The 55,956-nt window shown below is 65.0% G+C and carries 50 protein-coding genes and 2 tRNA genes (1 of these 52 running past the window's edge); 26 read left to right on the plus strand and 26 right to left on the minus strand.

The window, feature by feature from the left end:
* Nucleotides 1-6 precede the first annotated feature (6 nt).
* From glp to OCK02_RS15270, 5 genes are read right to left on the minus strand one after another with little or no spacing between them, the layout of a single operon-like run.
* Nucleotides 7-1,245, minus strand: coding sequence for a gephyrin-like molybdotransferase Glp (gene glp, locus OCK02_RS15250; RefSeq protein WP_263813796.1), 1,239 nt, complete (start codon nt 1,243-1,245; stop codon nt 7-9).
* Nucleotides 1,246-1,247: 2 nt separating this feature from the next.
* Nucleotides 1,248-1,748 carry a cyclic pyranopterin monophosphate synthase MoaC gene (gene moaC, locus OCK02_RS15255; RefSeq protein WP_263813797.1) on the minus strand — a complete coding sequence of 167 codons (501 nt, stop codon included), beginning with the start codon at nt 1,746-1,748 and terminating at the stop codon, nt 1,248-1,250.
* On the minus strand, nt 1,745-2,560 hold the full coding sequence (gene trpC, locus OCK02_RS15260; RefSeq protein WP_263813798.1) for an indole-3-glycerol phosphate synthase TrpC: 816 nt from the start codon (nt 2,558-2,560) through the stop codon (nt 1,745-1,747). Before trpC ends, moaC begins: the two co-directional genes overlap by 4 nt.
* Before the next feature lie 9 nt (nt 2,561-2,569).
* The gene (gene trpD, locus OCK02_RS15265) at nt 2,570-3,592 is read right to left on the minus strand and encodes an anthranilate phosphoribosyltransferase (protein ID WP_263813799.1); all 1,023 of its coding nucleotides are present in this window, start codon (nt 3,590-3,592) and stop codon (nt 2,570-2,572) included.
* A 21-nt stretch (nt 3,593-3,613) separates the two neighbouring features.
* Nucleotides 3,614-5,497 (minus strand): peptidylprolyl isomerase, encoded by a 1,884-nt coding sequence (locus OCK02_RS15270; protein WP_263813800.1) that lies wholly within the window; start codon nt 5,495-5,497, stop codon nt 3,614-3,616.
* A gap of 342 nt (nt 5,498-5,839) precedes the next feature.
* Here OCK02_RS15270 and OCK02_RS15275 point away from each other — a divergent pair, with 342 nt between their 5' ends.
* The 5 genes from OCK02_RS15275 to OCK02_RS15295 all read left to right on the plus strand — a co-directional run bounded on the left by OCK02_RS15275 (nt 5,840) and on the right by OCK02_RS15295 (nt 12,218).
* The gene (locus tag OCK02_RS15275; RefSeq protein WP_230805535.1) at nt 5,840-7,483 is read left to right on the plus strand and encodes a Na/Pi cotransporter family protein; all 1,644 of its coding nucleotides are present in this window, start codon (nt 5,840-5,842) and stop codon (nt 7,481-7,483) included.
* A gap of 74 nt (nt 7,484-7,557) precedes the next feature.
* Nucleotides 7,558-8,937: a bifunctional UDP-N-acetylglucosamine diphosphorylase/glucosamine-1-phosphate N-acetyltransferase GlmU gene (glmU, locus tag OCK02_RS15280; RefSeq protein WP_263813801.1), complete on the plus strand. Its 1,380-nt coding sequence runs from the start codon at nt 7,558-7,560 to the stop codon at nt 8,935-8,937.
* 212 nt (nt 8,938-9,149) lie between these two features.
* Nucleotides 9,150-10,976, plus strand: coding sequence for a glutamine--fructose-6-phosphate transaminase (isomerizing) (glmS, locus tag OCK02_RS15285; RefSeq protein ID WP_263813802.1), 1,827 nt, complete (start codon nt 9,150-9,152; stop codon nt 10,974-10,976).
* Entirely contained in the window at nt 10,973-11,497 is a 525-nt protein-coding gene (locus OCK02_RS15290; protein ID WP_263813803.1) for a GNAT family N-acetyltransferase, read from the plus strand. Before glmS ends, OCK02_RS15290 begins: the two co-directional genes overlap by 4 nt.
* Nucleotides 11,498-11,519: 22 nt before the next feature.
* Nucleotides 11,520-12,218 (plus strand): DUF502 domain-containing protein, encoded by a 699-nt coding sequence (locus OCK02_RS15295; RefSeq protein WP_230805543.1) that lies wholly within the window; start codon nt 11,520-11,522, stop codon nt 12,216-12,218.
* A 2-nt stretch (nt 12,219-12,220) separates the two neighbouring features.
* On the opposite strand, the gene recG is transcribed toward OCK02_RS15295, so the two are convergent.
* Complete coding sequence (recG, locus tag OCK02_RS15300; RefSeq protein WP_263813804.1) at nt 12,221-14,326, minus strand: ATP-dependent DNA helicase RecG; 2,106 nt, start codon at nt 14,324-14,326, stop codon at nt 12,221-12,223.
* Between the two features lie 266 nt (nt 14,327-14,592).
* On the opposite strand from recG, the gene OCK02_RS15305 reads away from it, so the two are divergent.
* A complete protein-coding gene (locus tag OCK02_RS15305) occupies nt 14,593-14,910 on the plus strand; it encodes a succinate dehydrogenase assembly factor 2 (RefSeq protein WP_263813805.1) in 318 nt (105 codons plus the stop codon).
* The gene (gene mfd, locus OCK02_RS15310; protein ID WP_263813806.1) at nt 14,907-18,419 is read left to right on the plus strand and encodes a transcription-repair coupling factor; all 3,513 of its coding nucleotides are present in this window, start codon (nt 14,907-14,909) and stop codon (nt 18,417-18,419) included. The genes OCK02_RS15305 and mfd overlap by 4 nt, the downstream gene beginning before the upstream one ends.
* Before the next feature lie 49 nt (nt 18,420-18,468).
* Here mfd and OCK02_RS15315 read toward each other — a convergent pair whose 3' ends face one another.
* Complete coding sequence (locus tag OCK02_RS15315; protein WP_263813807.1) at nt 18,469-19,158, minus strand: DsbA family oxidoreductase; 690 nt, start codon at nt 19,156-19,158, stop codon at nt 18,469-18,471.
* A gap of 105 nt (nt 19,159-19,263) precedes the next feature.
* A complete protein-coding gene (locus tag OCK02_RS15320) occupies nt 19,264-21,081 on the minus strand; it encodes an extracellular solute-binding protein (RefSeq protein ID WP_263813808.1) in 1,818 nt (605 codons plus the stop codon).
* A 262-nt stretch (nt 21,082-21,343) separates the two neighbouring features.
* Here OCK02_RS15320 and OCK02_RS15325 point away from each other — a divergent pair, with 262 nt between their 5' ends.
* Entirely contained in the window at nt 21,344-21,967 is a 624-nt protein-coding gene (locus OCK02_RS15325) for an invasion associated locus B family protein (protein ID WP_230805555.1), read from the plus strand.
* A 98-nt stretch (nt 21,968-22,065) separates the two neighbouring features.
* Here OCK02_RS15325 and hspQ read toward each other — a convergent pair whose 3' ends face one another.
* The 3 genes from hspQ to OCK02_RS15340 all read right to left on the minus strand — a co-directional run bounded on the left by hspQ (nt 22,066) and on the right by OCK02_RS15340 (nt 24,490).
* Nucleotides 22,066-22,401, minus strand: coding sequence for a heat shock protein HspQ (gene hspQ, locus OCK02_RS15330; RefSeq protein ID WP_263813809.1), 336 nt, complete (start codon nt 22,399-22,401; stop codon nt 22,066-22,068).
* Between the two features lie 280 nt (nt 22,402-22,681).
* Nucleotides 22,682-24,091, minus strand: coding sequence for a type I glutamate--ammonia ligase (gene glnA, locus OCK02_RS15335; RefSeq protein WP_263813810.1), 1,410 nt, complete (start codon nt 24,089-24,091; stop codon nt 22,682-22,684).
* A 60-nt stretch (nt 24,092-24,151) separates the two neighbouring features.
* Nucleotides 24,152-24,490 (minus strand): P-II family nitrogen regulator, encoded by a 339-nt coding sequence (locus tag OCK02_RS15340; RefSeq protein ID WP_003508042.1) that lies wholly within the window; start codon nt 24,488-24,490, stop codon nt 24,152-24,154.
* A 362-nt stretch (nt 24,491-24,852) separates the two neighbouring features.
* Between OCK02_RS15340 and OCK02_RS15345 the strand changes: the two genes are divergently transcribed.
* The gene (locus tag OCK02_RS15345; RefSeq protein WP_263813811.1) at nt 24,853-26,334 is read left to right on the plus strand and encodes an NAD(P)H-hydrate dehydratase; all 1,482 of its coding nucleotides are present in this window, start codon (nt 24,853-24,855) and stop codon (nt 26,332-26,334) included.
* A 126-nt stretch (nt 26,335-26,460) separates the two neighbouring features.
* Nucleotides 26,461-27,351 carry an EamA family transporter gene (locus tag OCK02_RS15350; RefSeq protein WP_263813812.1) on the plus strand — a complete coding sequence of 297 codons (891 nt, stop codon included), beginning with the start codon at nt 26,461-26,463 and terminating at the stop codon, nt 27,349-27,351.
* A 130-nt stretch (nt 27,352-27,481) separates the two neighbouring features.
* Here the strand turns inward: OCK02_RS15350 and OCK02_RS15355 are convergent, their stop codons facing one another.
* Nucleotides 27,482-28,294, minus strand: a complete 813-nt coding sequence (locus tag OCK02_RS15355; protein ID WP_263813813.1) for a DUF72 domain-containing protein — start codon at nt 28,292-28,294, stop codon at nt 27,482-27,484.
* A gap of 144 nt (nt 28,295-28,438) precedes the next feature.
* Nucleotides 28,439-31,357: an excinuclease ABC subunit UvrA gene (gene uvrA, locus OCK02_RS15360; protein ID WP_263813814.1), complete on the minus strand. Its 2,919-nt coding sequence runs from the start codon at nt 31,355-31,357 to the stop codon at nt 28,439-28,441.
* Nucleotides 31,358-31,671: 314 nt separating this feature from the next.
* Here uvrA and OCK02_RS15365 point away from each other — a divergent pair, with 314 nt between their 5' ends.
* Complete coding sequence (locus OCK02_RS15365; protein ID WP_263813815.1) at nt 31,672-32,184, plus strand: single-stranded DNA-binding protein; 513 nt, start codon at nt 31,672-31,674, stop codon at nt 32,182-32,184.
* Between the two features lie 201 nt (nt 32,185-32,385).
* On the opposite strand, the gene OCK02_RS15370 is transcribed toward OCK02_RS15365, so the two are convergent.
* Nucleotides 32,386-33,420, minus strand: coding sequence for a CAP domain-containing protein (locus OCK02_RS15370; RefSeq protein WP_263813816.1), 1,035 nt, complete (start codon nt 33,418-33,420; stop codon nt 32,386-32,388).
* Nucleotides 33,421-34,144: 724 nt separating this feature from the next.
* Here OCK02_RS15370 and OCK02_RS15375 point away from each other — a divergent pair.
* On the plus strand, nt 34,145-34,699 hold the full coding sequence (locus tag OCK02_RS15375) for a hypothetical protein (protein WP_263813817.1): 555 nt from the start codon (nt 34,145-34,147) through the stop codon (nt 34,697-34,699).
* 106 nt (nt 34,700-34,805) lie between these two features.
* Here OCK02_RS15375 and OCK02_RS15380 read toward each other — a convergent pair.
* Both OCK02_RS15380 and OCK02_RS15385 read right to left on the minus strand, forming a co-directional pair.
* Nucleotides 34,806-34,882, minus strand: a tRNA-Arg gene (locus OCK02_RS15380).
* Nucleotides 34,883-34,902: 20 nt separating this feature from the next.
* Nucleotides 34,903-35,208: an ETC complex I subunit gene (locus tag OCK02_RS15385; protein ID WP_263813818.1), complete on the minus strand. Its 306-nt coding sequence runs from the start codon at nt 35,206-35,208 to the stop codon at nt 34,903-34,905.
* Between the two features lie 341 nt (nt 35,209-35,549).
* On the opposite strand from OCK02_RS15385, the gene OCK02_RS15390 reads away from it, so the two are divergent.
* Nucleotides 35,550-35,849: a hypothetical protein gene (locus OCK02_RS15390; protein WP_263813819.1), complete on the plus strand. Its 300-nt coding sequence runs from the start codon at nt 35,550-35,552 to the stop codon at nt 35,847-35,849.
* Nucleotides 35,850-35,967: 118 nt separating this feature from the next.
* A tRNA-Pro gene (locus OCK02_RS15395) sits at nt 35,968-36,044 on the plus strand.
* Between the two features lie 72 nt (nt 36,045-36,116).
* On the opposite strand, the gene OCK02_RS15400 is transcribed toward OCK02_RS15395, so the two are convergent.
* Nucleotides 36,117-36,425, minus strand: coding sequence for a ribbon-helix-helix domain-containing protein (locus OCK02_RS15400; RefSeq protein WP_263813820.1), 309 nt, complete (start codon nt 36,423-36,425; stop codon nt 36,117-36,119).
* A gap of 214 nt (nt 36,426-36,639) precedes the next feature.
* Between OCK02_RS15400 and OCK02_RS15405 the strand changes: the two genes are divergently transcribed.
* From OCK02_RS15405 to OCK02_RS15415, 3 genes are all read left to right on the plus strand, one after another.
* Nucleotides 36,640-37,035 (plus strand): VOC family protein, encoded by a 396-nt coding sequence (locus OCK02_RS15405; protein ID WP_263813821.1) that lies wholly within the window; start codon nt 36,640-36,642, stop codon nt 37,033-37,035.
* A gap of 55 nt (nt 37,036-37,090) precedes the next feature.
* Entirely contained in the window at nt 37,091-37,633 is a 543-nt protein-coding gene (locus tag OCK02_RS15410) for a twin-arginine translocation signal domain-containing protein (protein WP_263813822.1), read from the plus strand.
* A 97-nt stretch (nt 37,634-37,730) separates the two neighbouring features.
* Nucleotides 37,731-39,302 carry a GMC family oxidoreductase gene (locus OCK02_RS15415; RefSeq protein ID WP_263813823.1) on the plus strand — a complete coding sequence of 524 codons (1,572 nt, stop codon included), beginning with the start codon at nt 37,731-37,733 and terminating at the stop codon, nt 39,300-39,302.
* Between the two features lie 202 nt (nt 39,303-39,504).
* On the opposite strand, the gene OCK02_RS15420 is transcribed toward OCK02_RS15415, so the two are convergent.
* From OCK02_RS15420 to OCK02_RS15435, 4 genes are all read right to left on the minus strand, one after another.
* A complete protein-coding gene (locus OCK02_RS15420; protein WP_263813824.1) occupies nt 39,505-40,281 on the minus strand; it encodes an amino acid ABC transporter ATP-binding protein in 777 nt (258 codons plus the stop codon).
* A gap of 12 nt (nt 40,282-40,293) precedes the next feature.
* Entirely contained in the window at nt 40,294-41,454 is a 1,161-nt protein-coding gene (locus tag OCK02_RS15425; RefSeq protein WP_263813825.1) for an amino acid ABC transporter permease, read from the minus strand.
* A gap of 3 nt (nt 41,455-41,457) precedes the next feature.
* A complete protein-coding gene (locus OCK02_RS15430) occupies nt 41,458-42,636 on the minus strand; it encodes an amino acid ABC transporter permease (protein WP_412178843.1) in 1,179 nt (392 codons plus the stop codon).
* A 111-nt stretch (nt 42,637-42,747) separates the two neighbouring features.
* A complete protein-coding gene (locus tag OCK02_RS15435) occupies nt 42,748-43,773 on the minus strand; it encodes an amino acid ABC transporter substrate-binding protein (RefSeq protein WP_230809070.1) in 1,026 nt (341 codons plus the stop codon).
* Nucleotides 43,774-44,140: 367 nt separating this feature from the next.
* Here OCK02_RS15435 and OCK02_RS15440 point away from each other — a divergent pair, with 367 nt between their 5' ends.
* Nucleotides 44,141-45,331: a cystathionine beta-lyase gene (locus OCK02_RS15440; protein WP_263813826.1), complete on the plus strand. Its 1,191-nt coding sequence runs from the start codon at nt 44,141-44,143 to the stop codon at nt 45,329-45,331.
* Between the two features lie 83 nt (nt 45,332-45,414).
* On the opposite strand, the gene OCK02_RS15445 is transcribed toward OCK02_RS15440, so the two are convergent.
* Both OCK02_RS15445 and OCK02_RS15450 read right to left on the minus strand, forming a co-directional pair.
* Entirely contained in the window at nt 45,415-46,587 is a 1,173-nt protein-coding gene (locus tag OCK02_RS15445; RefSeq protein WP_263813827.1) for an FAD-dependent monooxygenase, read from the minus strand.
* A gap of 26 nt (nt 46,588-46,613) precedes the next feature.
* Nucleotides 46,614-46,859 (minus strand): zinc-finger domain-containing protein, encoded by a 246-nt coding sequence (locus OCK02_RS15450; RefSeq protein WP_263813828.1) that lies wholly within the window; start codon nt 46,857-46,859, stop codon nt 46,614-46,616.
* A 184-nt stretch (nt 46,860-47,043) separates the two neighbouring features.
* Between OCK02_RS15450 and OCK02_RS15455 the strand changes: the two genes are divergently transcribed.
* From OCK02_RS15455 to OCK02_RS15490, 8 genes are all read left to right on the plus strand, one after another.
* Nucleotides 47,044-47,829 (plus strand): alpha/beta fold hydrolase, encoded by a 786-nt coding sequence (locus OCK02_RS15455; RefSeq protein ID WP_263813868.1) that lies wholly within the window; start codon nt 47,044-47,046, stop codon nt 47,827-47,829.
* Between the two features lie 80 nt (nt 47,830-47,909).
* Nucleotides 47,910-48,743, plus strand: coding sequence for a serine O-acetyltransferase (gene cysE, locus OCK02_RS15460; protein ID WP_263813829.1), 834 nt, complete (start codon nt 47,910-47,912; stop codon nt 48,741-48,743).
* A 94-nt stretch (nt 48,744-48,837) separates the two neighbouring features.
* Complete coding sequence (locus OCK02_RS15465; protein ID WP_097138383.1) at nt 48,838-49,041, plus strand: DUF3126 family protein; 204 nt, start codon at nt 48,838-48,840, stop codon at nt 49,039-49,041.
* A 189-nt stretch (nt 49,042-49,230) separates the two neighbouring features.
* Nucleotides 49,231-49,584, plus strand: a complete 354-nt coding sequence (locus tag OCK02_RS15470) for a phasin family protein (RefSeq protein ID WP_230809075.1) — start codon at nt 49,231-49,233, stop codon at nt 49,582-49,584.
* A gap of 256 nt (nt 49,585-49,840) precedes the next feature.
* Nucleotides 49,841-50,191, plus strand: a complete 351-nt coding sequence (gene clpS / locus OCK02_RS15475) for an ATP-dependent Clp protease adapter ClpS (protein ID WP_230809076.1) — start codon at nt 49,841-49,843, stop codon at nt 50,189-50,191.
* Between the two features lie 10 nt (nt 50,192-50,201).
* Nucleotides 50,202-52,697, plus strand: a complete 2,496-nt coding sequence (gene clpA, locus OCK02_RS15480; RefSeq protein WP_263813830.1) for an ATP-dependent Clp protease ATP-binding subunit ClpA — start codon at nt 50,202-50,204, stop codon at nt 52,695-52,697.
* A gap of 74 nt (nt 52,698-52,771) precedes the next feature.
* Nucleotides 52,772-53,521 carry an AzlC family ABC transporter permease gene (locus OCK02_RS15485; protein ID WP_263813831.1) on the plus strand — a complete coding sequence of 250 codons (750 nt, stop codon included), beginning with the start codon at nt 52,772-52,774 and terminating at the stop codon, nt 53,519-53,521.
* The gene (locus OCK02_RS15490) at nt 53,518-53,856 is read left to right on the plus strand and encodes an AzlD domain-containing protein (protein WP_263813832.1); all 339 of its coding nucleotides are present in this window, start codon (nt 53,518-53,520) and stop codon (nt 53,854-53,856) included. The genes OCK02_RS15485 and OCK02_RS15490 overlap by 4 nt, the downstream gene beginning before the upstream one ends.
* Before the next feature lie 114 nt (nt 53,857-53,970).
* On the opposite strand, the gene OCK02_RS15495 is transcribed toward OCK02_RS15490, so the two are convergent.
* The 3 genes from OCK02_RS15495 to OCK02_RS15505 all read right to left on the minus strand — a co-directional run.
* Entirely contained in the window at nt 53,971-54,396 is a 426-nt protein-coding gene (locus OCK02_RS15495) for an HIT family protein (protein WP_263813833.1), read from the minus strand.
* 68 nt (nt 54,397-54,464) lie between these two features.
* On the minus strand, nt 54,465-55,661 hold the full coding sequence (locus tag OCK02_RS15500; RefSeq protein ID WP_263813834.1) for a GNAT family N-acetyltransferase: 1,197 nt from the start codon (nt 55,659-55,661) through the stop codon (nt 54,465-54,467).
* A gap of 2 nt (nt 55,662-55,663) precedes the next feature.
* On the minus strand, nt 55,664-55,956 hold the end of the coding sequence (locus OCK02_RS15505) for a glycerophosphodiester phosphodiesterase (RefSeq protein ID WP_263813835.1). The gene runs 439 nt beyond the window's last position; 293 of the gene's 732 nt are visible here — the last part of the coding sequence; its start codon lies off the right edge, out of view — the gene reads right to left on this strand; its stop codon occupies nt 55,664-55,666.

Below are 55,956 nucleotides of genomic sequence, written 5' to 3' on the forward strand. Positions count from 1 at the left end.
TGGCGCTCAAGGGAATTGACGGTTAGTGGGCGACGGCCGGAGCAGGAGGATCTCGCAAGGGTCCCCGGCTTCGGCCGGTTCCGCATGCGGCGGGCGGACGAGAAGGCAGTCGGCGGCCGCAAACACCTTCATCATCGAGGAATCCTGCTTGTCGTAGGGCGTCGCCACCAGCGTGCCGTCGTCGCGGACGCTCACCGTCGCGCGAAGATAGTCCTGCCGGTGGTCGTTGGCCGCAAGCGCGCTTCCGGCCAGCGCGAAGGTCCGCCGGTCGGCGGCCGGCAGGCGCGACAGCCTGCGCACGAGCGGCTCGAGGAACAGGAGCGCGCAGACCATGCTGGAAGCCGGGTTGCCGGGAAGGCCGAGGATCTGCATGCCGCCGAGGCGACCGACCATCAGCGGCTTGCCCGGCCGCATGGCGATGCGCCAGAAATCCAGTTCCATGCCGGCGGAGACCAGCACCGGCTGCACCAGGTCGTGATCCCCGACCGAGGCGCCGCCGAGCGTCACCAGCACGTCGGCGCCGCAGGCCTTCGCCCAGTCGACGGCGTCCATGATTGCATTGGGGTCGTCGGCGGCAATGCCGAGATCGATCACCTCGGCGCCGGCCTCGCGGGCGAGCGCTGCCACGCCATAGCTGTTGGAGGCGACGATCTGGCTGGGGCCGAGGGCCGAACCCGGCGGGACGAGTTCGTCGCCGGTCGCGAGCAGCGCCACCTTGGGGCGAGCGTAGACGTTGAGGACGGCATGGTTCATCGCCGCTGCGACCGTCAGCCGCCCCGCATCAAGCATCTGGCCCTCGTGCAGCACGACCTCGCCCTCGGTGAAGTCCTGTCCGCGCGGGCGGATATGACGGCCGCGCGGCGGCAGGAAGGTATTGCTGATGCGGTCGTCGCCGATCGTCTCCGCGTCCTCCTGCAGCAGCACCGTGTCGGCGCCGGCTGGCAGCGGGGCGCCGGTGAAGATCCGCACCGTCTCGCCGGGGCCGACGGTTCCGGTAAAGGCATGGCCGGCAGCGGACCGGCCGATGACGCGCAAGGTGGCGCCGGGTTCGGCGATGTCCTGGTGGCGCAGGGCATAGCCGTCCATCGCCGAATTGTCGAATGGGGGCTGGGTGAGGCGGGCGGCGACATCGCCGGCCAGCACGCGGTCGCAGGCCTCGTGAAGCGGCACGCTCTCGCTTCTTGCCGGTGGACGGGCTGCCTTCAACAGGCGTTCAAGCGCATCCTCTACCGGCAAAAGCGACATGTTCAATCCTGCTCCCCGCGGCGATAGTTTCCAGAGCGGCCGCCGGACTTGGCGAGAAGGCGGATCCCGCCGATCTCCATCTCCTTGTCCGCGGCCTTGGCCATGTCGTAGATCGTGAGGCAGGCGACGCTGACGGCCGTCAGCGCCTCCATCTCGACCCCCGTCCGCCCGCTCAGCTTCGCCATCGCCTCGACGCGCAGGCCGGGAAGGTCCGCATCCTCGGTAATGTCGACGGAGACCTTGGTCAGCATCAGCGGGTGGCAGAGCGGAATGAGGCTGGCGGTCTGCTTGGCGGCCATGATGCCGGCCAGCCGTGCCGTGCCGATCACGTCGCCCTTGCGGGCGTTGCCTTCGCGGATCAGCTTCAGCGTCTCCGGGCGCATCCGCACCGAGCCTTCGGCAACGGCGATCCGCACCGTTTCGGCCTTGTCGCCGACATCGACCATGTTCGCCTCGCCGGAGGCGTCGATATGGGTCAGTCCGTCGCGCCCGCCCGCCATCATTCCGCAGCCAGGACGGAGGGCTTGCCGGTGAGCAGCGTCCGCGTGGCCGCCGTCACGTCATCCTGCCGCATCAGGCTTTCGCCGACGAGGAAGGTGGAGATGCCGGAAGACTTCAGGCGCTCGCAGTCGGCATGGATGAATATCCCGCTCTCGCCGACCAGCAGGCGGTCGTCCGGCACCATGCGCGCAAGGCGCTCGGAAACGGCGAGGTCGACCTCGAAGGTCCGGAGGTTGCGGTTGTTGATGCCGACGAGCTTCGATTTCAGCGTCAGCGCCCGCTCCATCTCCGCCTCGTCATGCACCTCGACGAGGACGTCCATGCCGAGTGAAAACGCATGATCCTGCAGGCGCCTTGCGTCGTCGTCCGACAGCGAGGCCATGATGAGCAGGATGCAGTCCGCGCCCCAGGCCCGGGCTTCCTGGACCTGATAGGTGTCGAACATGAAATCCTTGCGCAGCGCCGGCAGGCTGCAGGCGGCGCGGGCCTTCGTCAGGAACTCCGGCGCACCCTGGAAGCTCGGCCGGTCCGTCAGGACGGAGAGGCACGCCGCCCCTCCGGCCTCGTAGGCTTTCGCGAGAGCCGGCGGATCGAAATCCGGACGGATCAGGCCCTTGGAGGGGCTGGCCTTCTTGATCTCGGCGATCAGCCCGAAGGCGCCCTGCGCCTTCCTGTTCAGGAGGCTCGCGAAAAAGCCGCGCGGGGCTTCCTGGTCGCGGCTGATGGCCCGCAGTTCGGCAAGCGGGACGGCCGCCTTGGCGGCTTCGATTTCCTCGCGCTTGTAGGCTTCGATCTTCTTGAGGATGTCGGTCATGGCGCAAGCCTACCCTTGATCGGCGGCGTTGGAAACCGCCACGAGCTTGCCGAGTGCCGTGCTGGCGCTGCCGCTCTCGAGCGAGGCGCGCGCGATCTCCATGCCCTGGCCGATCGAGCCCGCCTTGCCGGCGACGATCAGGGCGGCGGCGGCGTTGGCGAGCGCGATGTCGCGATAGGCGTTTTCCGCGCCGCCGAGGACCGACTGCAAAGCCTCGGCATTGTGCGCGCCGTCGCCGCCGCGGATCGCGTCGAGCGTCACCTGCGGCAGGCCGAAGTCAGCGGGCGTCAGCTCGAAGGTGCGGATCTTGCCGTTCTCCAGCGCCGCGATCCGGGTCGAGCCGGTCGTGGTGATCTCGTCGAGGCCGGAGCCGTAGACGACCCAGACGTGCTCGGAGCCAAGGTCGCGCAACACTTCCGCGACCGGCACCAGCCATTGCTCGGCATAGACGCCGACGAGCTGCCGCTTGACGCTGCCAGGGTTCGACAGCGGGCCGAGGAGGTTGAAGATGGTGCGCGTGCCGAGTTCGACGCGCGAGGGGCCGACGTGCTTCATCGCGGGATGATGGAGCTGGGCGAACATGAAGCCGAGGCCCGCCTCCGTCACGCAGCGCGAAATCGCTTCCGGGCCGATGTCGAGCTTGACGCCGAGGCAGGAGAGGGCGTCCGCGGTGCCTGATTTGGAACTCAGCGCGCGGTTGCCATGCTTGGCCACCGGCACGCCGGCGCCGGCGACGATGACCGCGGCGAGCGTCGAGATGTTGTAGGTTCCGGCGCCGTCGCCGCCGGTGCCGACGATGTCGACCGCGTCGGCGGGCACGGATACCGGAAGCATACGGGCGCGCATGGAACCGACGGCGCCGTAGATCTCGTCCACCGTTTCGCCGCGAACGCGCAGCGCCATCAGGAAACCGCCGATCTGCGAAGGGGTGGCGGCGCCGGACATGATGATCTCGAAGGCGCCGCGCGCCTCCTCCTTGTCCAGCGGCTGTCCGTTGGCAACCTTGGCGATGAATGGTTTCAGGTCAGACATGTGATCCGCTTTCCCGGCCCGTCATTGCATGCTGCGCTCGGCCAGCGACCGGTTGATCGAAACGCCGTAGGAGGTCTGCAGGCTGGAGACCATCTGGTCGAGGATGTCATCGCCGCTGGCGCGGGCGATCGCGTCGATCTGTTGGTCGGCATTCGCGAGCGCGTCGCCCATGGCGTCGCTGTTGACTTCGGTCACCTGCAGGACGACCTGGCCCTCGCCACCGATCCCCGGCGCATTGGCGACATGGCCCACCGGTCCGCCGAAAGCCGCCGTGACAGCGGCCGGGCTCAGGGTGATGTCCTCGGCGCCGCGGGTCAGCCCGGCCTTGTTCTCGACGGCAATGCCCATGTCCGCGGCGATGGCGGCCATCGTCTCGCCCTTGCGGATGCGCTCGGCGATTTCGGCGGCCTTCTTGCCGAGGGCGTCGCGCTGCTGCTCGGCGGTCCAGTCGGCGACGACGCTGTCGCGCGTCTCCTCGAGGGTGCGGTCGCGATCCGGAATGATGTCACGCACCTCGTACCAGATATAGCCGTCGCGGCCATAGTTCACCGGCGGGTTCTCAAGGCCGGCCTCCGTCGCGAACACGGCGGCCAGCAGCCCTGCCTGTTCGGGGAGGGCGATCTCCTCGCCGTCCTGGCCCCTGCCGGTGTTGTCGGCGGCCTCGACGGTGACCAGCTTGAGGTTCGCCTGGGCGGCTGCGTCCTCGATCGTGGCGCCATTGGCGACGGCTTCGTCGAAGCGATCGTGGATGGCCATCAGGTCGTCGCTCGCCTGCGTCAGGGCCATTTCCTCGCGCAGTTCTTCCTTGACGTCGTCGAAGGCTTTCGTCGCCTCCGGGCGGATGTTCGTCGCCCGCAGGATCACCGGGCCGAAGATGCCGTCGACGACAGGCGAGGTGCCCCCATCCGCCGGGATGGCAAATGCGGCCTCCGCGAGCGTCTGTTCCGGCATCGCCGCCTTGGTGAAGTCGCCGAGCGTGACGTCGGCCTCGGTCTTGCCCTGTTCGGCGATCAGCGCATCGAAGGTTGTGCCGGCGGCAAGCTTGCCCGCGGCGGCATCGGCGGCCGCGCGATCGGGAAAGGTCAACTGCTGGACGGTGCGCACCTCGTCCGTGCGGTACTTGTCCTTGGTGCGCTCGAATTCCTCGCGCAGCGCCGCGTCGTCGATCGCAGACGCGTCGACGATGTCCTTGGGCGACAGCGCGACATAGACGAACTTGCGGTATTCCGGGGCGCGGTACTTCGCCTTGTTCGTTTCGAACCAGGCCGACAGAACGTCGTCGGCCGGCGCCTTGACCGGATCGATATTGGCGTTCGACAGCAGCAGGTAGTCGACCGTGCGTGCCTCGTTGCGGTACTGGCGGATCGCGTCGGTCAGGGCCTGCGGCGCCTGGTAGCCGTCGGAGATCGCTTCGACAATCTGGCTGCGGACGGCGACCTGGCTGCGATTGTTGATGTAGTCGTTCTCGCGCAGTCCGGCATTGCGCAGGATGGAGGAGAAGGCGACCCGGTCGAAGCGGCCATTCGGCCCACGAAACGCCGGATCTTCCGCGATCAGTTGGGCCAGACGATCCTCGCTGAGGCCGAGGCTCATGTCGTTGGAGAGCTGGTCGAGGGCCGCGCCGGCGACGAGTTCCGCATAGACCTGGTTCTCGAGGCCGAACGCTCGGGCCTGTTCGCTCGTCAGGCGGGTGCCGAAGCGCTGCGAAAGGGCGGAGAGCTGGCGCTCGTAGGCCAGGCGGAAGTCGGTGGCCGAGACATCGACGTCGCCCACGGTGACGACGGCGCTGGATGTTCCGGTGATGAGCGAGCTCGAGACGCCCCAGACGCCGAAGGACGCCACCAGGATGATCATGAGGGCTTTCGCTACCCAGGTCTGGGCGCCTTTTCTCAAAGTCTCGAGCATATATCGCATTCCTCGCTGGTACGGCGCCTGGGCCGGACGGAAATCGTCTCATAACGGAAAGTTTCAGGGATTAGAAGTCCGATGGTCGGCGCGTTTCCTTCCCGCGGACGGAAGCGTCGAAGCCGGCGGCCCGCAGGCGGCCGGAAAACCGTTCCGGGACGGAATTTCCGGAACGGCGCTAACAGGCCGGTCGCGGTCGATTTTCATTTGCCGGCAAAAGGTCTGTTTCTGAAATAATTGATGAATTGCGCAAGCCGGGCTTTCTGCGATTCTCGCTGTCAGCCGTTATTGAGTGATACGGTTGCGGTTCGGCGGAGCAGGCGTAGCAGAAAAGGCGATGGCATGGAATCGACGACCGTGATGATCAATCTGCTCGGTGCAGTGGCCCTGCTGCTGTTCGGGCTCGGGCAGGTGAAGGACGGGGTGACGCGGGCCTTCGGCAGCCGGTTGCGCAAGGGGCTGGCGCTCGGCACGGGCGGTTTCCTGCGGGCCTTCGTGTCCGGCTTCGTCGCCACGATCGCGCTGCAGAGCTCGACGGCGACGGCATTGATGACCGCCTCCTTTGTCGAAAAGAACCTGATCCGGTCGCGTATGGCGCAGATCGTCCTGCTCGGCGCCAATGTCGGCACGGCCGTGACGGCCTGGATCGTCGCGACCGGGATCGAATGGGTGGCGCCGCTCCTCATCCTGGCCGGCGTCGTCCTCTACAAGGGCAGCTCGACGTTCCGGCAGGGCGCGGGCGCCGCCCTCGTCGGCATCGGCCTGATGCTCTTGTCGCTGCACCTGCTCAGCCAGGCGACGGAGCCGATGCGCCAGTCGGCGGCCCTTGCGGCATTCCTTTCGCTGCTCGACGGCGCGTGGCCGGTGGCGCTCGCCTTTTCGACGGCGCTCGCCGTCGTCTCGTCCTCGAGCCTGGCGGTCGTCGTTCTGATCCTGTCGCTTTCGGCCACCGGCATCGTGTCGCCCGGGCTCACCGTGGTGCTGGTCCTCGGCGCCAATCTCGGCGGCGCCGTGCCGCCGGTTATCGCCACGTTCCGCGCGGCGGCGCCGGCGCGCAGGGTGACGCTCGGAAACCTGCTTGTGCGGGCGGCGGGCTGCCTTGCGGTGCTGCCGTTTGCCGATCTGGCCGCAGGCGCGCTGCTGCAACTGCCGCTGCCGCTCGCGAAACTGCCTGTCGATGCACATCTCGCCTTCAACATCGTCGTGGCGCTGGTGTTCTGGCCGCTTTCGCCGCTGGTGGCGCGGCTGATGGAACGGCTGGTGCCGGACGAGCCGCCGGCCGAGACCGGCCCGCAATACCTGGACGAGGCGGCGCTCGATACGCCGGTGGTGGCACTGTCGGGAGCTACCCGCGAGGTCCTGCGCGTCGGCGATCTGATCGAGGCGATGCTGATCCATACGATGAAGGCGTTCGAGGAGAACAACCTGACCGAACTCGGCAGGATCGGCGTGCTGGAGAAGCAGGTCGACGAGTTGCAGCAGGCGATCAAGATCTACCTCTCGCGGCTCGGCAACAAGGGCCTGAGCGCGGAGAACAGCGCCCGCTCGATCGTCGTCATCGACTATGCGATCAATCTCGAGCATGTCGGCGACATCATCGAGAAGGGCCTGCAGGAACAGGTGCGCAAGAAGGTCGTCAACGGCCTGCGGTTTTCCAGCGACGGCTATGCGGAGCTTTCCGGGCTGTTCAACCTCACGATCGAGAACCTGCGGATCGCGCAGACGATCCTGGTCTCGCGCGATTTCGCGCTCGCAAGGCAACTGGTGGAGGTCAAGGTCGCCGTGCGGCATATGGAGAAGCAGTCGTCGGAACGCCACCTTGCCCGCTTGCGCGACGGCAGGATGGAGAGCTTGCAGACCAGTTCGCTGCATCTCGACATGCTGCGCGACCTCAAGCGGATCAACGCCCACCTGGTCTCCGTCGCCTATCCGATCCTCGACGAGAGCGGTCTCCTGGTCGAGAGCAGGCTGCGCGGTACCGAATAGGCGCGATTTCCCTTTGTCTCCGACGGGGCTCGTTTGATATGGAACGGCACCCGATCAGTTTTACGAGGATGCCGATGCACAAGGACGAGACGAAACGCAGCTGCCTGGCGATCATCCTGGCGGCGGGCGAGAGCACGAGGATGAAGTCCTCGCAGTCGAAGGTGCTGCATCCGATCGGCAACCGCGCGATGATCGCCCATGTGGTCGAGGCGCTTTCGGGCGCCGGGATCACCGAGGTGGCGCTCGTGCTCGGCCGCGACGCGGACAAGGTCGAGGCGGCCGCCCGGCATTCTGCAGTCCGTTCCGAAACCCATATCCAGACGGAACGGCTCGGCACGGCACATGCGGTGCTCGCCGCCCGTGAGGCCATCGGGAAGGGCTATGACGATATTCTCGTCGTCTTCGGCGACACGCCGCTCCTGACCGCCGCCCCCCTGCAGGCCGCGCGCGCCGGGCTTGCCGCTGGCAGCGACGTCGTCGTCGTCGGCTTCATGGCGGCCAATCCCTTCGGTTACGGTCGCCTGATCGTTGAGGACGGCGAGCTTCTCGCGATCCGGGAGGAAAAGGACGCCACGCCGAAGGAGCGGGAGATCGCCTATTGCAACGGCGGGCTGATGGCGATCGACGGCGGCAAGGCGCTGGAACTGATCGAGAAGATCGGCAACGCCAATGCCAAGGGCGAATACTACCTGACCGACATCGTCGAGGTGGTCCGGGCCGCCGGCGGCCGGGCCACGGCCGTCGAGGCCCCAGAGGCGGAGCTGACCGGCTGCAACACCCGCGCGGAACTCGCCTATATCGAGCGGCTGTGGCAAGAGCGGCGGCGCACCGCGCTGATGCTCTCCGGCGTGTCGATGATCGCGCCCGAGACGGTCTTTCTGTCCTACGACACGCAGGTCGCGCAGGACGTGACGATCGAGCCGAACGTGGTGTTCGGTCCGGGCGTGACGGTGGAGAGCGGCGCGGTCATCCATGCCTTCTCGCATCTGGAGGGTGCCCATGTCGGGCCCGGCGCCACGGTCGGGCCGTTCGCGCGGCTTCGCCCGGGAGCGGACCTCGGGGCCGGCTCGAAGGTCGGCAATTTCTGCGAGGTGAAGAAGGCGGAGATCGGGGAGGGCGCCAAGGTCAACCACCTGACCTATATCGGCGACGCCTTCGTCGGCGCCGGCAGCAATATCGGCGCCGGCACGATTACCTGCAACTACGACGGCATCAACAAGCACGAGACGCGAATCGGCGCGAACGCGTTCGTCGGCTCCAATTCGGCGCTGGTGGCCCCGGTCACGATCGGCAACGGCGCCTATGTCGCCTCCGGCAGCGTGATCACCATGGACGTTCCGGACGACGCCGTCGCCTTCGGCCGGGCGCGGCAGGAAAACAAGCCGGAGCGCGCCAGGCTGATCCGCGAGCGCAACGCCGCGATCAAGGCAGCACGCAAGAAGGCGGCCGAATAGGCCACAGGCATTAACGCATGAAATCGAAAGTGAGCGCTAGGTGATTGCGCTCGCTACAAAAACCGCTACCAGAATGCGCCAGTTACACCGCATACCCCCGAAAGTCTGAGTGGATTTTCGGTCGGCGTCATGCGTCGATCAATCGTGTGGTCCGCGTCGCCGCCCTGCAGAGCCGGCGACAGGCGCGACCCGGCCAAAAACGGAGTGGTTTCATGTGCGGTATTGTCGGCATCGTCGGGACCGGGCCGGTGGCCGGGCGACTGGTGGAGGCGTTGAAGCGCCTCGAATATCGCGGCTATGATTCGGCCGGCGTCGCCACCATTGTCGACGGGCGGCTCGATCGCCGGCGCGCCGAGGGCAAGCTCGTCAATCTGGAGGCGCGCCTTGCCGACAATCCGCTCGACGGCACGATCGGCATCGCCCACACCCGCTGGGCGACGCACGGCGCCCCGACGGAGGGCAACGCCCACCCGCATTTCACCGACGGCGTTGCCGTCGTCCACAACGGCATCATCGAGAACTTCTCCGAGATCAAGGACGAACTGATCGCCGGCGGGGCGGAATTTTCCACCCAAACCGATACCGAAGTCGTGGCCCAGCTTCTGGCGAAGCTGCGGCGCGAAGGCCATGGCCGGCGCGAGGCGATGCTGTCGATGCTGCAGCGGGTCAGCGGCGCCTATGCCCTGGCGGTGATGTTCGAGGACGACCCGTCGACGATCATGGTCGCCCGCAACGGCCCGCCACTGGCGATCGGCCACGGTCAGGGCGAGATGTTCCTCGGCTCCGATGCGATCGCGCTCGCTCCCTTCACCTCCGAGATCACCTATCTCGTTGATGGCGACTGGGCCGTGGTCGGGCGCAACGGTGCGCATATCTTCGATCTGGCGGGCAATCCGGTCGAACGTCGCCGGCAGGTCTCGAGCGCCGCCGCCTACATGATCGACAAGGGCAATCACCGGCACTTCATGGAAAAGGAGATCCATGAGCAATCCGAGGTCGTGTCCCACACACTGAGCCACTATATCGACTTCATCGAGAACAAGGTGAAGAAACCATCCGAAGAGATCGATTTTGCTTCTGTTTCGAGCCTCGCCATCTCGGCCTGCGGCACCGCCTACCTGGCGGGGCTCGTCGGCAAGTACTGGTTCGAGCGGCTGGCACGGCTGCCGGTGGAGATCGACGTCGCCTCGGAGTTCCGCTACCGCGAGATGCCGCTGAACCCGACCTCGGCGGCGCTGTTCATCTCGCAATCGGGCGAGACCGCCGACACGCTGGCGTCGCTGCGCTACTGCAAGGAGGCGGGGCTGAAGATCGGCGCGATCGTGAATGCGCCGGAATCGACCATCGCTCGCGAGGCTGACGTTGTCTATCCGACGCTGGCCGGCCCGGAGATCGGTGTCGCCTCCACCAAGGCGTTCACCTGCCAGCTTGCGGTCCTTGCGTCGCTGGCGCTCCAGGCGGCCCATGCGCGCGGCACGCTGAACGCTGCCGACGAGAGCGCGCTGGTGCGCCATCTGGCGGAGACGCCGCGGCTGATCGCCAACGTGCTGAACACCATCCAGCCGGCCGTCGAGCATCTGGCGCGCGAGCTGTCGAAGTGCCGTGACGTGCTTTATCTCGGCCGCGGCACCAGCTATCCGCTGGCGCTGGAGGGCGCGCTGAAGCTGAAGGAGATTTCCTACATCCACGCCGAAGGCTATGCGGCCGGCGAGTTGAAGCACGGGCCGATCGCGCTGATCGACGAGAACATGCCGGTGATCGTGATCGCGCCGTTTGACCGCTTCTTCGAAAAGACCGTCTCGAATATGCAGGAAGTGGCTGCCCGCGGCGGGCGGATCATCTTCATCACCGACGAGCGCGGCGCGGCTGCGACTAGGCTCGAGACAATGGCGACCATCGTTTTGCCGGCGGTCGACGAGATCATCGCGCCGGTGCTCTATGCACTACCGATCCAACTGATCGCCTACCACACGGCCGTCTTCATGGGCACCGACGTCGATCAGCCACGCAACCTGGCGAAATCGGTGACGGTGGAATGATCGTCCGCGACGAGACACCTGCCGACATTGCGGCGATCGGAGCGCTGACCGCGGAAGCCTTCGCACCGATGGCCTACAGCGACGGCACCGAGACCGCGATCATCGAGCGCCTGCGGGCGGCCTGCGCGCTGACGATCTCGCTCGTCGCCGAAGAGGACGGCGAGGTGGTCGGCCACGTAGCCTTCTCTCCCGTGACGATCTTAGGCGAGGATGAGGGCGGAGACGTGGGGCAGGGCCAGCGTCAGGCATGGTACGGGCTCGGTCCGATCTCGGTCCGGCCCGCGCGCCAGCGGTCGGGAATCGGCAGTACGCTGGTCCGTGCGGGACTGGAGCGGCTTCGGGCGCTCGATGCCGGGGGATGCGTGCTGGCGGGAGATCCGGGCTATTACGGCCGGTTCGGATTCGCGACGGATCCGGCCTTCACCTCGCCGGGGATCCCTCACGAGTATTTCATGCGGGTTGCGTTTTCACCGGTTTACGCGGGCGGCACGGTTACCTATCATCCGGCTTTCTTCGGCTGAGGCTTCCGGCGGCATACAGGTGATGACCGATATCGTTCCGCGACTTTCCGTGGCCACGCGGCTGCGAAACAATTTCCTGACAGGGCTCGTCATCTGCGCGCCGATCGCGATCACGATCTGGCTGACCTGGACGTTCATCCACTGGGCCGACAGTTGGGTGAAGCCCTATATTCCGAACCGCTACAATCCGGAAAACTATCTCCAATTCGCCATCCCCGGCTTCGGCCTGCTGATCGCGCTGGTCGTGATCACGCTCGTCGGCTTCCTCGGCAAGAACCTGATCGGGCGGTCGATCGTCAATTTCGGCGAGACGATCCTCAACCGCACGCCGCTGGTCAGCACGATCTACAAGAGCCTCAAGCAGATCTTCGAATCGGTGCTGAAGGAGAAGGGCACCTCGTTCAACAAGGCGGGGCTGATCGAATATCCGAGCGCCGGCCTGTGGTCGGTGGTGTTCATCGCCACCGATGCCAAGGGCGAGATGAAATCGAAGTTCGACGCCATGGGGCGCGACATGGTCGCCTGCTTCCTGCCGCCGACGCCGTTTCCGACCGCCGGCTATCTCGTCTTCGTTCCGCGCGAGAAGATCGTGCTGCTCGACATGAGCGCGGAGGACGCCGCCAAGCTGATCATCTCCGTCGGCCTCGTCAATCCGCCGGACAAGCTGATGTCCGCGCCGACGCCGTTCACGGCGAAGCTCAAGGAAAAGTTCAGGAAGTAACCCTAACCCGCGCGCAAGAAGCGGATCGCCTCGTCGCGGCGGTAGAGATAGAGGAGCGTGCGGATCGCCTGTCCGCGCTCGCTTTCCAGCTGCGGATCCTTCTCCAGCGTATAGGCGGCCTCCTTGCGGGCGATCTCCAGCAGGTCGCCATGCGCCTCGATGCTGGCGACGAGGAAGCCGGGCGTGCCGGACTGGCGCGTGCCCAGCAGTTCGCCTTCGCCGCGCAGCTTCAGGTCCTCCTCGGCGATGCGGAAGCCGTCCTCGGTCTCGCGCAGGATGCCGAGCCGGGCGCGGCCGTTCTCGCTGAGCGGGCCCTTGTAGAGCAGGATGCAGGACGAGGCGCCTTCGCCACGCCCGACGCGGCCGCGCAACTGGTGGAGCTGGGCGAGGCCGAAGCGCTCGGCGTGCTCGATGACCATGATCGTCGCATCGGGGACGTCGACGCCGACCTCGACCACTGTCGTGGCGACCAGAAGACGGGTCTCGCCATTCTTGAAGGCCTGCATCGCATCGTCCTTCTGCGGACCGCTCATGCGGCCGTGCACTAGGCCGACGGCGTTGCCGAAGACGCCGCCAAGCGTCGCGTGCCGCTCCTCGACGGACATCAGATCCGATTCCTCCGTTTCCTCGACGAGCGGGCAGATCCAGTAGGCCTTCTTGCCCTCGGCGATCGCCGCACGCAGCCGCTCGACGATCTCGCCGGTGCGCTCCTGCGGCATGATGACGGTCTGGATCGGCTTGCGGCCGGCCGGCTTCTCGGTCAGCTTGGAGACGTCCATGTCGCCGAAGGCGGCCAGCACCAGCGTGCGGGGGATCGGCGTCGCCGTCATCACCAGCATGTGCGGCGAGATCCCCTTCGCCGTCAGCCGCAGCCGCTGGTGGACGCCGAACCGGTGCTGCTCGTCGACGACAGCGAGCGCAAGGTCGCGGTAGACGACATTGTCCTGGAACAGCGCATGCGTGCCGATCACGATGTTCGTCTCGCCGCTTTCGATGCGCTCAAGGATCTGGTCGCGCTCGCGGCCCTTGGTTCGGCCGGTGAGGACGTCGAGGGTGATGCCGGCCGGTTCGGCCATTTTCACCAGCGTCGCATGATGCTGGCGGGCGAGGATCTCCGTCGGCGCCATCAGCACGGCCTGTCCACCGGCCTCGACCGCGGCCAGCATCGCCATCAGCGCCACCGCCGTCTTTCCGGAGCCGACGTCGCCCTGCAAAAGCCGCAGCATGCGCTGGTCGGTCGCCATGTCCGCCTTGATCTCGGCGATCGCCGTCTGCTGGCTGCCGGTGAGCGCGAACGGCAAGGCGGCGAGCACCGGTTCCGACAGGACGCCGGTTGCCGTCACCGGGCGCCCGGCGACGCGTCGCAGCGTCTGGCGCACCAGCGCCAGCGAGATCTGCCCGGCCAGGAATTCATCATAGGCGAGCCGGCGGCGGGCCGGCGTCCGCAGATCGAGATCGAGGGTGTCGCGGGGATGATGGAGGGCGGAAAAGGCTTCGGACGCGGCGGGGAAACCCTGACGGGCGACGAGCGGACCGTCGATCCATTCCGGCAGGGACGGGACCCTTTCGACGGCCGCCTCGATCGCCTTGCGCAGCGTGCGCGGCGACAGTCCGGCCGTCAGCCCGTAGACCGGCTCGACCAGCGGCATGGTTTCGGCTTCCGTGGCCTTCACCATGAAATCGGGATGGACCATCGAGGCGCGGCCGTTGAACCAGTCGACCTTGCCGCTGACGATCACCTGCTCGTCCACCGGCAGGCTCTTTTCCAGCCAGTCGCCCCTGGCGCGGAAGAAGGTCAGCGCCAGTTCGCCGGTGTCGTCGTGCAGGAACACCCGGTAGGGCACGTTGGACTTGCCGCGCGGCGGCGGCTGGTGGCGGTCGACGCGGCCGGAGACTGTGACGATCGCCCCTTGCGGCGCGTGCGCGATGCCGGGCTGGTTGCGGCGGTCGATCAGGCTGTATGGCAGGTGAAACACGAGGTCGATGACGCGGCAGTCGTCGATGCTCTCCTGACCGAGCAGCTTGGCGAACAGCTCGCCGGTCTTCGGCCCGATTCCGGGCAGCGAGGCGAGGGAGGCAAACAGGGGATCGAGCAGGGCAGGACGCATGGTGCAAAAATGCGCCGGACAATTGCCGCTTGGCAAGGCTGACAATCCGCTTTCCAGCGTCTATAGAGACGCGGCGATCGTCCGCGTGCATCCGCGCCGGGCGCTCGCCCGCGTCCGTCGCCCCGAATGAGAGCCGGCGGCCGCGACAAGGATTGGAATTTGCGCATGGTCCTGCCCCGGGACGCTTCCGGCCCGCCGGCAGCCTGCGCCTCGGCCGTGTGCCCGAACGTGGCGGACGGGCGGACAGCCATGCGGGAAAGACGGCCATGACGGGCACCACACGCTCCAGCGCAGACATCGAACCGCGCCGCAAGCGCATCCTCTTTCGCTGCTGGCATCGCGGCATCCGCGAGATGGACCTGGTGCTCGGCACCTTCGCCGATGCCGAGATCGAGACGCTCTCCGAAGCCGAACTGGACGAACTGGAGGAGATCATGGCGGAACACGACCGCGATCTCGTCATGTGGGTGACGGGCGAGCGACCGGTTCCGGAACGGTTTCTCACCGGGCTGTTCCCGCGCATCCGTGCCTTCACCCCTGACTTCTCGCCGGTCACGGCCGAGACCTTCGGAAAAGCGAAATGATCCCCGGCCTCGATACTTCAGCGCTTGCAACGATCGGCCAGCCGGCCACGGTCGGTTCGGTTCCGGGCGGTGCCGAGCCGCTGGTGCTGGCCGAGATCGCCCGCACGCTCGGGCCCGTCGCCTATGTCATGTCGGACGGCCAGCGGATCGGCGACATGGAGCAGATGCTGGGTTTCGCCGCCCCCGACATCCCGGTGCTGACGCTGCCGGGCTGGGACTGCCTGCCCTATGACCGCGTCTCGCCGAGTGCGGATACCTCGGCGCGGCGGCTGTCGGCCCTGTCGGCGCTGATTGCGCACGGCAATAACCCGCATCCGGCGATCGTGCTCGTCACGGTCAACGCCATGCTGCAGAAGATGGCGCCGCGGCAGGTGATCGCGAACCTCGCTTTTTCGGCCCGCCCCGGCAACCAGGTGCGGATGGACGATCTCGCGGGTCGGCTGGAGCGCAACGGCTTCGAACGGGTCGCCACCGTGCGCGAGGTCGGCGAATATGCCGTGCGTGGCGGCATTCTCGACGTGTTCGTGCCGGGCAGCGGCGAGCCCGTCCGGCTCGATTTCTTCGGCGATACGCTGGAGAGCATCCGCACCTTCGATCCCGCCAGCCAGCGCACCACCGGGCAGGCGAGGAGCCTCGATCTCAACCCGATGAGCGAGGTGACGCTGACGCCGGAGACGATCAGCCATTTCCGCAAGGAATACCTGTCGATGTTCGGCGCGGCGACGCGCGACGACGCGCTCTACCAGGCGGTCTCCGAGGGCCGGCGCTATGCCGGCATGGAGCACTGGCTGCCGCTGTTCTATGACGAGATGGAGACCGCGTTCGATTATCTGAAGGGCTTCCGCATCGTCACCGACCATGCGGCGCGCGAGGCGGCTGCGGAGCGATCCAAGCTCGTGCGCGACTATTACGACGCGCGATTGAGTTCGGCCTCGGCGAAGGGCCAGCTGGCGCAGGCCACGCCCTACAAGCCGGTGCCGCCGGGCGCGCTCTATCTCGACGACGACCGGTTCGCCACCCTCCTGAACGAGCACGACGCGATCCGCATCTCGCCCTTCAACGAGCACGAAGGCGAGGCGCGCCGGGTTTTTCCGATCGAGGCGCGCGCCGGGGCCCGCTGGGCCAAGGCTGCCAAGGACGGCGAAGGCGCCGGCGAGCGCGTCAATGTCTTCGACCAGGTGGTGAAATATATCGCCGACCTGCGCGCGGCTGGCAAAAAGGTGCTGGTGACCGGCTGGAGCGAGGGCTCGCTCGACCGGCTGATGCAGGTGCTTTCCGAGCACGGCCTCGGCAATGTCGTCGGCGTCGAGGATCTTTCGGGCCTGCGCAGGCTGAAGCCGGGCGAGGCGGGGTCGGCCGTGCTCAGCCTGGAGAACGGCTTCGAGGCCGGCGAATTCGTCTTCATCGGCGAGCAGGACATTCTCGGCGACCGCATGGTCCGCCGTACGCGCCGGCGCAAGCGCGGGGCGGATTTCATCGCGGAAGTGGCGGGGCTGGACGAAGGCAGCATCGTCGTCCATGCCGAGCACGGCATCGGCCGCTTCGTCGGCCTGCGCACCATCGAGGCGGCCGGCGCGCCGCATGCCTGCCTGGAACTGCGCTACGCCGACGATGCCAAGCTGTTCCTGCCGGTGGAGAACATCGACCTTCTCTCGCGCTATGGCGGCGAGGGGACGGATGCGATCCTCGACAAGCTCGGCGGCGTCGCCTGGCAGGCGCGCAAGGCCAAGCTGAAGAAGCGCCTGCTCGACATGGCGAACGGCCTGATCCAGATCGCAGCCGCCCGCCTCGTGCGCCACGCGCCGGTACTTGCCGCGCAGGATGGCGTCTACGACGAGTTCGCAGCACGCTTTCCCTATGACGAGACCGACGACCAGGCGACCGCCATCGATGCGGTGCGCGAGGACCTCGGCGCCGGCCGGCCGATGGATAGGCTCGTCTGCGGCGACGTCGGCTTCGGCAAGACCGAGGTGGCGCTGCGCGCTGCCTTCATCGCCGCGATGAACGGCGTCCAGGTGGCGGTCGTCGTGCCGACGACGCTGCTTGCCCGCCAGCACTTCAAGACCTTCACGGAACGTTTCCGCGGTCTACCGATCCGCCTGCAGCAGGCCTCGCGGCTGGTCGGCTCCAAGGAACTGGCGCTGACGAAGAAGGAAGTGGCTGATGGCAAGACCGACATCGTCGTCGGCACGCATGCGCTTCTCGGCAGCTCGATCAAGTTCGCCAATCTCGGGCTTCTCATCATCGACGAGGAGCAGCATTTCGGCGTCAAGCACAAGGAGCGGCTGAAGGAGCTGAAGAGCGACGTGCACGTGCTGACGCTCTCGGCCACGCCGATCCCCCGCACGCTGCAACTGGCCATGACCGGCGTGCGCGAACTGTCGCTGATCACCACGCCGCCGGTGGACCGGATGGCGGTGCGCACTTTCATCTCGCCGTTCGATCCGCTGGTGATCCGCGAGACGCTGATGCGCGAGCACTATCGCGGCGGCCAGAGCTTCTATGTCTGCCCGCGGCTCAGCGATCTTGCCGAGATCCAGGAGTTCCTGCAGCAGGACGTTCCGGAGCTGAAGGTGGCCGTCGCACACGGACAGATGCCGGCCACCGAGCTGGAAGACATCATGAACGCCTTCTACGACGGGCGCTACGACGTGCTGCTGTCGACCACGATCGTCGAATCGGGCCTCGACGTGCCGACGGCGAACACGCTGATCGTCCACCGCGCCGACATGTTCGGGCTGGCGCAGCTCTACCAGTTGCGCGGCCGTGTCGGCCGCTCCAAGGTGCGCGCCTTCGCGCTTCTGACGCTGCCGGTGAACAAGAAGCTGACGGCGACGGCCGAGCGGCGGCTGAAGGTACTGCAATCGCTGGATACGCTCGGCGCCGGCTTCCAGCTCGCCAGCCACGACCTCGACATCCGCGGCGCCGGCAATCTTTTGGGCGAGGAGCAGTCAGGCCACATCAAGGAGGTCGGCTTCGAGCTCTACCAGCAGATGCTGGAAGAGGCCGTCGCCGAGATCAAGGGCGACGAGGAGATCGTCGATACCGGCTGGTCGCCGCAGATCTCGGTGGGCACACCGGTGATGATCCCGGACGACTACGTTCCGGACCTGCACCTGAGGCTTGGCCTCTACCGCCGCCTCGGCGAGATCACCGAGCTTTCCGACATCGACGCCTTCGGCGCCGAGCTGATCGACCGCTTCGGGCCGCTGCCGCTGGAAGTGCAGCATCTGCTGAAGATCGTCTACATCAAGTCGCTGTGCCGGACGGCCAATGTGGAGAAGCTGGACGCGGGGCCGAAGGGCGTCGTCGTGCAGTTCCGCCACAAGGAGTTCCCGAACCCGGCAGCGCTCGTCGGCTATATCGCCAGGCAGGGCACGCTGGCCAAGATCCGGCCCGACCAGAGCCTGTTCCTGTCGCGCGACCTGCCGACGCCGGAAAAACGGCTGACGGGGGCTGCGCAACTGATGACGCAACTGGCAGGGCTGGCACGGCAGGCGGCGGCCTGACCCGCGACTGCGGGCCGGCACGGGCGAACGGGATAAAGAGCGGCGGCCGTCAGGCCTGGGCGGCAACCTGGCAGGCGGCCGCAGCCTCCTGGCGCTTCAGGGCCGCCACCTCGCGCAGGGCATCAGCGAGCACCTCGGACGTCTGCGCGCCCACGACCGCATACTTGTTGTCGATGATGAAGCAGGGGACGCCGGTGACGCCCATCTGGCGGGCAAGGCCGATCTCCTCCTTGACGGAGCCGACATCGGCGCCGGCCGAGAACAGCGCCGCGACAACCGCGCGATCGAGGCCGGCCTTTTCGGCGATGTCGAGCAGCACGTCGCGGTCGCCGATATTGCGGCCGTCTTCGAAATAGGCCTTGAACAGGGCCAGCGATACGCGGCTCTGCACGTCCGGCCCCTCGATCATCGCCCAGCGCAGCAGGCGGTGCGCATCCAGCGTGTTCGGGCTGAGTTCGATCTTCTCGAAATGAAAGTCGACGCCCGCCTCGCGGCCGAGGCCGGTCAGCATGCCATGGGCCTTGTCGACGGCATCCGCGCCGCCGAGTTTCTCGGCCAGGTGCTTCTTGTGGTCGACGCCCTGCGCCGGCATGTCGGGATTGAGCTGGTAGGGGCGGAAGGTCACGGACACGTTCAATTCGTCCGAGACGGCCTCGATGGCCTTTTCAAGACGCTTCTTGCCGAGATAGCACCACGGACAGACAACGTCTGACACGACGTCGATCGCTACGGTTTCCATTCCCAATCAACCTCCTGCGGGCCGCCGGTCGCGGCCTTACGTCGAGATAGGCTCTGGGGCGGCGGAGTTCAATGGGTTACCTGCAGGTAACCGGCCCCGGCCGGCTCATTGCTGCGCGTCCGCATCCCACCAGACGGGAAACTGATAGCCGTAGAGCGGCACGGTCTCGGGACGGGCGATGTGGCGGTGACGGGCCACCCATTGCCGGCCGAGATGATAGAGCGGCAGGACATAGTGATTGGAGAGCAGCAGCCGATCGTGCGCGCGGACGGCGGAGCGGAAGTCGTCGGCACTGCGCGCAGCCAGGATCGCATCGACCATCCGGTCGACATCGGGATCGTTCGCGCCGGCAAAGGCCTCGCTGCCGTCGCGGTCGCGGAAGTCCGAACGCCAGCGCACGGCCTGTTCCAGTCCCGGCGAGAGCGAGGAGGCATAGGCACGGATGATGACGTCGTAGTCGAAGGTCTGGGTCCGGCTCTGGTATTGCGAATCGTCGACGGTTCGCACGGCAGCGCGGATGCCGAGCGCATGCAGGAAGCGCTGGTAGGCCAGGGCCAGCTTCTCCTGGTCGGCGTTCTGGGTCATGATCTCGAAGGCGAGCGGGCGGCCGCTTTCGTCGCTCATGACGCCGTCCTTGATCGTGTAGCCGGCCTCCTTCATCAGCAGCACGGCTTGCTTGAGCACCTTGCGGTCGCGTCCCGAGGCATCGGTCACCGGCCACCGGTAGCTGCCGTCGAGCATCGCCGGCTCGACGCGGGCCAGCGCCGGTCCCAAAAGTTCCTTCTCCCGTTCATCGACGGCGGTGCCGAGCGAGGACAGGTCGGAATTCTGCCAGAAGCTCTCGGTCCTGCGGTAGGCGCCCTCGAAGAGGTTCCGGTTCACCCATTCGAAGTCGAACACGAGCGACAGCCCGTGGCGAAGCCTGGCATCGGCGAACATCGGGCGGCGGGTGTTGAAGACGAAGCCGAGCATGCCGGAGGGGACCTTGGGGGTGAACTCGTCCCTGACGATCTCGCCCGACCGGACGGCGGGGAAATCGTAGCCGCGCGTCCACTTGGTCGGATTGCCCTCCTGGTAGACGTCGATCGTGCCCTTCTTGAAGGCCTCGAACAGCGTGTTCTCCTGCAGGAAATATTCGACGCTGATGCGGTCATAGTTGTCGAAACCGATCTTGGAGGGGATGTCCTTTCCCCAGTAGTCCGGATTGCGTTCGAATACGATCTTCTCGCCGGGCCTGACCTCCTTGACCCGGTAGGGACCGGAGCCCAGCGGAAACTGCAGGGAGGTGCGGTCGAAGCCTTCGGCATCCGTCGCATGCTTTGGCAGGATCGGGGACAGCGCCAGAAGCAGCGGCGATTCGCGGTCGGCCTTGTCGTTGAAGGTGAAGCGCACGCTGTGCTCGCCGGTCTTCTCCATCCGTTCGACCACGTCCAGCCTGCGGCTGAAGGGGGAACGGCCCTTGTCGCGCAGAAGTTCGAAGGAGAAGATCACGTCCTCGGGGGTGACCGGCTTGCCATCCGCCCAGCGCGCCTTCGGGTTGAGATTGAACTGGATGAAGCTGCGGGCATCGTCCCATTCGACCGTCTCGGCAAGAAGGCCGTACATCGAGAACGGCTCGTCGCGCGAGCGCTGCATCAGGGATTCGGTGACGAGATTGCCGAATTCGGGGTCCCACATCCCGCGCGCGGTGGTGCGCATGCTTTTCAGGATGAACGGGTTGAGGTTGTCGAAGGTGCCGACGACGCCGTAGGTGATCGCGCCACCCTTCTTCACGTCCGGATTGACGTAGGGGAAGTGGCTGTAGTCCGGCGGCAGTGCCGGCTCGCCGTGCATCGCGATCCCGTGCAGGGGTGCTGCGTCCGCCATGCGCGCAGCCGGCGCCATGGTGGCGATCAACAATGCTGTCAGTAGGAGCCGCAACATGATTCCTCGTAGCGGTGCAAACACGATTCGGTGACAACTTACATAATCGCGCGTCGGCCGAACAACCTTGGCCCTTCTTTTTCAGGAAGTCGGGGTAAAATTGCGACGAAAGACTGGATATCCGCGGGCGCACAATGTAACAGGGTGCCTGAAAAGCGGGTCATGCAAATGCCTCAATTCGCCGACAGAGAGCGCTAAGCTGACCGAAATACCTTAGGGGCGAACAGCGCTCGGCATCGGATCTCAGGAGACGGAACTCGTTATGATCACCAAATCGACCTTCACCAAGCAGGCCGCAGTTTCGGCGTTCGCAGCGTCGCTCGTCGCAGCAGCCCTGCCGTCGGCCGCCTCGGCCCAGCAGACGCAAGCGCCGCAGGGCTGGTTCAAGGTCTGCACCAAGCAGGAAGACAACGACGTCTGCATCGTGCAGAACCTGCTCACCGCCGGTGGTGGCCAGTTGCTGACGGCTGTCGGCCTGATCACGGTCGAGGGCAAGGTCAACCGCAAGATCCTGCAGGTTTCGGTTCCGAGCGCCCGTCTCGTCCCGCCCGGCATCTCCATGCAGATCGACGGCGGCAAGGCGCAGAAGCTCGACTACGCCATCTGCATGCCCGACAAGTGCGTCGCCGAAGCGCCGCTTTCGGACCAGATGCTGGCCAGCCTGAAGAAGGGCGGCGAGGTGGTCTTCACCTCCGTCAACTTCCAGCGCTCGCCGAACCCGATCAAGATGTCGCTGTCCGGCTTCACCGGCGCCTATGACGGCGAGCCGATCGAGCAGTCCAAGCTCGAGGAACGCCAGCGCCTGCTGCAGGAAGAAATGCAGAAGAAGGCCGACGAGGCCCGCAAGAAGCTCGAGGACGCCCAGAAGGCCGCCAAGAGCCAGTAACCGGCATCATCCGCACCGCATGCATGAAAAACCCGGCCGATGGCCGGGTTTTTTGTGTGCTTCATTCCTGCGTGCTCGCCATTTGCGGCGGTTCGCCGTCAGTGGACGATGCCGGCGTCGACCTTCCAGTGATAGGTGCCGCCGTCGTCCGGCGCCATGAGCGCGCGGACCTGCGGATGGCGGACCGGCATGCCGCTGTCGTCGGGCACGAGGTTCTGTTCCGAGACGTAGGCGACGTATTCGGTTTCGGCGTTTTCCGCGAACAGGTGGTAGAAGGGCTGGTCCTTCGCGGGGCGGATCTCCGCCGGTATGGCGTCCCACCATTCGTCCGTGTTTGCGAACTCCGGATCAACGTCGAAGACCACGCCGCGGAACGGGTAGATCCGATGGCGGACCACGTCTCCGATACCGTACTTGGCTGTTCTTACTTTCATGTATGGCCTTCCTTTCACTGTATATCTGGGAAGGAATGCGGAAAACTCAAGGTTTCACGCCCTGGGGCCGCGAGCCCCGCCTACACTTCTGCGCGATATGCTCCAAAGCGCGCCGCGATCCTGCGGATTCGCTACCGCGCCTTGGCTCATTGTCTTGACGCATGTCCTGATCCCGAAACCGGTGACCACTTTCGGGCGGCATGCTCTAGCAAAAAGCCCGGCCTTGGGGCCGGGCTTCTCGGGTTTCGGCTTCCGCACTGATGGGCGGAAGCGCTCGGCATCAGGCCGAGTAGTACATGTCGAACTCGACCGGGTGCGGGGTCATTTCGAAGCGCATGACTTCCGCCATCTTGAGTTCGATGTAGGCGTCGATCTGGTCGTCGTCGAAGACGCCGCCGGCGGTCAGGAACTTGCGGTCCTTGTCCAGGCTTTCCAGGGCTTCGCGCAGCGAGCCGCAGACGGTCGGGATCTTCTTGAGCTCCTTCGGCGGCAGGTCGTACAGGTCCTTGTCCATGGCCTTGCCCGGATGGATCTTGTTCTTGATGCCGTCGAGACCGGCCATCAGCATGGCGGCGAAGCCGAGGTAGGGGTTCGCCAGCGGATCGGGGAAGCGGACTTCGACGCGCTTGGACTTCGGACCGGTGCCGAACGGAATGCGGCACGAGGCCGAACGGTTGCGGGCCGAGTAGGCGAGCAGGACCGGAGCCTCATAGCCCGGGACGAGACGCTTGTAGGAATTCGTCGTCGGGTTGGTGAAGGCGTTGATCGCCTTGGCATGCTTGATGATGCCACCGATGTAGTAGAGGCACGATTCGGACAGGCCGGCATATTCGTCGCCGGCGAAGGTCGGCTTGCCGTCCTTCCAGATCGACTGGTGAACGTGCATGCCCGAGCCGTTGTCGCCGAAGATCGGCTTCGGCATGAAGGTTGCCGTCTTGCCGTAGGCGTTGGCGACCTGGTGGACGACGTACTTGTAGATCTGGATCTTGTCGGCGTTGCGCACCAGCGTGTCGAACTTGACGCCGAGCTCGTGCTGGGCGGCAGCCACTTCGTGGTGCTGCTTCTCGACGACGACGCCCATTTCGGCCAGAACCGTCAGCATCTCGGAGCGCATGTCCTGGCAGCTGTCGACCGGCGGAACCGGGAAGTAGCCGCCCTTGACGCGCGGGCGGTGACCGAGGTTGCCGGTGTCGTAGTCGGTGTCGTCGTTGGACGGCAGTTCGGAGCTATCGAGCTTGAAGCCGGTGTTGTACGGGTCGGCCTTGTACTTGACGTCGTCGAAGACGAAGAATTCCGGTTCCGGGCCGACGAAGACGGTGTCGCCGATGCCCGACGACTTCAGGTAGGCTTCGGCCTTCTTGGCGATGCCGCGCGGGTCGCGGTTGTAGGCTTCGCCGGAGATCGGGTCCAGGATGTCGCAGAAGACGACCATGGTGGACTGGGCGAAGAAGGGGTCCATGTGGACGGTCGCCGGGTCCGGCATCAGCACCATGTCCGACTCGTTGATGGCCTTCCAGCCGGCGATCGAGGAACCGTCGAACATGACGCCGTCGGCGAACATGTCTTCGTCGACGCAGGAGATGTCCATCGTCACGTGCTGCAGCTTGCCCTTAACGTCGGTGAAGCGCAGGTCCACGAACTTGACGTCGTTCTCCTTGATTTGCTTCAGAATGTCTTTGGCAGTCGTCATGTTTTGAAAGTCCCTATGTAGTGGAGGGGTGGAATGCCCGTGCCGGACGGCCAGGCGGGATTAGATCGCGTCGACGCCGGTCTCGCCGGTGCGGATGCGGATGACTTCTTCGATATTGGAAACGAAGATCTTGCCGTCGCCGATGCGGCCGGTCTGGGCGGCGTTGCGGATCGCCTCGATGACGGCCTCCGCGTTCTCGTCCGCGAGCACGACCTCGACCTTGACCTTCGGCAGGAAGTCGACGACGTATTCGGCGCCGCGATACAGTTCCGTATGGCCCTTCTGGCGCCCGAAGCCCTTCGCTTCCGTGACAGTGATGCCCTGCAGACCGACTTCCTGAAGCGCTTCCTTCACTTCGTCGAGTTTGAACGGCTTTATGATCGCTTCGATCTTTTTCATGAGAAAATGTCTCTCCGCTTCTCCCATTTGCGCAGGAATTCGCTTCCTGCTGCCTTCATCAATGCACTTTGCATGCCAACTGTTGCATTTCTCGTGCCAGTTTCGCCGGTTCGGGACGATTTCCCCCCTCTTTCGGCGATGTGTCCGCGAAAGGTCCGGCGGCTGCCGGGCTGCGCGGTCACGATCTGCCTAAAAATTATGTCGCGGGCGCCAATCGGGGTGCGCGATTCCGGCAATCTGTCGCGGATTTTCAGAAGAGCACGGAATTTAAGCACTAAAGACGTGCAGATGCATAAATAACATGCATTTCGGCCGGGAAAAATTGCTGTTGGCAGGATCCGGCGTTGGAGGCATTGTGAGGCATGCACAGCGAACTGGAGACAATCGTCGTCACCCCTGAGGAAATGGCCGGCATCGACCGCGCCGCCATCGCCTCGGGCATCGACGGCTACGGACTGATGGAGAAGGCGGGGCAGGCGGTTGCCGCCGCAGCACTTCGGCTCTTTCCCGGTGGCCGGCGCTTCGTCGTGCTCGCCGGTCCGGGCAACAATGGCGGCGACGGCTACGTGGCCGGGCGCGCGCTGTCCGATGCCGGTTGCCCGGTCGAGCTCTACGGGATCGGCGCGCCGGCCACGGACAGTGACGCCGACCGTGCCCGGCAACGATATGCCGGCCCGACTTTGGCACTTGCCGACTACGCGCCATCCTCTGGCGACATCGTGATCGACGCCTTGTTCGGGGCGGGGCTGTCGCGCGATCTGGACGCAGCAGTCTGCACACTGATCGGCCGGGTCAACAGCCTTGCCGTACCCGTCGTCGCGGTCGACCTGCCGAGTGGCGTCGACGGTCGCACGGGCCAGGTCCGCGGCGCGGCGTTCCAGGCCCGGCACACGGTGACCTTCATGTGTCGCAAGCCGGGGCACCTGCTGATGCCGGGGCGGACGCTCTGCGGCGATGTCGAGGTGTACGACATCGGCATACCGGGGCGGATCGTCTCGGCCGCTTCGCATCACCTGCGGGTGAACGGGCCGGCGATCTGGCGCATGAGCCTGCCGCTGGCGGATCCGTCTGCACACAAATATGGCCACGGCCATCTCGCGGTCTTCTCGGGAGGGCGGCTTTCGACCGGCGCCGCCCGGCTGTCGGCCGCAGCGGGGTTGCACGCCGGGGCGGGGCTGGTGACGCTGCTGTCGCCCGGCTCGGCGGCAGACGTGAACGCGGCGCAGCTTTCGGCCGTCATGCTGCGGCAGGTCGACGACGTCGCCGGCCTCGGGGCGCTGACTGCCGATCCGCGCCTTTCGGCCTTCGTGCTCGGCCCGGCCTTTGGCGATCTCGAAAAGGCGCGCGCCTATGTGGCCGCGCTGCGCGGCCGTCCGCTGGTGCTGGATGCCGACGGCATAACCGCCTTTCGCGACCGACCGGAAGAACTTTTCGAGATCCATGCCGATGGCGAAGGTCCCCTCGTGCTGACCCCGCATGACGGCGAGTTCGCAAGGCTCTTTCCCGACCTTGCCGCCGATGCCGGCCTGTCCAAGGTGGAGCGCGCCCGCAAGGCCGCCGCGCGCAGCAGCGCGGCGGTCGTGCTGAAGGGAGCCGACACCGTGGTCGCCGCGCCGGACGGGCGGGCGCTGATCAACACCAACGCGCCGCCATGGCTCGCCACCGCCGGGTCGGGCGACGTGCTGGCCGGCATCATCGGGGCTCATCTGGCGCGAGGCATGCCGGCCTTCGAGGCGGCGGCGGCCGGCGTCTGGCGTCATGGCGAGGCGGGCCGCCGTGCCGGCCCCGGCGCAACCGCCGAGGATCTCGTCACCGCGCTGAAGGGCTCCGATCAAACCAGATGACGTTGACGTCGGCCGTGAACCGGTCGTACCCCGGACATCGCCCGGCGGCATGCCTCTCGCCGGATGCATATCGGTCCAGGTTGGTATAAAGCTCCGTGGATTGAAGTGCAGAGAGAAGACGTATCCATGGGCCTGATCGATATAGCCCTGCTGGTGCTGGTGGCGGCGCTGTGGGGGTTCAACTTCGTCGTCATCAAGATCGGCATCGCCAATTTCCCGCCGATCCTGTTCTCGGCGCTGCGGTTTCTGTTCGCCGCCCTGCCGCTCGTCTTCTTCCTGCCGCGCCCGGCCGTGCCGTGGCGGCTGATCCTCGGCATGGGGCTGGTGCTGGGCGTGGTGAAGTTCAGCCTGCTGTTCATTGCGATGGATGTCGGGCTGTCGGCGGGGCTGGCCTCGCTACTCCTGCAGGCGCAGGCCTTCTTCACCGTGATCCTCGCCGCGATCGTGTTCGGCGACCGGCCGCGGCCGGTGCAGGTCACAGGCATCCTCGCAGCCCTCGCCGGGATGACGGTGATCGCCTCGACGGTCGATGGCGGCTTCACCTATGCCGGGCTGGCGCTGGCGCTCGGCGCCGCGCTCGCCTGGGCGGTATCCAACATGATGATGAAGAAGGTCGGCAGCGTCGACATGCTGGCGCTGATGGTATGGGTCAGCCTGGTGCCGCCGATCCCGCTGATGCTCATTTCACTTGCCACAGAGGGGCTGAACCGCGACCTCGCGGCGCTTGCGGCGCTCTCGTGGGAAGGGCTCGGCGCCGTCGCCTACATCGCCTACGTCGCGACGATCTTCGGCTTCGGGGTCTGGGGCTACATGATCCGCAAGCACGGGCTGTCCTCGGTGGCGCCTTTCTCGCTGCTGGTGCCGGTGTTCGGGATGAGCTCGTCGGCGCTGGTCTTCGGCGAGAGTTTCGGGCCGGTCCGCCTCGGCGGCGCGGCGCTCGTCGTCTGCGGCCTGGTGTTTACCGCACTGGGACCGCGCCTGCTCGACAGGATGCGCCGCCCGGCATCAGCCGCGTAGGACAGGGCCGTTCTCTATCCGGACGCTGGATCCGGCCGCGTGGGCGCGCAAGAAGGCGTCGCACCGCAGGGCCGGCGGCGCCAGAGGCTTCCGCCGGCCGGATCTGTGTCCAGCCCGGCCGAACCCGCCATCAGGCCATAGGCTGCGTGCGCTTCTGCAGTTCGCGCGCGCCGTTCGGTGCGTTGACCTTGCCGGAGGTGATGAAGAAGGCGAACACGTCGCGCGGCTGGCGCGCCGGCACGTTGCCGGGATCGGCGAGGGGAAGATCGCCCGGCTGTCCGCCGGCGGCCCATTCACCCAGGCGCCCGGCCCATGCGTCGAGTGCGGTAGCGGGGTAGCACGTGGCGACCTCGTCGGAGCCGCGCTGCAGCCGCGCATAGACGAAGTCCGCGGTGACGTCGGCGAATTCCGGATAGTCGTCGTGATGGGCATAGACGACCGCCGCCTTGTGCTTTCGGGCAAGCGCGACGAATTCCGGCACCATGAAGCTCGGGTTGCGAACCTCGAGCGCATGGCGGAGGGGCAGGCCGTCCTGCTTCTCCGGCAGCAATTCGAGAAAGGCCTCGAAATCGTCCGGTTCGAACTTCTTCGTGGGGGCGAACTGCCAGAGGATCGGGCCGAGATGCGGACCGAGCTCGGTCAGGCCCTGCGTCAGGAAGCGTTCGATCGATTCTCCGGCTTCCGCCAGCACCTTGCGGTTCGTTGTAAAGCGGCTGGCCTTCAGGGAAAAGACGAAATTGTCCGGCACCTCCGAGGCCCACTTCGCGAAGGTCTCGGGTTTCTGCGAACCGTAATAGGTGCCGTTGACCTCGATTGCCGTGAGTTCGCGGCTGGCGAACTCCAGTTGCCGCTTCTTGGCGAGCTTCTCCGGATAGAACGTCCCCTCCCAGGGCTCGAAGGTCCAGCCACCTATGCCAGTGCGGATGGTGCCGGTCTTGGACATGGCGTTTCTCCCGAGGATCGTTGGTGGAACGGATTTGACCGGCTGTTCAGGCCGGCACGAGGAAGGATAGGTCACGGGCATGCACGGCGATGGCCATGCGGCGCACGAAGGAGGGATCGTATTGCCCGATCAGGATCATTGCTCCTACTCCGCCGCCGCCTTCTTCATCGGGCGCCGTTCCAGGAGCTCGTTCAGGAACCGGCCGGTATAGGAGCGCTCGACCTTGACGACATCTTCCGGCGTGCCCGTGGCGATGACCTCGCCGCCGCCGTCGCCGCCTTCGGGGCCGAAGTCGATGACCCAGTCGGCGGTCTTGATGACCTCGAGATTGTGCTCGATCACGACAACCGAATTGCCCTGGTTGACCAGTTCGTGCAGCACCTCCAGCAGCTTGGCGACGTCGTGGAAGTGCAGGCCCGTCGTCGGTTCGTCGAGGATATAGAGCGTGCGCCCGGTGGAGCGCTTCGACAGTTCCTTGGCGAGCTTGACACGCTGCGCCTCGCCACCCGACAGCGTATTGGCCTGCTGGCCGACCTTGATGTAGCCGAGGCCGACTTCGTTCAGCGTCTTCAGCTTGTCGCGCACGGCGGGGACGGCTGCGAAGAACTCCACGCCTTCCTCGACCGTCATGTCGAGCACGTCGGCGATCGACTTGCCCTTGAAGGTGACGTCGAGCGTTTCGCGGTTGTAGCGCTTGCCGTGGCAGACGTCGCAGGTGACGTAGACGTCGGGAAGGAAGTGCATCTCGATCTTGATGACGCCGTCGCCCTGGCAGGCCTCGCAGCGACCGCCCTTGACGTTGAAGGAGAAGCGGCCCGGCTGGTAGCCGCGCGCCTTCGCCTCCGGCAGGCCCGCGAACCAGTCGCGGATCGGCGTGAAGGCGCCGGTGTAGGTGGCCGGGTTGGAGCGCGGCGTGCGGCCGATCGGCGACTGGTCGATGTCGATCACCTTGTCGATGAACTCGAAGCCGTCGATGCGATCGTGCTCGGCCGGGATCTCTCGCGCGCCCATGATGCGGCGCGCGGCGGACTTGTAGAGCGTCTCGATCAGGAAGGTGGACTTGCCGCCGCCGGAGACGCCGGTCACCGCGGTGAAGACCCCGAGCGGGATCGAGGCGGTGACGTCCTTCAGGTTGTTGGCGCGGGCGCCGACGACCGTGATCTCCTTCTTTTTCTTCGGCTTGCGGCGTTCGGCCGGGACGGCGACGGCGAGCTCGCCGGAAAGATATTTCCCCGTTAGCGATTTCGGGTTCGCCATGATCTCGTCGGGCGAACCCTGCGCGATCACCTCGCCGCCATGGATGCCGGCGGCCGGGCCGATGTCGACGACGTAGTCGGCCGTCAGGATGGCGTCCTCGTCGTGCTCGACGACGATCACGGTGTTGCCGATGTCGCGCAGGTGACGCAGCGTATCCAGCAGGCGGGCATTGTCGCGCTGGTGCAGGCCGATCGAGGGCTCGTCCAGCACATAGAGCACGCCGGTCAGGCCCGAGCCGATCTGCGAGGCGAGCCGGATGCGCTGGCTCTCGCCGCCGGACAGCGTGCCGGAATTGCGCGATAGGCTGAGATATTCGAGGCCGACGTCGTTGAGGAAGCGCAGGCGCTCGCGGATCTCCTTGAAGATCCGCACCGCGATCTCGTTCTGCTTGGCGTTCATGTGGGCGGGCAGGGCGTCGAACCAGTCGCGCGCGACGCGGATCGACATGTTCGTCACCTCGCCGATGTGCAGGCCATGGATCTTCACCGCCAGCGCCTCCGGCTTCAGGCGGAAGCCGTTGCAGGCCGGGCAGGGGGCGGCGGACATGAAGCGCTCGATGTCCTCGCGCGCCCAGGCCGAATCCGTCTCCTTCCAGCGGCGTTCGAGGTTCGGCACGATGCCCTCGAAGGTCTTGGTCGTCTTGTAGGAGCGGGCGCCGTCCTGGTAGTGGAACTCGATCTTCTCGCCGGTGCCGTAGAGGATCGCCTTCTGGCCCGCTTCCGGCAGGTCCGACCAGCGGTTGGAGAGCTTGAAGCCGTAGGCCGTGCCCAGCGCCTCCAGCGTCTGGTTGTAGTAGGGTGACGACGACTTGGCCCAGGGCGCGATGGCGCCGTCGCGCAGGGTCCGCTGCGGTTCGGGCACGATCAGGTCGGGGTCGATCTTCTGCTGGCTGCCGAGGCCGTCGCAGGTCGGGCAGGCGCCGAAGGGATTGTTGAAGGAGAACAGCCGCGGCTCGATCTCCGGAATGGTGAAGCCGGAGATGGGGCAGGCGAATTTCTCCGAGAACATCACCCGCTCGTGCGTCTCGTTCAGCGACTTGTTGGCCGAGCCGCCGGCGGCCGTCTCCTCCGGCGGCAGCGGCCTGTCGGCGAATTCGGCGATCGCCAGCCCGTCGGCGAGCCTGAGGCAGGTCTCGAGGCTGTCGGCCAGCCTGGCGGCGAGATCGGGGCGCACGACGACACGGTCGACCACCACGTCGATGTCGTGCTTGTATTTCTTGTCCAGTGCCGGCACGTCGGCGATCTCGTAGAACTGGCCATCCACCTTGACGCGCTGGAAGCCCTTCTTCATCAGTTCGGCGAGTTCCTTCTTGTACTCGCCCTTCCGGCCGCGCACGATCGGCGCCAGGATATAGAGGCGCGTGCCTTCGCCGAAATCGATGACGCGATCGACCATCTGGCTGACCGTCTGGCTCTCGATCGGCAGGCCGGTCGCCGGCGAGTAGGGGACGCCGACGCGGGCGAACAGCAGGCGCATGTAGTCGTAGATCTCGGTGACGGTGCCGACCGTCGAGCGCGGGTTCTTCGAGGTGGTCTTCTGCTCGATCGAGATCGCCGGCGAGAGCCCGTCGATCTGGTCGACGTCGGGCTTCTGCATCATCTCCAGGAACTGGCGCGCATAGGCCGACAGGCTTTCCACGTAGCGTCGCTGGCCCTCGGCATAGATGGTGTCGAAGGCGAGCGACGACTTGCCGGAGCCGGACAGGCCGGTCATGACGATCAGCTTGTTGCGTGGCAGGTCGAGGTCGATGCCCTTGAGGTTGTGCTCGCGCGCGCCGCGGATGGAAATGGTCTTCAGTTCGCTCATGTGTCCAGCGCCAGTCGTCGGGTCTCGGAATGAAAGTGGCTTTTACGTCAGCGCACCCTATGTAGGGACTGGAGCGTGGCTGTCCATGTGCGTTGCGACGAAACCCTGCCTCTTTCCGATTCGGTTGACAAGATGTTAGCGACTAACTAGAACAAAAAAAGAACGAAATATATCGAAATCGGATCGCGGCAATCTGATCTGTGGATTACCCCGGCCGCGGGGCGGCGCGCGACGGCTTCGACGTTTAAGATGCGCGGATCGAAATTTCAGGCAGCCGGGCGAAGCGCCCGGCGCGGCAACAGGGACGAAAGCGGATGGCAGGCAGCGTCAACAAGGTAATCCTGATCGGGAACGTCGGCGCGGATCCGGAGATCCGCCGCACCCAGGACGGCCGTCCGATCGCAAACCTGCGCATCGCGACGTCGGAAAGCTGGCGCGACCGCAATTCCGGCGAGCGCCGGGAGAAGACCGAATGGCACACGGTCGTCGTCTTCAACGAGGGCCTGTGCAAGGTCGTCGAGCAATATGTGAAGAAGGGCGCAAAGCTCTACATCGAGGGCGCGCTGCAGACGCGCAAGTGGCAGGACCAGAACGGCAACGACCGCTATTCGACCGAGGTCGTGCTGCAGGGCTTCAACTCGACGCTGACCATGCTCGACGGACGCGGCGAGGGCGGCGGCGACCGTCGCGGCGGCTCCGACTTCGGCGGCGGCGGCAATGCGCCGAGCTACGACGATTACGGCTCCCAGCCGTCTTCCGGTTCGTCGTCGAACCGAGGTGGCTCGCAGTCGTTCTCGCGCGACATGGACGACGACATTCCGTTTTGAGATCCGTCAGCGGAAGGCAGACGGGCGAAGTGGCTTGAGGCAAGGCGGGGGCAAACCCCGCCTTTCGTCGTTTCGACGGAGGCGACCGCGATCTCGCCGGAGGCGATCGGCAGCCGAACAGCCGCCCGGCCGAAACACACCGCGGACGTGGCGGATCCCCGCGTTGACGGGAACCCGCGATTTCCGGCCGGCGGATGAAGCTCAGATCATGAGATCCGGGTTCATGTGGCCGGAGCCTGCCGCCATCTGGGCGATGATCTTCGCCAGCGCGTCGTGCGCGGCATCGGCAACGTCTGCCGACAGATGGAATTCGGCCGGGCGGTGCGTGAGCCTGGAGGCGTCAGCATCACGAAGTCCGAGGTTCGCCACCATTCCCTCGAGCAGATGGACGATGTCGTCGGTGTTTCCGACGGCAGGCTCAGTCGAGGCATGAAAATGCAACTGGTCGGCGTCAGAGGCGGGATGGTCGCCATTCCTGATCGCCGGGGCCTTTGCGTCGTCGCCGGCCGGAGCCTGATCGTCCACTGCCGACTTCGCACTCGGCGCTCCCGATTTCATGACCGGGTCGACAAGATCCTTCTTCACGTTTTTCGTGCCGATGGTCACCTTCTGCGTGGAGGTGGCGATGCTCGTGCCGGAAAAGGTGACGGTATAGGTACCAGGCTTCAGCGCGAGGTCGTAGCCACCGGCAGCGGATGTCGTGGTCTTGAAGAGCTGGCCCGCTGAATTCTTGGCCGTGACCGCAATGCTGCCCAGACCCTCGCCGACATCGTAGAAGCGATCGCCGTCGCGATCGTCGAAGGCAACCCCGGTCAGGAAGAGGTCCGAGCCGGTCTTTGCGAAATCCTGCGTCACGAAGGCGCTGCTGCGGCCGCGATAGTCGCCGACCTCGACGCCGAGGCCGACCTCGCGAAAGTTCGGATTGAGAAGGTTGGCGCGGTGACCTGCCGAGTTCATCAGGTTGGTGTGCAGAAGCTTGACTTCATCCTGATAGCCGGTCGGGGCTCGGGTCGTCGCCCAGGCGATGTTCTCGCCGGTGGCCCAGGACCCCTGCAGGACATAGCCCGCCGCCTTCATGCGTTGCGTCGAACTGGTGCCTCCGGAGCCGGTATGCGAGAAAACGTCGGCAGCGAGCATCCACTTGCTGTGCCCTTGGGCGGCCTCGCTGAGGTCGTTGTCGAAGGCCAAGGGCTGCGCACCCGTCTTTGCCCGCTCCGCATTGATCAGTTCCAACATATATTGTTCATTCGCACTGTGCTTCGGCATTCGGCATATCTCCCCGAAAGTCATTCATCGTCACTTGCATGCCCCACCCGATCGCTCCATAGGAACGAACTGTGTCCAAGGTGCGGAGCAAGATTGACCAACTTGGGGATTCACACAGGTATCGTCGGATTTGCCAGAACTCGCTATCGCAGGTGGCGGAATCATTTCAATGATACTTTGCGATTGTTGTCGCCCCTGCACGATAAACTTGCAAAGGAGGGACGGCGACAGTCTGCCGGACTCAAGGAGGCGAGTGGAGACGGAACGCAAGGACGATGCACAGGCCGGCCACGGCCAGCGGCACATGGAGGACTGCTCGATCTTCTTTGCGAGGACGGTAGACTGCGGATCCTATGCGTGCCGTACGGCGGCCGGCCCGACCTTCTGTAGGCGAGAGTGCAAGATTTTCAGGCCCAAAACGTGAGTAGCCAAGCGGTTCTGCCGGGGCGAACCGCCCTGAGGGGCATAATGGACGGGCCTTAGCCGGATCTAAATTCACTCGTCATTTTATGCGGGCAATCACTGGTCGTCTCTCACTTTGCATCTTCCGCCTTTACCGTTGCAAGATGCACATGGCTCCGGTCCGGCTCGCAGTATCAGTCCCCACGACAGCGAAGTGGGCGCAGTGGCGATATCTGTTTTCAATATCGAGAGTGATATAGCCTCCTCTACCTACTAAGTGATGGAGTTGCGAATGACCGGTTTTGATTTGGAAGGAAAGTATCTGTTTGGAAACGTATATTGTGAGTTCGGTGGGCACACTGATTTTCAGGAGGAAGAGGGAGTACTCACGAAAACGATCCGAGGGAGGGTCACGGAGTTGGGGCTATGTCTTGCCGAATGTCAATTTTATGATCGCGATCAAGTAATATTTTTTGGAGATAGCGAAAACGTAAAATCACGTCCAATCAGTATTTCTAAGGTATTTGGAAGGGGCGCTGATGGGTATTTGCGTAAAAATATCTATTATAGAAATGTGATCAACGTTAGCAAGCATTCCAATGGCTATACGATTGACATCCGCATCATCGATGCCACAGGAGATTTTATCGATGAGATAGAGAAGATTAATTTCGACACCCATACGCTCGAAATAGAATTTCATATAGAAAAGCTTGCAGGAGAAAAAGCTTACTTCACCTATGGTGCCTGCGTTCGCAGGAAGAAGATTCCTCACTCGAAGGACATGACTGTCCATAAGTTACCGGCAGGTCCGGGTAGATGGTTGAGACGAATCCTCGGCAGTTGACGAGGAGCGCGGAAAGGGGTTTGAAACGGCGCGTTTGGCGCCGGGGCGGAAAAACGTGAGTAAAAGGGTGTTTTTCGGTGCAAAGCATTGAAAACCTGCATTTTTTTGGCGACCCCTGCAGGATTCGAACCTGCGACCTACTGCTTAGAAGGCAGTTGCTCTATCCAGCTGAGCTAAGGGGCCGTCCGGGCCGAAGGCAGCCGTCAGTGCGTCCAGGGCTGCATGCGGTTGAAACGGAAGTTGTCCGGGTAGGCGACCTTCTTGCGGGTCGGGTCGTGCGGTTCGACGATGCGGTATTCGATGCCGTTGCGCTCGGCATAGGCGACGGCGAGTTCGCGCGTCTCGAATGTCAGCTTGACCTGCTGGCGCATGTCCCCGGAACTCGTATAGCCCATGATCGGATCGATCGTGCGGGCGCGCTCCTGATCGAATTCGAGGATCCAGCGATGCGTTTTCGCCTGGCCGGACTGCATGGCGGTCTTGGCGGGACGGTAGATCTTCGCGGACATGGGTTCTTCTGGCTCCGATAGGTTCTGTCTTCCGCCGCACCGGCGACTGCACATCCATAGCGCAGAATCGGGCGACGGCAAATGCACGCGCGCCGATCGTGCCCGGCCACACGCGCAGCTTTCGCTGCGGTGCATAGCATCAGGCGGGGGGCAATTCAACGGCGGCCTGAACGGCGGATGTTTCGGACGGGCCACCCTTGCCAGCCGGAAAATGGTTTCCATTTCATTGGGGTGGCAAGGGCGTCCCGGGTGGCAACCGCGCCGCGCGATGCGCCGGACCGCAGCGCGGCCTTGGCCGGCCAATGCTGCGGCGCGGGCGCAGCTCGAACGGAGTGGATCAGATGACGTGTCCAGACAAAAGGGCGAAGGGTGTCGCGGCTCTCATCTGCGTCGGTGCGCTCTGCATTGCCGGTTGCACGGCGAGCGCAGGCGGCGGGAACTATCCGGATCCCATTCCCGGGAGCATCACCTATGGCGGCCAACCCCGCACCAAGCTGACCAAGTCGCCGGTCGGCAGCTGGTTCCACCACCGCTTCACCGACCAGTTCGGCCGGACGGTGCAGGAGACCTACGTCATCCAGCCGGACAGGTCGCTGCTGCTGACGAACCGGGTCATCCTGGAAGACTTCTTCGACGACTGAGCCGACAGGGTCGAGCCTGCGAGGGGTGGCTTCGGCGTCGAAGGTGCGGGCGCCTGGCGCCCCATTTTTGCAGTTGCGGCCACGGCGGGATGCGTGTATCTCCGCCAGCACGGATCGGCGGAGTGTAGCGCAGCCTGGTAGCGCATCTGGTTTGGGACCAGAGGGTCGGGAGTTCGAATCTCTCCACTCCGACCACCGTTTCTTCCCGACAACGCCCTCATCAATCCGCCCGCGCCGAACGGTCCGAGCGCCCGGCGCCGCCTTGCCTCACTCGGCGGCGACCATGCGGAAGGCGCGGTCGGCGGCTTCCTTGGAGCCCCCGGCCATCAGGTAGATCAGACAGCTCGTCCGCAGCAGCGAGGCGAAGTTCGAGACCGAGCCGTTGATGAGCAGGGCCTCGTCGTAGAGCGTGGACAGGAAGCGGGACGTCGACAGGCCCTGGCTTGCGGCGATCTCGTCGATGAGGTCCCAGAAGGCCGCCTCGATCTGGATGCTGGTGGAATGGCCACCGATGCGCACGGAGCGGTTGACGGGGCGATAGCGCTGCGGGTCCTGGCCCGCAAAGACCTCACACATGGTGTATCCTCCAGTCTTGTTCTTATGGCAGCGATTATGCGTTGGCCGCCGGGTTTGGTCAAATCGTCCAACCCACGGCGAACAGGCGCAAAATCCTTCGAATTTTACTCCAGATGAGAGAAATTTGGCATGCGGTAACCGGCTGCTACCCGTCCCCGCCTTTCCCGGCGCAATCTTCCTTTCAGACAAGACTGCAAGCATCGGGAAGGGCAGCGTGGCCAAATCGATACATTCCATGATCCGGGTCCTGGACGAGGGGCGCTCGGTGGATTTCTACCGCAAGGCATTCGGCCTGGAAGTGGTCGAGAGGCTCGATTTCGAAACCTTCACGCTCGTCTACTTGAGCAATGCGGAGAGCGAATTCGAGCTGGAGCTGACGATCAACAAGGGTCGGGTCGAACCCTATCAGCTCGGCGACGGCTACGGCCATCTGGCCGTCTCGGTCGAAGACCTCGACGGCGAGCACGCGCGGATGGGCGACCTCGGGCTTACCCCCGGCAAGATCGTCGAATTCAACCGGGACGGCGGCCTGCTCGCCCGCTTCTTCTTCATCACCGATCCGGACGGCTACAAGATCGAGGTGCTGCAGCGCCACGGCCGGTTCAAATAGACAGCCTGGCGGCCGGAGGAGGGCTGCCGGGCAGACTGCAATGGGAGGAACGAACATGACCACGATCTACGAGCGTCGCCGCAGCCCGGCCTCCGGCCTGTCCCGGCGCGAGCTTCTCAAGCGCGGCACGGTGGGTGCCGCGCTCGTCATCACCGGCAGTGCGGTGATCAGTCCGGATCGCGCCTGGGGCGTGGAGACGACGGCGCTGAAGCCGGACACGATGGCGACCCTGATCAAGCTCGCCCGCGACATCTACCCGCACGATACGATCCCCGACCGCTTCTATGCGATCGCCGTGAAGGGCCACGACACGAAGGCGGGCCAGGATCCGGCGCACAAGGAACTGATCGAGGTGGGCATTGCCGACCTCGACGCGCGGGCAGGGGCGGGCGGCTACCGCGACCTCGGCTGGGAGGACGACCGCGTGGCGATCCTGCGCGAGATCGAGACCACGCCGTTCTTCCAGGCGGTGCGCGGCGATCTCGTCGTCTCCTTCTACAACCAGAAGGAGCTCTGGCCGCACTTCGGCTACGAGGGCGAATCCTTCTCGAAGGGTGGGTACATCAACCGCGGCTTCGACGACATCGAGTGGCTATAGGGCCGGGCGGCAGCCGGCGCCGGAGGAGGGCGCCCGCCGGACACGGAACGTGTCCCCGCCTGCATGGACAGGGTCGGAACAGACCGGGAGGAAGAACATGGCAGCTCCATACAAACTCGACGACGACAGCGTCGTCGTCATCATCGGCTCGGGTGCCGGCGGCGGCACGCTCGGCAACGAGCTGGCGCAGAAGGGCATCGACGTCGTCATCCTCGAGGCCGGCGCGCGCATCGAGCACGAGGATTTCATCAACGACGAGTGGGAAAGCTTCGCCCAGCTCGCCTGGCTCGATCACCGCACGACCGGTGGCGGCTGGCGCGTCGGCAAGGATTTCCCGAACCTGCCGGCCTGGATCGTCAAGGCGGTGGGCGGCACGACGACGCACTGGGCCGGCGCCTCGCTGCGCATCCAGGAGCACGAGTTCAAGGCGCTGACCAACTACGGCAAGGTCGAGGGCGCCAACCTTCTGGACTGGCCGATCACGCTTGCCGACCTCGAGCCCTATTATGCAAAGGCCGAGGACAAGATGGGCGTGACCCGGACAAACGGCATCGAAGGCCTTCCGGGCAACAACAACTTCAAGATCCTCAAGGCCGGCGCCGACGAGCTGGGCTACAAGGAATGTCACACCGGCCGGATGGCCATCAATTCCGCCGACCGCGACGACCGGATGAGCTGTCAGCAGACGGGCTTCTGCTTCCAGGGCTGCAAGTGGGGCGCCAAGTGGTCGACGCTCTACACAGAGATCCCGAAGGGCGAGGCCACCGGCAGGCTCGAGGTCCGGCCGAACGCGCATGTGGTCAAGATCGAGCACGATGCGGACGGCAAGGTGACGAACGTCGTCTATGCCGACAAGGACGGCAAGCTGCAGAGCCAGAAGGCGCGGATCGTCTGCGTCGCGTGCAATTCGATCGAAAGCCCGAGGCTGCTGCTGAACTCCGAATCGGCCAGGTTTCCGGACGGGCTCGCCAACTCGTCCGGCCAGGTCGGCAAGAACTACATGCGCCACACCACCGGGTCGGTCTATGCGGTGTTCGAGAAGCCGGTGCACTTCTACCGCGGCACGACGATGGCCGGCATCATCCAGGACGAGGCCGGACACGATCCGTCGCGCGGCTTCGTCGGCGGCTACGAGATGGAGACGCTGGCGCTTGGCGTGCCCTTCATGGCGGCGTTCCTGGATCCCGGCGGCTGGGGCCGCTCCTTCGCCTCGGCCATGGACGGCTATGCCAACACCGCGGGCCTGTGGATCGTCGGCGAGGACATGCCGCAGGAGCAGAACGCGGTGAAGCTGCATGCGACGCTGAAGGACCAGCATGGCATGCCGATCCCCGACGTCTGGTTCACCGACCATCCGAACGACATCGCCATGCGCAACCACGCCTACAAACAGGGCCAGGCGCTCTACGAGGCGGTCGGCGCGATCCGGACCTTCCCGACGCCGCCCTATCCCTCGACCCACAATCTCGGCACGAACCGCATGAGCGAGAAGGCGCAGGACGGTGTCGTCAACAAATGGGGCCAGACCCACGACATCAAGAACCTGTTCGTCTCCGACGGCAGCCAGTTCACCACCGGGGCGGCGGAAAACCCGACGCTGACCATCGTGTCCCTGGCGATCCGCCAGGCGGACTATATCGCCGAGCAGATGAACGCCGGTTCCATCTGACGGCTGCGCCAACCTCCCCCGGCCGCCCGTGCGCGGCCGGTGATCGCGCGCGGTGATCCGCGCCCCCTCCGGTCGGCCCTGCCGGCCGTCTTTTTTTGAAGGGGAGCAGTGTTGTCGTTCAGCCGGGTGGCCGGCGGTGTCTGAACGCGAAACGGGCGGACCTTGCGGCCCGCCCGTTTGAGTTACTCCTATCGCACTGCGCTCAGTGCAGGATCTGGCTGAGGAACAGCCGGGTGCGCTCGTGCTGCGGGTTGTCGAAGAAGCTCTGCGGGTCGTTCTGCTCGACGATCTGGCCCTGGTCCATGAAGATCACGCGGTTGGCCACCTGGCGGGCGAAGCCCATCTCGTGGGTGACGCAGAGCATGGTCATGCCCTCCTCGGCGAGCGAGACCATGGTATCCAGCACTTCCTTGACCATTTCCGGGTCGAGTGCCGAGGTCGGCTCGTCGAACAGCATGATCTTCGGCTTCATGCACAGCGAGCGGGCGATCGCCACGCGCTGCTGCTGGCCGCCGGAGAGCTGGCCCGGATACTTGTGCGCCTGCTCGGGGATCTTGACCCGCTCGAGATAGTGCATGGCGACCTGCTCGGCATCCTTCTTCGGCATCTTGCGCACCCAGATCGGCGCCAGCGTGCAGTTCTCGAGGATCGTCAGGTGCGGGAAGAGGTTGAAGTGCTGGAACACCATGCCGACCTCGCGGCGCACCTCGTCGATCTTCTTCAGGTCGTTCGTGAGTTCGATGCCGTCGACGATGATCTGGCCCTTCTGGTGTTCCTCCAGCCGGTTGATGCAGCGGATCATCGTGGACTTGCCGGAGCCGGAGGGGCCGGCGATGACGATGCGCTCGCCGCGCATCACCTTGAGATTGATGTCGCGCAGGACGTGGAAGTCGCCGTACCACTTGTTCATGTTGACGATCTCGATGGCGACGTCCGTCGCCGATACCGTCATCTTCTTGGCCTGGGCCTGGTTTGCCATGGTTTGTTGTCCTTATCTCTTGTGGCCCGTGTCGAGCCTGCGCTCCACGAACATTGAATAGCGCGACATGCCGAAGCAGAAGATCCAGAAGACGAATCCTGCGAAGATCAGGCCCGTGAGCGGCGTCACCGGGGAGGCCCAGGAGACGTCGGCGAAGTTCTGGCGGATGATGCCGAGCAGGTCGAACATGCCGATGATCGACACCAGCGAGGTGTCCTTGAACATGCCGATGAAGGTGTTGACGATGCCGGGGATGACGATCTTGATCGCCTGCGGCAGCACGATGAGCCCGGTCTTCTGCCAGTAGCTGAAGCCGAGCGAATCAGCGCCTTCGTACTGGCCCTTGGGGATCGCCTGCAGGCCGCCGCGGATCACCTCGGCCATATAGGCCGACGCGAAGATCGAAAAGCCGATCAGCGCCCGCAGGAACCGGTCGACGGTGACCCCCTGCGGCATGAACAGCGGCAGCATGACGCTTGCCATGAACAGAACCGTGATCAGCGGCACGCCGCGGACGATCTCGATGAAGGTGACGCACAGCGTCTTGATCACCGGCATGGGGGAGCGCCGTCCGAGCGCAAGCAGGATGCCGAGCGGGAACGACACGGCCATGCCGACGAAGGACAGGATCAGCGTCACCATCAACCCGCCCCACAGCGAGGTCTCGACGTGCCGGAGGCCGAAGACGCCGCCGACGAGCAGGAAGAACGAGACGACCGGCAGCACCGCGAACAGCAGGATCGCGTTCCAGCCCTTGTAGGGCACCTTCGGGATCAGCAGTGGCACCAGCAGCGCCACGAACAGGATGCCGACGAGCGTCGGGCGCCAGCGTTCGTCGATCGGGTAGCGCCCGAAGATGAACTGGTCGAAGCGCGAGCCGATGAAGGCCCAGCAGGCGCCGCTCCAGCCTTCCGGCTGGCTGCCGCCGCTCTGGACGACGGTGGCGCAGAAGGTGCGGTCGGTGCCCGCCCACTGGGCGTCGAAGAACAGCCAGTTCAGCATCTGGGGCACATACCAGGCCAGAAGCAGCAGCGCGATCACGGTCAGGATCGTGTCCTTAGTTGTCGCGAACAGGTTGGTCTTCAGCCAATGTGCCACGCCGGTGACGCCGGGCGGCGGCGGCTCTGCGGCGATCATCTGGGTGCGAACGTAAGACGTTTGTGTGCTAGCCATGTCCTATCGCTCCACCAGGGCCATTCTCGAATTGAACCAGTTCATGAAGAGCGATGTCAGCAGGCTGATGCTGAGGTAGACCACCATCCAGATCGCCACGATCTCGATCGGGTGGCCGCTCTGGTTCAGGATCGTGCCGCCGACCGAGACGAGGTCGGCGTAGCCGATCGCGATCGCCAGCGTCGAGTTCTTCGTCAGGTTGAGATACTGGCTCGTCAGCGGCGGGATGATGATGCGCATCGCCTGCGGGACGACGACGAACCGGGTCGTATATCCCTGCCTGAGCCCGAGCGCCTCGGCCGCCTCCGACTGGCCCCTCGGCACGGCACGGATGCCGCCGCGGACGATCTCGGCGATGAAGGAGGCGGTGTAGAACGACAGTGCCAGGTAGAGCGAGATGAACTCGGGTCCGACGACGGAGCCGCCCGTCAGGTTGAAGGTGCCGGCGACGGGATAGTCGAACGACAGCGGCGCGCCCATGATGACGTAGGCGATCACCGGGAAGGCGACGATCATCGCAATGGACGGCCACAGGATCGGGACGCCGCGGCCGGTCGCCATGCGCCTGTTCAGCGAATAGCGCCGCAGCACCAGCGACAGGACGATGGCGGCGAGAAGGGCTGCGAGCACGAGCCAGAAGCCTTCGGCGAAGACCGGCTTCGGAAAGGCAAAGCCGCGGTTGTTCAGGTAGCTTCCGAAGGGCAGGGCGATGGATTCGCGCACGCCCGGCAGGACGGCGAGGACGCCGCTGTACCAGAAGAAGATGACCAGCAGCGGCGGGATGTTGCGGAAGATCTCGACATAGGCGGTGGAGAGCTTGGCTATCAGCCAGTTCTTCGAGAGCCGCCCGATGCCGATGATGAAGCCTAGGACCGTGGCCGTGATGATGCCGGTGAACGCGACGAGCAGCGTGTTGAGGAAGCCGACATAGAGCGCGCGGGCATAGGTCGAATCGCTGGAAAAGGCGATGAGCGACTGCCCGAGATCGAAGCCTGCACGGCCGGACAGGAAGCCGAAGCCGGAGGCGATGTTGGCCCGCCGGAGGTTCTCCAGCGTGTTGGTCCAGATGAAATAGATCAGGGCGATGAAGACGAGCGCCGTCACGACCTGATAGATGATGCCGCGGATTTTCGGGTCGTTGAGGAGGGAACTCGGTGGTCGTTCCGTCCTGCCTGATGCCATCGATGCGGGTGCTGCCATTGTCGTCCCCTTGATCGCCCTTGTTCGAGCGCTTCTTGTTCTAGGGATGAAGGGCGGGATCGATCCCGCCCTTCGCATGCGTGTCGCCGGCGCTTAGCGGATCGGCGGGGCGTACTGGATGCCGCCCTTGGTCCACAGAGCGTTCAGGCCGCGCTCGATCTTGAGCGGGCTGCCGGCGCCGATGTTGCGGTCGAAGACTTCGCCGTAGTTGCCGACGGCCTTGATGACGTTGACCGCCCATTCGTTGTCGAGGCCGAGGTCGGCGCCGATGGTGCTGTCGGCTTCGGCGCCGAGGAAGCGCTTGATGTCCGGGTTCGGCGAGTTCTTCATCTCTTCGACATTGGCCTGAGTGACGCCGAATTCCTCGGCGTTGATCAGCGCGTAGTGGACCCAGCTGACGATGTCGAACCACTTGTCGTCGCCCTGGCGGACGGCCGGTGCGAGCGGCTCCTTGGAGATGATTTCCGGCAGGACCATGTGGTCGTCCGGAGCCGCCAGCGTCAGGCGGATCGCATAGAGGCCGGACTGGTCGGTGGTGTAGACGTCGCAGCGGCCGGCGTCGTAGGCGGCGTTGACTTCCTCGATCTTCTCGAAGACGACCGGATTGTACTGCAGGTTGTTGGCCTTGAAGTAGTCGGCGAGGTTGAGCTCGGTGGTGGTGCCGGTCTGCACGCAGACGGCCGCGCCGGAGAGCTCGAGCGCCGACTTCACGTTCAGGCTCTTGCGGACCATGAAGCCCTGGCCGTCATAGTAGTTGACCGGGCGGAAATTAAAGCCGAGCGCGGTGTCGCGGTTGATCGTCCAGGTGGTATTGCGGGCCAGAACGTCGACTTCGCCCGACTGCAGCGCCGGGAAGCGTTCCTTGGCGGTGGTCGGCGTGTACTTGACCTTGGTCGCGTCGCCGAAGACCGCAGCGGCGATCGCCTTGCAATAATCGACGTCGAAACCGGCATAGTTGCCCTGGGCGTCAGGAGCGGCGAACCCGGCAAGGCTGCTGTTGACGCCGCACTGTACGAAACCCTTAGCCTTCACGTCGGACAGCGTGTCCGCCTGGGCAGCCTGGGCGCCCATCCCCAAAACGGCAGCGCCGAGGAGTGCCGTAACGATCTTCTTAGCCATGTCCAAATACCCTTGTTCTATTTGTCTTTCTTCGTCCGGCTGGTGCTGCCAAGGTGCGGGAGCGTCGCCGGCACTCGTCGCCCTCCCGGCGCGAGTTGATCTATCTCATGCTCAAAACGACGCACGGTCAAGAGTGGCGGCCTGTTTTCCAAGCAAGCTGGTGAATCTCACTGGCAATGACAAAAAAATAAGCAAATTCAGCTGGAAAAGGGCAGGTTGAGCTCAAAAAAAACGCGTCCAAAGCCGTCTCCGAAGGCCCTATCCGTCACTTGCGCGTGATGAGTACTTCAGCAAAATTGGCTTGACCACGCAAATCAGGCTCTGGAAAGTGCCTGTCTTCACCAGGCAACACTGCGGATTCCTCTTGATGACTGACAAGAATGACGTGCTGGCCGGCGCCGGCCCGAACACCCGACTGGCCCATGTCGGCAACGACCCCGCCGAATTCCACGGCTTCGTCAATCCACCGGTCGTCCATGCCTCCACCGTGCTTTTCCCCAATGCGGCGACGATGGAGCACCGGGCGCAGAAATACAGCTACGGCACCCGCGGCACGCCGACGACGGACGCGCTCTGTGCTGCGATCGATGAACTGGAGGGCTCGGCCGGCACCATCCTCGTGCCCTCCGGACTCGCCGCCGTCAGCGTCCCGTTCCTGGCGTTCCTCTCTGCCGGCGACCACGCCCTCGTCGTCGATTCGGTCTACAGCCCCACCCGGCACTTCTGCGACACGATGCTGAAGCGGCTGGGCGTGACGGTCGAATACTACGATCCTTCTGTCGGGGCCGGGATCGCGTCGCTGATGAAGCCGAACACGAAACTCGTGCATCTCGAGGCGCCCGGTTCGAATACCTTCGAGATGCAGGACGTCCGCGCCACCGCCGATGCCGCACACAGGGGCGGGGCTGTGGTCACGATGGACAACACCTGGGCGACGCCGCTCTATTTCCGTCCACTCGATCACGGCGTCGACGTCTCGATCCATGCGGCCACGAAATACCCCTCCGGCCATTCCGACATCCTGATGGGCACGGTTTCGGCCAATGCCGCCCACTGGCGGCAGCTCTGGGAGGGCAATTTCGCCCTCGGCATCTGCGGGTCGCCCGACGATTCCTACCAGATCCTGAGGGGACTTAGGACCATGGGCGTGCGGCTGGAGCGGCACCAGGAGAGCGCCATGCGGCTCGCGGAATGGCTGGAGGGACGGGACGGCGTCGTCTCCGTCCTCCATCCCGGCCTGCCGAGCTTTCCGGGTCACGAACTGTGGAAGCGCGACTTCAAGGGCGCGAGCGGCATCTTCTCGATCGTGCTCGACGGCGGCGACCCCGGCCGGTTCAAGGCCAAGGCGCATGCCTTCCTCGATGCCTTGAAGATCTTCGGCCTCGGCTATTCCTGGGGCGGCTTCGAGAGCCTTGCCGTCCACGTCAACCTGAGCGACCGCCGCATCTGCAAGGCGCCCGAAAACGGCCCCGTGGTCCGGCTCCAGATCGGCCTCGAAGACATGGCCGATCTCCGCGCCGACATCGAGCGCGGACTGGCGGCGGCGCGGGCGGTCTAGCTAGACAAGGCTACCCGGCGGCGAACATCGACACGGCCAGGACGGCCCGCAGCGCGACGCGATCGGCTGCGGGCTGCCTGCTCTCAGATGTGGGGCCGGTAGCCGTAGAGCCAGTCGAGATCGGCCGCCAGGCGTTCGGGGCTTCGCAGGCCCAGCACGACGTCGCGAACCAGCGCCACCGGGCCGCGCGCGTGGTAGGCGAAGCGGTTGAAGTCGGCCCGCGCGCGGACGCGGCGGACGCGCTGGCGGCGGCGTGTCTCAAAATCGGAAAGGGCGGTCCGAAAGTCCGAAGCGTCGGCAACGGCCTGTGCGAGTTCGGCCGCGTCCTCGATCGCCATCGCCGCGCCCTGCGCGGCAAAAGGCGTCGTTGCATGCGCCGCATCGCCGATCAGCACGAGATCGTTGCCGTCGAACCAGCGCCCGTCACCGCATTCGTAGAGCGGCCAGGCGAGGGGCTTTTCGGCGAGGGCCAGGAGAGCCGCAATGTCCTTGTTCCAGCCGGAGAAGGCGTCGAGCTGGAAGGCTGCGCCGGCCTCGCCGGCCTGCGTCTCCCAGCCGCGGCTGATGAAGGCCGGGCCCTTGTGAATCGCGACGATATTGAAGGCGTTCGCCTCGGTGAGCGGGTAGGCGACGAGATGCGACGACGGTCCGACGAATGCGGTGACCGCGCGCGGATCGAGAAAGCGCGGCGCTTTCGCAAACGGGATCATGAAGCGCCAGGCGATGTTGCCGCTGAAGCGGGCATTGGCAGCGCCGGGAACGCCGGCCCGCATGGTCGACCAGACGCCGTCGGCGGCGATTGTCAGGTCCGGACGGACGCCGATCAGGTCCGCGATCTCGGCGGCGCGGTCGTATCCTTCCATGCGCACGCCGAGCGTCATGCCGACAAGCGGGTTGTCGCGGGCGGCGTCGAACAGGACCTTTTGCAGCGTGGCGCGGTGAAGGACGCCGTAGGGGTCGTGCCAGCGCCGCCGGGCGTCGGCACCTGCCGGGACCTGGGCGAGCGGCTTCAGGCTGCGGCCGGAGGCGAGCACGATCCGCTCGGGTTCGGTCCAGCGCCTTTCGAGGGCGGGAAGGAGGCCGAGGACGGAGAGGACACGGGTCGCGTTCGGCGACAGTTGCAGGCCGGCACCGACCTCTTCGAGCCGGTCGGCCTGTTCGATCAGGTGGCTGGAGATGCCCTTCCGGGCGAGGCAGAGTGCCGCAGTCAGGCCGGCAATGCCGGCGCCGACGATCGCAACCGTTCGCACGGTCATCCGCGCGACCCCTCATGCGACATCGATCAGGCGGCCTGGTTTGCGAAGGTGCAGCCGACCGGGTTCGTCTGGGTCGCCTTCAGCGTGGGATTGTAGCGGTAGAGCGTGGAGCAGTAGCCGCAGACCTTTTCGTTGTCGTCGCCCATGTCGATGAAGATGTGGGGATGATCGAAGGGGACGGAGGCGCCGACGCACATGAATTCCTTCACGCCGATCTCGATCACCGCGTGTCCGCCGTCGTTCTGGAAGTGGGGAATGCTGTGGCCAGCCATGGGATGCTCCGGAAGGTCTGTCTGAATTTCGGCGGACCATATAGCCGTTGGGCGGAAATGTGTAGCGGCAAACGTCAAGTCGCAGGGGAGAAAAAACGCCACGCAGCGTTCCATCATGCGGCAAAGCGTCCTATGAGCGGAGGGCCCGCAGGATGCGGCAGGCGCACATGAAAGAGGCATGGACATGAATCTCGATCCCCCGACCTTTTCCCGTTTCCGCCACGACGGCCTCGAACTCGCCTTCTTCGACGAGGGCGATCCGTCCGGGGCGCCGGTCCTGCTGATCCACGGGTTCGCCTCCACCGCCAACGTCAACTGGGTCTATCCGGGGTGGCTGAAGACGCTGGGCGATGCCGGATACCGGGTGATCGGAATCGACAACCGGGGCCACGGGGCGAGCGACAAGCCGCATGATCCGGCACTCTACCACCCGCCTTCAATGGCCGGCGACGCGGCGGCACTGCTCGATCATCTCGGCATTCCCGAGGCGCATGTCATGGGTTACTCGATGGGCGCGCGCATCACCGCCTTCCTGGCGATCGGCCATCCGCACCGTGTCCGTTCGGTCGTCTTCGGCGGGCTCGGCATCGGCATGGTGGACGGGGTCGGGGACTGGGACCCGATCGCCGAGGCGTTGCTCGCGCCGGCGCTCGAGGATGTCAACCACGACCGCGGCCGGATGTTCCGCAGCTTCGCCGACCAGACGAAATCCGACCGGCGGGCGCTGGCGGCCTGCATCATGACCTCGCGCGATCTCCTGTCGCCGGAGGACATCGGCCGGATCGACGTGCCCGCCCTCGTTGCCGTCGGAACCAAGGACGATATTGCCGGCTCGGCGGAGGAACTGGCCGCGCTGATGCCGCACGCGCGCGCGATCGACATTCCCGGGCGCGACCATATGCTGGCGGTCGGCGATCGCGAATTCAAGAAGGCCGTTCTGGCGTTCTATGCCGAAATCGACGGCCGATAGCGCGTCCGTGTCCGGCGGGGCATTCCGCCCGGCGGCCGTTTGCTCTATATATCCATGAAGACGCAAGAAGGAGTACGGCGATGGTCGCCAGCAACGAAAAGCGCGCCGACGAGAAGCTGATGGCGATGGACCCGATCTGGGACAGCCTGCAGCAGGAGGCGCGCGCGGCTGCACAGGAGGACCCGCTGCTGGCGGCGTTTCTCTACTCGACGGTGATCAACCAGCCCTCGCTCGAGGCCAGCGTGATCCATCGCGTCTGCGAGCGGCTCGACCATCCCGATCTTCAGGCCAATCTGCTGCGCCAGACCTTCGAGGAAATGCAGGCAGCCTGGCCGGAATGGGGCGCGATCCTGCGCGTCGACATCCAGGCCGTCTATGACCGCGACCCGGCCTGCACGCGCTTCATCGAGCCGGTGCTCTATTTCAAGGGCTTTCACGCGATCCAGACCCACCGTCTGGCCCACTGGCTGTATCTCAATGGACGACGGGACTTCGCGCTCTACCTGCAGAGCCGCTCCTCAAGCGTGTTCCAGACGGATATCAATCCGGCGGCCCGCATCGGCAAGGGCATCTTCCTCGACCATGCCACCGGTCTGGTGGTGGGCGAGACGGCGGTGATCGGCGACAACGTCTCGATTCTGCACAACGTCACCCTCGGCGGCACCGGCAAGGAGGGTGGCGACCGCCATCCGAAGATCGACAACGGCGTGCTCATCGGCGCCGGAGCCAAGATCCTCGGCAATATCCACATCGGCCACTGCTCGCGCATCGCCGCAGGCTCGGTCGTCCTGAAGGACATGCCGGCGAAATCGACGGTCGCCGGCGTGCCGGCCAAGGTCGTGGGCGAGGCCGGCTGTTCGGAACCGTCGCGCGCCATGGACCAGATCCTGCACGGCGCAGGCTTCGACATCTAAACGCAAAACGCTGGAGACCGGGCTCTTTTCGGGTTTACAGCACTCCGCGCAGGTGCGAGAAGCGGCGCGAACGAACCGATACGGAGACGCAATCGTGAAGCCCGAAGAGATCAGGAAGCTTGAAGCCTACTTCAAGCGGAACTTCAACAAGGACATGGTCATCAAGGCACGCCCGAAGAAGGACGAGTCGGCGGAAGTCTATCTGGCCGACGAATTCCTGGGCGTCGTGTTCCGTGACGAGGAGGACGGCGAACTGTCCTACAACTTCTCGATGGCGATCCTCGACATCGATCTCTGATCCGGCCGCCTCAAGGCCTTCCAATCGAACCCGGCGCTCAAAAAGCGGCCGGGTTTTTTGTGTCCTGTCAGGTGCCCGCGGCAAGCATTTGCAATTGCTGACTAATATTGCACCGCGGCATATAATTGACTTTATTGTGCATTGCATATAGCTTTCCTTTGTCCGGATGGGACAAATAGGAGGAAATCGATGTTCAATTTTGACGAGGCCAACAAGACGGGGAAGGAAGCTATGGACACGGTCCTGAAAAGCTATTCGTCGGTGGCCAAGGGCATGCAGGCGATCGCGACCGAAGCGGCCGACTACTCCAAGAAGTCTTTCGAGGAGGGCGTCGCGCATTTCGAGAAGCTGTCGGGCGTGAAGAGCTTCGAGGCGGCTTTCGAGCTGCAGTCCTCGTTCCTGAAGAAGTCCTACGAGACCTACATCGCCGAAGCGACGAAGATCGGCGAGATGTACTCGGACCTCGCCAAGAGCGCCTATAAGCCCTACGAGGCTCCTGTCGCCAAGGCCGCCGCTGCGGCAAAGGCAGCCGTCGCAGCCTGAGTGCCGCAGACGCAAGTTTCAGAAGGCCGGCGACGCGGAGGTGTCGCCGGCCTTCGCCGTTTCGGGCAGGCCGTTGAAACGGGTCGCTAAATTTCGGGCTTTCAATCCGGCACCGCTGGATTATCCTTGCAGGACGAAGCAGGGGCCTTAAAATCCCGAAAGGAACCACTAGATATCGTAGGCATGATGACGGCAACCGTCGGCCGCCGCGGCTCCCCCTCCATGCGAGAGCCGTACTCACGAGGAATGAACTGGAATGAATGCGATACCGGGCCGGTTGCAGGGCGATGAAGGAAGCGGCGACACTCCCGGTCGCAGCACTTCCGTCATTACCCGCACGAAGCCGAAGACCAAGAAGCCGAGCCTCTACCGGGTGCTGCTTCTCAATGACGACTACACGCCAATGGAATTCGTGATCCACATCCTCGAGCGGTTCTTCCAGAAGGACCGGGAGGCCGCAACGCGGATCATGCTGCATGTGCATAATCACGGCGTGGGTGAGTGTGGCGTTTTTACCTACGAGGTTGCCGAAACCAAAGTGACACAGGTGATGGATTTCTCCCGCCAGCACCAGCATCCGCTGCAATGTGTCATGGAAAAGAAATGAGGAATGAAACGTGCCAACTTTTTCGACCAGTCTTGAGAAAGCGCTTCACCAGGCACTGACCTACGCCAATGAGCGCCACCATGAATACGCCACGCTGGAACACCTGCTTCTCGCGCTGATCGACGACGCGGATGCGGCGGCCGTCATGGGCGCCTGCAACGTCAACCTGGAGACCCTGCGCAAGACGGTTTCCGACTATGTCGACAACGATCTTGCCAACCTGGTGACGGGCTACGAGGAAGATTCCAAGCCGACCTCCGGCTTCCAGCGCGTGATCCAGCGCGCGGTCATCCACGTCCAGTCGTCCGGCCGCGAAGAGGTGACGGGCGCCAACGTGCTCGTTGCGATCTTCGCCGAGCGCGAAAGCCACGCCGCCTACTTCCTGCAGGAGCAGGAGATGACGCGCTACGACGCTGTCAACTTCATCTCTCACGGCATCGGCAAGCGGCCCGGCACGTCCGAGACCCGCGCCGTGCGCGGTTCCGAGGACACCGAGAACGAGCAGAAGCAGACCCGCTCGCAGGGCGAGCAGGAGGAGGCCGGCAAGAAGCAGGATGCGCTCACGGCTTACTGCGTCAACCTCAACGAGAAGGCCAAGATCGGCAAGATCGATCCGCTGATCGGCCGTCACGCCGAGGTCAACCGGACCATCCAGGTGCTGTGCCGCCGTTCCAAGAACAACCCGCTCTACGTGGGCGATCCCGGCGTCGGCAAGACCGCCATCGCCGAGGGCCTCGCCAAGCGCATTGTCGAGAAGAAGGTGCCCGAGGCACTGCAGGATGCCACGATCTTCTCGCTCGACATGGGCACGCTGCTCGCCGGCACCCGCTACCGCGGCGACTTCGAGGAGCGCCTGAAGCAGGTGGTCAAGGAACTGGAGGAGTATCCCGGCGCGGTGCTCTTTATTGACGAGATCCATACCGTGATCGGCGCCGGCGCCACCTCCGGCGGCGCGATGGATGCGTCGAACCTTCTGAAGCCAGCATTGTCCTCGGGCGCGATCCGCTGCATCGGCTCGACCACCTACAAGGAATACCGCCAGTTCTTTGAGAAGGACCGGGCGCTGGTCCGCCGCTTCCAGAAGATCGACGTGAACGAGCCGACGATCGACGACACGATCGAGATCATGAAGGGGCTGAAGCCCTATTTCGAGGACTATCACAAGCTGAAGTACTCGAACGAGGCGATCAAGTCGGCTGTCGAACTCTCGGCCCGCTACATCTCCGACCGCAAGCTGCCGGACAAGGCGATCGACGTAATCGACGAGACCGGAGCGGCGCAGATGCTGCTTCCGGCCGGCAAGCGGCGCAAGCTGATCACCGAGAGGGAGATCGAGGCCACGATCGCCACCATGGCGCGGATCCCGCCGAAGACCGTCTCCAAGGACGACGAGACCGTTCTCGCCAACCTGGAGAAGGAACTGCGCTCGGTCGTCTACGGCCAGGATCTCGCGATCGAGGCGCTGGCGTCGGCGATCAAGCTGGCGCGTGCCGGCCTTCGCGAACTGAACAAGCCGATCGGCTGCTACCTGTTCTCCGGCCCGACCGGCGTCGGCAAGACGGAGGTGGCCAAGCAGCTGGCGTCTTCGCTCGGCGTGGAGCTCCTGCGCTTCGACATGTCGGAATACATGGAGCGGCACACGGTTTCGCGCCTGCTCGGTGCACCTCCCGGCTATGTCGGCTTCGACCAGGGCGGCCTTCTGACCGACGGCGTCGACCAGCATCCGCATTGCGTGCTGCTGCTCGACGAGATCGAGAAGGCGCATCCGGACCTCTACAACATCCTGTTGCAGGTCATGGACCACGGCTCGCTGACGGACCATAACGGCAAGAAGATCGACTTCCGCAACGTCATCCTGATCATGACGACGAATGCGGGCGCGTCCGACATGGCCAAGGCCGCGATCGGCTTCGGCTCGTCCAAGCGCGAGGGCGAGGACATGGAGGCGATCAACCGCCTGTTCACGCCGGAGTTCCGCAACCGCCTCGATGCGATCATCCCGTTCGGTTCGCTGCCGACGCCGGTGATCCACCAGGTCGTGCAGAAGTTCGTCATGCAGCTGGAAACCCAGCTGTCCGAGCGCAACGTCACCTTCGAACTGCAACCCGAGGCGATCGCCTGGCTGGCGGAGAAGGGCTACGACGAGAAGATGGGTGCGCGGCCGCTGGCCCGCGTCATCCAGGAGAACATCAAGAAGAAGCTCGCCGACGAGATCCTGTTCGGCAAGCTCAAGAAGGGCGGCGTCGTCCGCGTCTCCGTCGGCGTGAAGGAGGACGGCACCAGGGGCATCGTCCTCGACGCCGTGCCTGAGACCGCTCCGATCAAGCCGAAGGCCGAGATCGCTTCGCCCGCCCGCAAGGCGGCCAAGCCGAAGAAGGCCAAGGAGACCGTTGCGGCCGCGTCGTCTTCGTCGCGCGCGAAGGCGGCAAAGGCCTCAGAGGCCGAGAAGCCAGCCGCGCCGACCCGCAAGGGAAGCGCGGTGCCGAAGGTGCCACGAAAGAAGTGACCGCCTCCAATGAACGAACGATGCCGGGCAGTCCGCTGCCCGGCATTGTCATGTTGAATATCCGGAATGACTGAATGGACGCCGAGGCGACATCCGAAGGGCAGACGAAGCGATACTGGTTCGTTCAGGGCATGCGCGGGATCTGGAGCATTCCGGCGGTCATACTGATGCTCTCCTTCGTGGGATTTGCGGCGTTCACCGCCGAAGGCGGCATCCCGGTCGAGCAGGTCATGTTCATGACCGGGGCTGTCTGGGCGCTTCCGGCCAAGGTGATCCTCGTCGGCAGCATGCTCTCGGGTGCGAATATCGCCACCACCTTTATCGCCGTCACCCTGTCCTCGGTGCGGATGATGCCGATGGTGGCGGCGCTGGTGCCGGAAATCCGCAACAGCAAGACGCCGACCTGGCTGATGCTGCTCCTGTCGCATTTCGTCGCCATCACCGCCTGGGTCTTCGCCATGGAGCGTGCGCATCGCGTGCCGCGCGACGGGCGGCTCGCCTTTTTCGCCGGCTTCGGCATCACGCTGACATCGGCGAATATCCTGCTCGTCGGTGTCGCCTATTTCATGGTGACGCAGTTTCCGCCGATCGTCGGCGCCTGCCTATTCTTCCTGACGCCGGTCTATTTCCTGACCTCGATCTGGGTTTCGGCGCGCCATCGGGTGATCTACTGGTCGCTCGGGACCGGCCTGTTGCTCGGCGTCGTCTTTCACGAGGTCGCGCCGGAATTCGACATCCTCCTGGCCGGGCTGGTCGGCGGAACGCTTGCCTGGGCCGGGGAGCGGCACTGGCGGCTGAAGCGGGCAGGCGGGGCGGCGCGATGATCGAGACGCTCTGGCCCTATATCTTCATCGCCATCGCCGGCTGGCTTGCGACCGATATCTGGCGCTGGCTCGGCGTTCTCGCCGGCAACCGCATCGACGAGAACTCGGAAACGATGCACTGGGTGAGGGCGGTGGCGACCGCACTCGTGGCCGCCGTGATCGCCAAGCTGATCGTCTATCCGACCGGCGAACTGGAGACCTCGCCGCTGTGGTTGCGGATCGGTGCGGTCGTCGTGGGCGCCTGCGCCTTCTTCCTGTTCCGGCGCAACCAGCTTCTCGGCATCGTCGTCGCCATCGGGACGCTGGCTGCGGGCCTCTACGCGATCGGCGCTTGAAGCCGGCGCCTGAAGCGCGTCGCGATCCCCCGGATCTGCTCTGCGCGCTTCAAGGTCCTTGTCCTGCCGCATGCCGTCGCAAGACCGCGGCACGCGGCTTCGTCGTCCCGTCCTTTATCCGGCGAGCGCGTCGCGCATCTTCTGCGCGTTCGCGGTGAGCACGTCCTGGTCCTCCATCGCGCCCGCATGCCGCTTGATTGGCACGCCTTCGAAGCGCGGGATGACGTGGAAGTGCAGGTGGTAGACGCTCTGCCCCGCCGCCGGCTCGTTGAACTGGGTGACCGTGACGCCGTCCGCCTCGAAGGCCTCCTTGGCGGCGACGGCGACCTTCTGGACGATGGGGATCACCCGGGACAGCGTTTCGGGGTCGGCGTCGAGGATGTTGCGCGAGGGCGCCTTCGGAATGACGAGCGTGTGGCCCGGCCCCTGCGGCATCACGTCCATGAAGGCCAGCGTATGCTCATCCTCGTAGACCTTGTGGGAGGGGATCTCGCCGCGGAGGATCTTGGCGAAGATGTTGCCGGGATCATAGGCGCTCATGTCGGTCTCCTTCGATTGGGTGGCCCTGTGGCCGGAACTGTGTGCGGCTGCGAGCCGCGATCGATCGGTCAATCCTCGTCCGGTGCGGCCCCGCCGCCTTTGCGGAACGGGCCGTGCCCGGCCAGCCATTCACCCGTCTCGGCGACGTCCTGCCGCTCGCGTTCGAGATAGTCGGCGACGGCGCGCCGCAGGCCCGGGTGACTGATATAATGCGCAGAATGGGTGGTGACGGGCATGTAGCCGCGCGCCAGCTTGTGTTCGCCCTGCGCGCCGGCCTCGACGCGGGAGAGGCCCCGGTCGATCGCAAAATCGATGGCCTGATGGTAGCAGACTTCGAAATGCAGGAACGGATGGTCCTCGATGCAGCCCCAGTGCCGGCCGTACAGCGCATCCCCGCCGATGAAGTTGATGGCGCCGGCCACATAGCGTCCGCCGCGCCTGGCCATGACCAACAGGATGTCGTCCGCCATCCGCTCGCCGATCAGCGAGTAAAATTGGCGGGTCAGGTAGGGGCGGCCCCACTTGCGTCCGCCCGTATCCATGTAGAAGGCGAAGAACTGATCCCAGATGTCCTCGGTGAGGTCGCTGCCGGTCAGCCAGTCGATCTCGATGCCGTTCTCCAGCGCCGACCGCCGCTCCTTCTTCAGCGCCTTGCGCTTGCGCGAGGCGAGCGTCTGGAGAAAATCGTCGTGCGAGCGGTAGCCTGCGTTCTGGAAATGGAACTGCTGGTCGGTGCGGTGCAGATAGCCGGCGTCCTCGAATGTCGGCATCTCGTCCTCCGGCACGAAGGTGACATGCGCCGAGGAGATGCCGTGCCGCCGGGCCAGTTCCTGCAGGCCGGCGGCCAACGCCTGGCGGACGGGAGCCGGATCGAGGTCGTGGCGATGCAGTAGCCGCGGCCCGCTCGCCGGCGTGAACGGCACCGAGGCCTGCAGTTTCGGGTAGTAGTTCCCACCGGCCCGCTCGAAGGCGTCCGCCCAGCCATGGTCAAAGACGTATTCGCCCTGGCTGTGGTTCTTGAGATAGGCCGGCAGCGCGCCGAGCAGCGTCCCGTCCTCCTGCTCCAGCAGCAGATGCTGGCCCAGCCAGCCGGTGTCGGCCGTCGCCGAGCCGGACTGCTCCATCGCCGAAAGATAGGCGTGGCTGACGAAGGGATTATAGACGGCGCCCGGAAGTCCGCGCGCCGCGCCGGACAATCTCGACCATTGCTCCGCCGGGATGTCGGCGAAATGCTGGACGACACGGATCCGGTAGGTGTCGGACATCGTCAGGCGACCAACTCTTCCCGCGGATCGAAGCCTTCGAAGGTCATCTGGTCGGCTTCCGCGCGGGTCTTTTCGACGGCTGCGCCGTCACGGACGGTCCAGGTGATCACCGGGATCCCCGCCTTGCGCTCCTTGGTGATGAACGGGTTGGGCAGATCGGCGTAGAAATAGGAGATGAAATCCAGCCCCAGTTGCATCGCCTCCTCGTGCACGAAGAAGGTTTCTGGGTCGATGCCGCCGGCCGTCAGCCCGACAGGCCGCGGCGCGTCGAGTTCCTTCAGTTCCTTCAGGAGCC

Source organism: Rhizobium sp. TRM96647 (assembly GCF_025780115.1).
Classification (GTDB): Bacteria; Pseudomonadota; Alphaproteobacteria; order Rhizobiales; family Rhizobiaceae; genus Mycoplana.

What these genes read in the sequence shown, in the direction of transcription:
- OCK02_RS15315 (WP_263813807.1), bottom strand. Translation starts at nt 19,158, where the DNA reads ATGGAAACCGTAGCGATCGACGTCGTGTCAGACGTTGTCTGTCCGTGG.
- OCK02_RS15345 (WP_263813811.1), top strand. Translation starts at nt 24,853, where the DNA reads ATGCACAGCGAACTGGAGACAATCGTCGTCACCCCTGAGGAAATGGCC.
- OCK02_RS15320 (WP_263813808.1), bottom strand. Translation starts at nt 21,081, where the DNA reads ATGTTGCGGCTCCTACTGACAGCATTGTTGATCGCCACCATGGCGCCG.
- OCK02_RS15440 (WP_263813826.1), top strand. Translation starts at nt 44,141, where the DNA reads ATGACTGACAAGAATGACGTGCTGGCCGGCGCCGGCCCGAACACCCGA.
- OCK02_RS15305 (WP_263813805.1), top strand. Translation starts at nt 14,593, where the DNA reads ATGACGGGCACCACACGCTCCAGCGCAGACATCGAACCGCGCCGCAAG.
- OCK02_RS15500 (WP_263813834.1), bottom strand. Translation starts at nt 55,661, where the DNA reads ATGTCCGACACCTACCGGATCCGTGTCGTCCAGCATTTCGCCGACATC.
- trpC (WP_263813798.1), bottom strand. Translation starts at nt 2,560, where the DNA reads ATGACCGACATCCTCAAGAAGATCGAAGCCTACAAGCGCGAGGAAATC.
- clpS (WP_230809076.1), top strand. Translation starts at nt 49,841, where the DNA reads ATGAATGCGATACCGGGCCGGTTGCAGGGCGATGAAGGAAGCGGCGAC.
- moaC (WP_263813797.1), bottom strand. Translation starts at nt 1,748, where the DNA reads ATGATGGCGGGCGGGCGCGACGGACTGACCCATATCGACGCCTCCGGC.
- OCK02_RS15435 (WP_230809070.1), bottom strand. Translation starts at nt 43,773, where the DNA reads ATGGCTAAGAAGATCGTTACGGCACTCCTCGGCGCTGCCGTTTTGGGG.
- trpD (WP_263813799.1), bottom strand. Translation starts at nt 3,592, where the DNA reads ATGTCTGACCTGAAACCATTCATCGCCAAGGTTGCCAACGGACAGCCG.
- glp (WP_263813796.1), bottom strand. Translation starts at nt 1,245, where the DNA reads ATGTCGCTTTTGCCGGTAGAGGATGCGCTTGAACGCCTGTTGAAGGCA.
- OCK02_RS15400 (WP_263813820.1), bottom strand. Translation starts at nt 36,425, where the DNA reads ATGTGTGAGGTCTTTGCGGGCCAGGACCCGCAGCGCTATCGCCCCGTC.
- OCK02_RS15390 (WP_263813819.1), top strand. Translation starts at nt 35,550, where the DNA reads ATGACGTGTCCAGACAAAAGGGCGAAGGGTGTCGCGGCTCTCATCTGC.
- OCK02_RS15455 (WP_263813868.1), top strand. Translation starts at nt 47,044, where the DNA reads ATGAATCTCGATCCCCCGACCTTTTCCCGTTTCCGCCACGACGGCCTC.
- OCK02_RS15425 (WP_263813825.1), bottom strand. Translation starts at nt 41,454, where the DNA reads ATGGCTAGCACACAAACGTCTTACGTTCGCACCCAGATGATCGCCGCA.
- OCK02_RS15490 (WP_263813832.1), top strand. Translation starts at nt 53,518, where the DNA reads ATGATCGAGACGCTCTGGCCCTATATCTTCATCGCCATCGCCGGCTGG.
- OCK02_RS15370 (WP_263813816.1), bottom strand. Translation starts at nt 33,420, where the DNA reads ATGTTGGAACTGATCAATGCGGAGCGGGCAAAGACGGGTGCGCAGCCC.
- OCK02_RS15340 (WP_003508042.1), bottom strand. Translation starts at nt 24,490, where the DNA reads ATGAAAAAGATCGAAGCGATCATAAAGCCGTTCAAACTCGACGAAGTG.
- OCK02_RS15385 (WP_263813818.1), bottom strand. Translation starts at nt 35,208, where the DNA reads ATGTCCGCGAAGATCTACCGTCCCGCCAAGACCGCCATGCAGTCCGGC.
- glmS (WP_263813802.1), top strand. Translation starts at nt 9,150, where the DNA reads ATGTGCGGTATTGTCGGCATCGTCGGGACCGGGCCGGTGGCCGGGCGA.
- OCK02_RS15290 (WP_263813803.1), top strand. Translation starts at nt 10,973, where the DNA reads ATGATCGTCCGCGACGAGACACCTGCCGACATTGCGGCGATCGGAGCG.
- OCK02_RS15365 (WP_263813815.1), top strand. Translation starts at nt 31,672, where the DNA reads ATGGCAGGCAGCGTCAACAAGGTAATCCTGATCGGGAACGTCGGCGCG.
- OCK02_RS15410 (WP_263813822.1), top strand. Translation starts at nt 37,091, where the DNA reads ATGACCACGATCTACGAGCGTCGCCGCAGCCCGGCCTCCGGCCTGTCC.
- OCK02_RS15275 (WP_230805535.1), top strand. Translation starts at nt 5,840, where the DNA reads ATGGAATCGACGACCGTGATGATCAATCTGCTCGGTGCAGTGGCCCTG.
- hspQ (WP_263813809.1), bottom strand. Translation starts at nt 22,401, where the DNA reads ATGAAAGTAAGAACAGCCAAGTACGGTATCGGAGACGTGGTCCGCCAT.
- OCK02_RS15375 (WP_263813817.1), top strand. Translation starts at nt 34,145, where the DNA reads ATGACCGGTTTTGATTTGGAAGGAAAGTATCTGTTTGGAAACGTATAT.
- recG (WP_263813804.1), bottom strand. Translation starts at nt 14,326, where the DNA reads ATGCGTCCTGCCCTGCTCGATCCCCTGTTTGCCTCCCTCGCCTCGCTG.
- OCK02_RS15485 (WP_263813831.1), top strand. Translation starts at nt 52,772, where the DNA reads ATGGACGCCGAGGCGACATCCGAAGGGCAGACGAAGCGATACTGGTTC.
- OCK02_RS15445 (WP_263813827.1), bottom strand. Translation starts at nt 46,587, where the DNA reads ATGACCGTGCGAACGGTTGCGATCGTCGGCGCCGGCATTGCCGGCCTG.
- OCK02_RS15270 (WP_263813800.1), bottom strand. Translation starts at nt 5,497, where the DNA reads ATGCTCGAGACTTTGAGAAAAGGCGCCCAGACCTGGGTAGCGAAAGCC.
- OCK02_RS15430 (WP_412178843.1), bottom strand. Translation starts at nt 42,636, where the DNA reads ATGGCATCAGGCAGGACGGAACGACCACCGAGTTCCCTCCTCAACGAC.
- cysE (WP_263813829.1), top strand. Translation starts at nt 47,910, where the DNA reads ATGGTCGCCAGCAACGAAAAGCGCGCCGACGAGAAGCTGATGGCGATG.
- OCK02_RS15450 (WP_263813828.1), bottom strand. Translation starts at nt 46,859, where the DNA reads ATGGCTGGCCACAGCATTCCCCACTTCCAGAACGACGGCGGACACGCG.
- glnA (WP_263813810.1), bottom strand. Translation starts at nt 24,091, where the DNA reads ATGACGACTGCCAAAGACATTCTGAAGCAAATCAAGGAGAACGACGTC.
- OCK02_RS15495 (WP_263813833.1), bottom strand. Translation starts at nt 54,396, where the DNA reads ATGAGCGCCTATGATCCCGGCAACATCTTCGCCAAGATCCTCCGCGGC.
- OCK02_RS15470 (WP_230809075.1), top strand. Translation starts at nt 49,231, where the DNA reads ATGTTCAATTTTGACGAGGCCAACAAGACGGGGAAGGAAGCTATGGAC.
- mfd (WP_263813806.1), top strand. Translation starts at nt 14,907, where the DNA reads ATGATCCCCGGCCTCGATACTTCAGCGCTTGCAACGATCGGCCAGCCG.
- OCK02_RS15420 (WP_263813824.1), bottom strand. Translation starts at nt 40,281, where the DNA reads ATGGCAAACCAGGCCCAGGCCAAGAAGATGACGGTATCGGCGACGGAC.
- OCK02_RS15350 (WP_263813812.1), top strand. Translation starts at nt 26,461, where the DNA reads ATGGGCCTGATCGATATAGCCCTGCTGGTGCTGGTGGCGGCGCTGTGG.
- OCK02_RS15355 (WP_263813813.1), bottom strand. Translation starts at nt 28,294, where the DNA reads ATGTCCAAGACCGGCACCATCCGCACTGGCATAGGTGGCTGGACCTTC.
- uvrA (WP_263813814.1), bottom strand. Translation starts at nt 31,357, where the DNA reads ATGAGCGAACTGAAGACCATTTCCATCCGCGGCGCGCGCGAGCACAAC.
- OCK02_RS15325 (WP_230805555.1), top strand. Translation starts at nt 21,344, where the DNA reads ATGATCACCAAATCGACCTTCACCAAGCAGGCCGCAGTTTCGGCGTTC.
- OCK02_RS15415 (WP_263813823.1), top strand. Translation starts at nt 37,731, where the DNA reads ATGGCAGCTCCATACAAACTCGACGACGACAGCGTCGTCGTCATCATC.
- glmU (WP_263813801.1), top strand. Translation starts at nt 7,558, where the DNA reads ATGCACAAGGACGAGACGAAACGCAGCTGCCTGGCGATCATCCTGGCG.
- OCK02_RS15295 (WP_230805543.1), top strand. Translation starts at nt 11,520, where the DNA reads ATGACCGATATCGTTCCGCGACTTTCCGTGGCCACGCGGCTGCGAAAC.